Below are 57671 nucleotides of genomic sequence, written 5' to 3' on the forward strand. Positions count from 1 at the left end.
GGCTCCAAGCGCCTTGGCGACTTCAACCGCGAGCATGTCGCTGTTGATCCGGAAAGTCTGGCCGTCGCGGCTGAAGCCGATCGGCTGGATGATCGGGATGACGTCGGACTTGATCAGGTGGGCGATGAAGTCCTGGTCGATACGGTCGACTTTGCCGCTGTGCTGTTGATCGACGCCCTTGACCACGCCGACGGGGACGGACCGGACGGCGTTGGTGATGCTGCATTTGAGGCCGGCCTGGGTCAGGCCCTCGAGGATCTTGTGGGAAACCCGTGAGGAGGCGCGGATGGCGAGGTCGAGGGTGTCGGCATCGGTCAGTCCTGAGCCGTCGACGTTGCTGATGGCGATCTTCCGGATGACGGAGAGTTCACGCAATTGATGGCCAATGCCATGGACGAGGACTACGCTGATGTGCAGGCTGCGAAGAACCGCGATATCGAGGAGCAGGTTGGGCAGGTTCTCGTCGGCGACGATGCTGCCATCCATGGCCACGATGAAGGTCTGACCCTGAAACCGGGGCACGTAGTTGAGGATTCCCCGAAGGTCGGTCGGCTTGATGATGGAAACGGGCGTGGGAGAACCTGGGCTCATGAGGGGCGGCCGTTTTGCGGCGGAGATGGGAGATGGTGGACGGGGGGATTGGCGGCTTTGCCGCTGGTGGACGGTCGACTGTGGACTGAGAACGGGAGACGGATGCTCCGGGGAGGGGAATTGAAGAAGATGACTGAGATCTGATGGCGGAGGGCGGAGGGCGGAGTGGAAGAAGAGGTCGGAGGTCTGAGATCAGAGGTCGGTGGACGGATTCTTCGAGGAAGAGGACGTCCGGCTAATCGGGGATACGCCGGGACAATGAGGTCGGAGGTTGAAGAAGAGGTCTGAGATCAGAGGTCTGAGGTCAGGCGTCGGAGAAGTTTTGGTCCGCTAATCTTCGCTAATCCTCGCGAATTTGGAAGAGTGGAATTTGGGGCGGGTTCTCCGGGTCCTGCCTGCCTTATTCCCAGGTCCACTCGTGGACGGCTTCTTCGGTGTAGAGGGCGACGGAAAGAGGTGCGGTGATGGGTGCGTCGCCCTGGGTAAGCCGGAAGACAAGCCGGGTTTCGGGACTGCGGGGTGGAGCGGAAGGATCCTTCTTTGACACGACCGCCAGGATGATGAGTCGGCCCTCCTTGAGGTAGCCCTCCAACTGGATCGGATCGCCCTGATCCGGGTCTGGTGTGATCGCGACCCGGATGCCGGTGCCTTCATCCGGGTAGGACTCGACCCTGGCGACGGTCGGGATGAGGCGGGGGCGTTTCGGGATGGCGGAGACCAGTTCGACCGGCAGCTCGCGATCGAGCCGATCCTCGAGCGGGCGAGTGCTCACCTGCACCGGGTTTTTTCCCTGAGGGAGATCCCATGAATCGGTTGTCTCCACGGTGAGCCATTTCCAGCCATTCATATCGAAATCGAAGAACCGGCTCTGCCGTTCCTGGGCTTCCTCGTAGGGTTGGTGGGGTGCCTCCTCCTTGCGGAACTCCACGTTGACCAGGGTGTAGATGACCATGAAGGCGGCAATGGCGATCACCACCCAGGTCATGGGCCAGGGCTTGCGGGTTTTTGGAGGTGTCTCGCTCATCAAAACCAGAACCTTGTGTAGATCGCATCGATCGAAGCAAGTCTGGCTTTGTCCTTCCGTGTCTCTTTGGCAGGATGTTGTCTTCAGAATTGCTCGCGCAGAGACGCGGAGACGCTGAGGATTTTGGTGTGGCCATTCCTCAGTAGGTTCCTGTCCCTCCTCCGCGCCTCTGCGTCTCCGCGCGAGAAAATTCCCCTTCTATCTGCTCGCCCTGGGGTGCCAGATCATGAGAAAAGTGACCTTTTCGTAATGAAGCTCTGGACCCAAACTCTCATTCCCACTCTCAAGGAAAGCCCGGCCGAGGCCGAGATCACTTCCCACAAGCTGCTCATGCGGGCCGCCCTGGTGCGAAAGCTGGGAGGGGGCCTTTATACCTTCCTGCCGCTCGGTCTGCGGGTCCTGGAGAAGGTCAAGCAGATCTGCCGGGAGGAGATGGAGGCGGCCGGGGGGATCGAGATCCTCATGCCGGCGGTGCACCCCGCCGAGTTCTGGGAAAAGGGACCCCGCTGGAATGCCGTCCGGGAAGTCATGTTCAGCGTCTCCAGCGCCGGGAAGGGCGCCCGTGCCCCGGCCGAGCCCCAGTACGTTCTGGGCCCCACCCACGAGGAGGTCGTCACCCCGCTGATGGCCGGCGAGGTGTCCTCCTACCGTGACCTGCCGCGGAACCTGTTTCAGATCCAGACCAAGTTCCGCAACGAGATCCGTCCCCGCTTCGGCCTGATGCGGGCCAAGGAGTTCGTCATGAAGGACGGCTACAGCTTTGACGTGGATGACGATGCGGCGACCGTCAGTTATCACAAGATGGTCGAGGCCTATCGTCGCTTCTTCAGCCGGTGCGGACTGCATTTCATTGCCGTCGAAGCCGACACCGGGGTGATGGGGGGTAGTTTCTCCCATGAATTCATGGTTCCCGCCGACATTGGTGATGATGATGTCGTCTATTGTGATTCGAGCGGCTACGCCGCCAATCGGGAGAAGGCGACCAGTGGGATCGTGCCGGGGGATCTTCCGGAAGCGGCTCCGGCCGGCCCGATCGAAGAGTTTGCCACTCCTGGGGTGACCACCATCGCGGGCCTGGAAGCACAACCCTATGGGGTGAAGGCGGAGGACCAGTTCAAGACCCTGGTTTTCATCGGCGACGGCAAGCCGTTCGCGGTGGTTTTGCGCGGGAGTGACGAATTGGAGGAGGCCAAACTCGGTGCTCTCGGCTTCGAGGTCTGGCGGGCGGCCACGGCCGAGGAGATCGAGCCGGTCATGGGCGCGCGCCCGGGCAGCCTGGGTGTGGTCCGGGGAACGATCCGCAACCGTGGCGCTCTGGCGGGGGTCTTTGCCGATCACGCGGTCAAGCTGGTCGGCAACGGGGTGACCGGGGCCAACCGCGAGGGATTTCACGTGCGCAATGTCAATGTGAGCCGGGATCTGGATCTGGATCGTTTCGGCGATTTCCGCCGGGTTCGGGCGGGTGAACCGTGCCCGCTTTCCGGCGAGCCCCTGGAGATCCGGCGGGCCATCGAGGTCGGCCATGTCTTCAAGCTGGGCACCAAGTACAGCGAGCGTTTCGGGGCCGTTTACACGGATGCGGAGAAGCAGAGCAGGCTGATGGTGATGGGGTGTTACGGTATCGGGATCAGCCGGACCCTGCAGTCGATCATCGAGCAGGGCAATGACGGTGACGGGATCATCTGGCCCTGGTCGGTCGCACCCTACCAGGTGCTCATCACCCTCCTGGATCCGAAATCGGAGGAGGCCCATGGGATCGCCATGATCCTGGCCGCCGCGGCGGAGAAAGCCGGCGCCGATGTCCTGGTCGATGACCGGGACGAGCGCCCGGGCGTCAAGTTCAAGGACGCGGACCTGATCGGCATCCCGCTGCGGATCACGGTCGGCGCCCGGGGACTGAAGGAAGGAGTCGTCGAATTTAAGTGGCGCGCCGAGAAGGACGTGAAGAAAATCGGCGTCACCGAGGCGGCCGCGCATCTGGCGGCCGAGGTCGCGCGGGCATCAAGTGATGGGTGACGTGGGCGAACGAGAGTGGGATGGGTTGAGCCCGTCGCAGGAATGTGGCGACGCCGCCGGGCCGGCGTGTGGTCTGTTTCCGGGGCACTTCGACGCAGCGAAGTGGCTACACATGGATTCTTCGAACGGGTTGATGGATCGAGGCATAAAGCCTCTCCTACAGATTCGAGACAGGCGGACCATCGTCGTCCACCGTCCACTGTCCTCCGTCGACCGTCCTCCCTCCACTGCCCAAGCGGCCACTCCGGCGGCGACGCCGGAGATAAAGACGGTGGAGAAGACCGCCCTCGCCAGTGTCTGGAAGGTGGTGGTCCTGAACGATCCCGTCAACCTGATGTCCTATGTCGTGCTGGTCTTCAAGAAGGTCTTCGGATTCAATGACACCAAGGCGCGCAAGCACATGCTGGAAGTTCATGAGCAGGGGCGTTCGGTCGTCTGGTCGGGCCCGCGGGAACGCGCGGAAACCTATGTCTACACCCTTCAGGAATGGCATCTTTCCGCCATCCTCGAACAGGATGAACGCCATTGAACTGAAGCTGAACCAGGCGGTGGTTGCGCCGCTCCTCGACTTCATTGCGCCGGTCCTGAAGCGTCTCGAGCATGAAGCGGCCATCGCCCTTCCGCTGGCCGAGGAGGACGAGGAACTGGCGGAGATCTGGTGTCATGGATTGATTCATACACAGATCGACGACTGCCGGCACCTGATGGGGATTTTCGGTGATGATTTCCGGGATTCGGGATTGGTGGTCATCGATATCGCCGAGGTGGACCGCGTCCTTCGGGCGGCTTCGGCCATCCGGCTGAAGGTGCGCGAGGTGCTTCTCACCCATATTCCCGATTCCGCCCTGGAAGGCGCGGACTTCGACTTCGAGTCATTGCCGGAACCCGACAAGACCGGCTTTGAGGTCTACCTCTTCTTCGCCACCTTCCAGGAAGTCATCATCCGGCATCTGGATGAGGGCAGGTAGGGTGGGGGAGAGCGAGCAGAGCTCGCGAAGATGGCAGATGGGAGGGGGCTGGGCGGGGACAGGCCGAAGATGAAAGACCGCGGCGAAAGCACCAGGAATTCGGTAAGCACTTACGTTATTTTTTTGGACGAAGACGCAGAACTTTCTTCACAGGTGGATCTCAAAGGCCAATCATACCTTCGGGTGTGGAATGAATGATGGAAAAGGTCCCCTGCACATTCTGCGGCCTTCCGGTCCGGGTAAAGGGACACACGGCTGATCAGCCGGTTTTCTGCTGCTCGGGCTGTGCCCTGGCGGCCCAGATCCCGTTGGGCAATGGAGACCTGCCTGTGTCGCGTCAGCTGGTGATATCCCTCGGGGTCGCCTTTGCCTTCTTCAACCAATTCCTTTTCTGGGCCCTGGCCGTGGCCTTACGCGGGGAGCAGCGGGCGGAACTCGCCTTTCGTTTTGACGTGCTTGCCGTCGTGGCGGGTGGAGTGGTCCTGGCCGCCGGACTGGTGTTGCTGGCGAAAGCCCCGGTTCGCCGCTGGGGTGATTGGCTGGGCCTGGTGATCGCACTGGGTTTGCTGGGGGTTGGCATCCGGCTGTCGGCGTCGGTCAGCTTCGCGCGCGGTGTGATCTGGATCCTGGGAGCGAATGCCGTTCTTCTGGGATTCCTCGGCCGGGGATGGGTGAAGCGATTTCTGCGGCGAGGTGGACGAAGCCGGTGATCGCGGAAGGCCGGGAGTCAGATTGATTCACGAAGAGGCGCGGGAGAGACACAAAGAAGGGAAGAAGGGAAGACGGGTGCTTCGGGGGTTTTACAGGAGGGAACAGCGGGAACCGGAGGCGCTGCTTCGGGGTGGCTATTCTGATGTGATGGATGCTTCGGATTGGGATTCAACTCGAAGGTAACCCTTCGACAGGCTCAGGGCAGGCGAAGTGAAGGAGTGGCTATTTGAACTCGAAGGTAACGAAGGAACGAAGGCCTCCTGCTCTTAGAGCCATACAGCTCGGAGAGCCGCGGCTTGAGGCGCCCTTGCTTCGCCGGGCCTGGCCCAGTCAGGCACGATCGCCGGAGCCCAGGAAGGGCCGAAAGCGCGTTGCGGGTTTAGGGCTTTTTATGGCGGGTTTTGTGGGGATTTCCCCTCCCTTAGCGCGATCGTTCATTCAGATTTGACGGGGCTTTGCCGATAGGTAGGGTTAAGGCGCACCCTGCAGTGTTCGAGGTGTCTGATAACCGCTCTTTGCCTACTTTTCTTTACAGGGGGCTGTCCCTCTGGCGTCGATGTTATGCCGTTCATCGGAAAACTGAAGCGCCGGAGAATGTCCCCACCTTAGCTTAAAATGGATAAGAGCCATTTGACATACGGCACAACGTGGGGTGCGCTTTTTTTTCTAGGACAGTCTCCTGGGCCGCGATGCGGCGGAGTTCCGGCTTTCTGGGATCTGAACTCGAAGGTAACGAGGGAACGAAGGTGTCGGACGCGAGGGTAGGCATGTGGGTTTTTGCCCGAATCGGGGATGGGTTTCTCGTGTAGGAGAGGCTTTATGCCTCGATCCGATGGTTGATCGAGGCGTAAAGCCTCTCCTACAGATTTGGTTGTGGATGGGCATGGGTTCTGGCGGATCGAGGCGTAAAGCCCCGCCTACAGATTTGGCTGTGGATGGGCAGGGGTTCTGGCGGATCGAGGCGTAAAGCCCCTCCTACAGATTTGGCTGTGGATGGGCATGGGTTCTGGCGTCGTTCTGCCATCTTCGCGGGCTCGGCTCGCTTTAGGATTGAGCCGGACCGTGGGGCGACCATGGTTTCGGTGATATGAAGCTTCAGATCTACCAGCTGCTCCACGTTTTCAGCGTCCTCCTGTTGACCGGATTGACCTTCTTTGCCTTTGCGTCTCCCCGGCCGGAGCAGAAGCGGTTGATGATGATCATGACCGGAATCCTCAGCCTGATCATTCTGGTGTCGGGCTTCGGAATGATCTCCGTTGTCTACCAGAATCACTTTCTCGGCTGGATGATCGTCAAGATGGTCTGCTGGCTTGGACTGGCCGCACTCGGGGGCATGGTCTACCGCCGTCCGCAGAAGGCTCCGCTCTTTCTCGGGATCACCACCGTGCTGATCCTGATCGCGGTCGTGATGGTCTATTTCAAGCCGTTCTGAGCGACTGCATGGTTCCGGCATAGGTAGGATTGAACTACCAAGGTGACGAAGGTGACAAAGGTCGAGAATCCGAGATTTCGCATAAGTCTGTTCCGAATTCCTTATTCGCCTTCGGCACCTTGGTAGTTCTGCTCAACCCAGAGCTCGCATTTCATCCGACCAGGAGTCCGTCGGTGCTCATGGTCTTGAGCATGCTGGTGAGGAAGGGGATGAGCTGCTTCTTGCGGCTGACGATGCCCGGCAGGTCGAAGATGTCGTCGTGTTCGACGTTGGGGTAGGGAATGCGCTCGATCAGGACCGGCTCGCCCTTAACCAGGAGAAGGGAATTCTGGGTGTTGATATCCGTTACCAGGAGGGCGGCGAAGAGAAGGTCTTCTGATTCGCGCAAAGCCTCGAGGGCGTCGCCGAGGTCCCGGGCGTGGTTCCAGAAATTGGCGAAGCCCAATTCCTCGACCTGGGAGACGGCGAAGCGGGCGCTCTCTTCATCGTAAAGCTTGAAGTCGGAGCGGACGACTTTGTCGGCGCTGAGGCCGAGAATGACGGATCCGCTGGAGAAGATGAGATTGGCGAGGTCGTCGGCCGCAACCCCAGCGATCTCCTCGAGCCAGCGCAACAGGATGCCGTCCTTCGGAGTCGAGGTGGGGCTGTTCAGGTTGAGGGTGTCGGCGATGATTCCCCCCATCATGATCCCGGCGATGTCGGCACCCGGATTATGGCCGTCGCGGCGGAAGAGGTCGGCCACAATGGTGCAGGTGGAGCCGACCGGTTCGTTGATGAAGAGGATGGGCTGCTGGGTGGTGAGGGGGGCGAGTCGGTGATGGTCGATGATCTCGGCGATGCCGACCTGGTCGGCGCCGGGGACGGCCTGGTTCAGCTCGTTGTGATCGACAAGGATGAGCCGGGGGCGGGTTGGCTCGAGGAGATTGGTCTTGGTGAAGAGTCCGATCAGGCGGCGGTCGTCGTCGGTCACCATGTAGGCGGGCTGGCTGTTGGTGGCGACCCGTCGGCGGACCTCGGAGAGCTTCTCGTCCGCGCTGAAGGTCAGGCAGTCCTTCTCGACGATCTGGGAGACGGTGGAGGCGGTCCGGATGATCCATGCGGTGGTGGCGGAATCGTAGGGGCTGACCACGAGACTGACGCCCTTGTCGCGAGCCTGTTGGATGACCTCCTCATCGATTTCCAGATTGCCGGTGATGACGAGCAGACGGACGCCGATCTGGATCGAGCGCTGCTGGATGTCCCAGCGGTCGCCGACCACGATGATGGACTGATTGTGCGGGATATCCTCGGCCTGGGAGAAGCGCCCGAAGGAGCGGATGTCCATGGCCCCGATCTTGACGTAGAGGTCCTCGATGGCGTCGCCGTCCTCAAGATGGAGGACCCTGGCCTTGAGGGCCCGGACCACGGCGGGGAGGCTGGTCGAAACATGGCGCATCTCGCGTGGTTCCCGGATCTTCGGGGTGAAGTAGCCGCCGAGTTGGAAGACGGAAATGAAACCTTGCAGGACATTGTCGTCGTCGACCACGGGCAGGGCCCGCAGGTTGTGGGCTTCGATGAGTTCGAGGGCTTCGGCGCAGGTGGTTTCCCCGGAGATCTTCACCACATCGCGGACCATGATGTCGTCGACCCGGGGGATGACATCGCCCACGTATTGGGGCAGGGGCTGATTGAAGCGGGAGAGAATGGTATCGATCCGGGCGTTGCTGTTGCCGCAGCGGGCGGCGACGCAGGAGCTGTCACCGGTCAGCCGCTTCAGGTGGGCGTAGGCGATGGCGGAGCAGATCGAATCGGCATCGGGGTTGCGGTGCCCGATGACGTAGGTGGTGTCCGGGGAAGTTGAGGGAATGGCGTTCACGGTTGGGTCGTAGGGTTTCTGTAGGTAACGGAGACCCAGCCGGAGAATTCAGCAACTCCATTGCATGACAACCCGGAAAAGAAAAAAGCCCGGCTGGATGAGCCGGGCTTTGGGAGAAAGGGAATGGGACCGGGGATCAACCTCCGGCGGGGCCGTAGACTTGCCCGTCGCCTTGATCCAAGGCTTTGCCGTTATTGACGGCATCAATGACATCCTGGATGTTGCTGGTTGCCACGCCGGACGAAGGAATGACGAGGCGATCGACCACGTTGCGGTAGAAAGCGACATTGCCGCCCATAAAGACAATGTGGCCGCCTTCGGAATTGTAAATTGCATTGGCGTCCGACCAGAGTCCAGTGGCCAGTAATCCGCGGGTCCATGCGATAGGTGTAGTGGAAGGGTGACTGCTCACATTGAGACCCAGCATGACGGCAAACGAGAGATCCTTGCCGTCGAAGGCAGCATTGATCTGGGGTGGAACCGGATCACCTGTATCCGGATCTGTCGTTGCACCTTGGAAGATCGACGAGGGAAGCAATGGCAGATTGGTGGAATTATCGCTCCCGCTGACCCAGACCGCGGCATCGTTCAGCGAAGCGTTGGTGGCCAGAGCCGCCGCGTAGTAGTGCAGCGTCATTGCGGTACCTCCAGAAGGACCGTTGAGAACTCGACCCGCTTCAATAACGTAGGTCTGTCCCGGCAGTTTATCGTTATTCTCATTCGCAAAGATCAAAGCGCCCTGGCCGATCTGGCGGAGGTTGCTGGCGTCGACGGTGCGGCGGGCGGTTTCACGGACCTTGCCAACGGTGGGGATAAGGATGGCGGCGAGGATGCCGATGATGGCGACGACAGTGAGAAGCTCGATGAGCGTAAAGCCGGCGCGCTTCTTATGGAAGGTTTTTGCGATCATAGAGTTAGGGGACAGGAGGAACGGCGGATGTGACGGCGATTTTGGGTTCTTCAGAGTTGGCTGGTCTGAACCCATTCAAGTATACAATCGGTAGGGGTGACAAGGCCTATGAGTTTCGTGTTCCACCGAACGCCTTATGGGGGAATCCCCGATGGGTGTAGGGAATGGGCGAATGAAGTCGCTCCCGACCTCATTTGATGAGCCGGGACAGGTTTGCGACGAAGATGGAAGATGGAAGGTGCGAGATCGGGTGTTGGGACGGGGGTAAGGGGGAAGTCGAAGGTCGAAGGTCGAAAGTCAAAGGGGGATGTCGGAGGGCGGAGGTCAGAGGGCGGGGTTAGGGGAAGTGGTTTCAGGGAAAACACGAGGAAGCGAAGAAGGCAAGACGGATGCTTCGGGGTTTTCACAAGAGGGAACAGAGGGAACGGAGAGTGCTGTGCTGGGGGATTGGGTCCCTCATCCCTTGCCGGGCCAACGATTTCCCGGAACGCCCCAAGAGACTGGGGCGGCTACAACCGGACTCTGGCTTCCCTGTCTCGGCCTTCAGCGTGCAGCGCCTTCTCTGTTTCCTGGTGTTTTTCCCGTTTCCGTAACCCCCGAAAGCCTGCTTTACACCGACGAACGGGTTTCACAATCTGGCCGGCTTATGAAGGTTTATCTGGACGGCGTTTTTGTGGACAAGGCGGATGCGAAGATCTCGGTCTTTGATCATGGTCTGCTCTACGGGGACGGAATTTTTGAGGGGATCCGCCTCTACCGGAAGTGCGTCTTCCGGCTCGATGAGCATCTCGAGCGCCTCGAGTTTTCCGCCCGGGCCCTGCTGCTCAAACTCCCGCTGAGCCGGGCCGAAATGGCCGAGGCGGTTTGCGAGGCCTGCCGGGTCAACGGTCTGGAAGATGGCTATATCCGGCTCATCGTCACCCGCGGGGTCGGCAACCTCGGGCTCTCGACCGCCTCCTGCAAGCAGCCGACAGTCATCATCATCGCCGACAAGATCCAGCTCTACCCGACGGAGATTTACCGCGACGGGCTCGCCATCATCACGGTGCCGACCCGCCGGATGTCACCCGCCGCGCTCGATCCCGGAATCAAGTCCCTCAATTACCTGAACAACGTTCTGGCCAAGATCGAGGCGGCCCAGCATGGAGCGCTTGAGGCCATCATGTTGAACGACCAGGGTCATGTCGCCGAATGCACCGGGGACAACCTCTTCATCGTGAGCAAGGGCCGGGTGATGACCCCGGACCCGGCGGCCGGCGCGCTGCGCGGGATCACCCGCCAGGTCATGTTCGAACTGGCGGCCGATCTTGGCCTGACCTTGGAGGAGCGCAACCTGACCCGCTACGATGTCTGGAACGCCGAGGAGTGCTTCCTGACCGGAACTGCGGCCGAGGTGGTCCCCGTGGTCAAGGTGGACGGACGAGAGATCGGGGCGGGCAGGCCCGGTCCGGTCACGGCGCGTTTCCTGGAAGCCTTCCACGAGAGGGTATCGACGGATGGGACGATGATCTGAGAAGTCGGGTCGCGAGAAGGTCGGAAGGTCTTAAGGTCTAAAAGTCGAAGGTCATCCGGCTTCTCTTTGATACGCCGGGACATGGCGGGTGGAAGACTTGAGGCGCGCCCAGCGGTCACGCCCTACCGGAACAGGTTGTGCCTGAGGGGTGGGGGCACCGCGGCAGAGCGCGGTGGTTACATCCGGGGGGAGTTGAAAGGGGCATTCGCCCGGGTGGTGGGAATGGGTTGCCTTCGAGGGGACTTGTGCCAATATCGGGGGGATTGGGCACTCAGAATCGGGTTGCGTGTCCGATTAATGACTTGGGCCCCTTCTCCCGAACGTTCTTTCTGACCCGGATCTCCTTCCGCTGGCGTGATTTGCCTGTGAAATCGAACGGAGGTGCGATCTGGATTCGATTAACTCTTTCATCCGTAGTATAGTGCACTCATGGGAAAATCCCTCAAATGCGACCTTTGCGACAAACCGGCGACGGTTCACCTGACCCAGATTGTCAATAATCAGATTCACAAACTGGACCTGTGCGAATCCTGTGCGGCCGCCAAAGGGGTGACGGACCCGAACGGATTCTCCCTGGCGGACCTTCTGGTCAAAGGTGGCGAAGCCGGTGGGGGTCCGGTCGAGGAGTTGGGTATTGTCTGTGAGCATTGCGGATTCACCCAGAAGGACTTCAAGCGTCTCGGCCGACTGGGTTGTCCCTCCTGCTACGAGGTCTTCATGCCTCTGCTGGAGCCGGTTCTCGCCAATATGCACAAGGGTGTCTCCCACCTTGGCAAGGTACCGGCCAAAGCGATCGCCCGCCGTTCCGTGGCGGAACGGGTCGCCGAGCTTGAGGCCAAGCTTCAGGCTGCGGTGAACGAAGAGAAATACGAGGACGCGGCCCGTTACCGCGACGAGATCAAGCTTGTCCGGGAGAGCGCAGAGTCCAGCGCAGTCAATTGACCCATGGAAATCGGCCCCTTATTGGAATCGCGTTCCGATGTGATTGAGACGACCGGCCAGCGTGGCGCGGTCGTCCTGATGACGCGTATTCGTTTTGCCCGCAATCTGGTCAAGCATCCCTTTCCGGGATGGGCCAAAGAGTCCCAGCGCCGGGAAATTCTGGCCAAGTGCCTGCCGGCCGTGGCCCGCCTTTCCCAGATGAAGCGGGGCTTCAGCCTGGAAATCGACAACCTTTCCGAACTGGAGAAGCAGATCCTGCACGAACGGCACCTGATCAGCCGGGAGTTGATGGCGGTCAAGGGCGGCTCCGGACTCGTGGTCAGCCGCGACCAGTCGCATGTCGTCATGATCAACGAGGAGGATCACCTGCGAATCCAGGTCCTGCGCGGCGGCTTCCATTTTCGAAAAGTCTGGAACACGATCAACGGGGTCGACTCGGCCCTCGAAGAAGAGCTCGACTACGCTTACGATTCCAAGCTGGGTTTCCTAACTGCCTGTCCAACAAACATCGGCACGGCGATGCGGGCCTCCGCGATGATGCATCTGCCGGCTCTTGTCCTGGCCGGACAGATGGAGAAGGTGGTCCGGGCAGTCAACCAGTTGGGGATCGCGGTGCGCGGTCTCTTCGGCGAGGGATCCGACGCGAGCGGGAGTATTTTCCAGATTTCGAATCAGACCACTCTGGGCGAAAGCGAGGAGGAGATCATCAAGCGCCTGACCTCGGTCCTGAACACGATCATCGAGCAGGAAATCAATGCGCGGGAGAAGTTGCTTGAGAATGAATCAAGCCGGGTTTTCGACAAGATTGGCCGCGCTTACGGGATTTTGCAGAATGGGCATCTTTTAAGCTCTGCAGAGTCGATGAATCTTCTTTCCCTTGTGCGCCTCGGCGTTGACTTCCAGATGTTTCCGGAGACGGTGCGCACGGCGGTGGATCGTCTTTTCATCGATTGCCAGCCCGGACACATTCAGTATCTGGCCGGCAAGTCGATCGATTCGAAAGACCGCGATGGATTCCGGGCGAGCCACCTTCGCTCCGAGTTCGAGAAGGTCGAAAAACCCACATTCAAGATTGGCGGTGAGCCCGAGTGAACGCCTGAACCCCGAATTTACATGGAACCGATGAACAATTTTACGCCGCGAGCCCAGCAGGTCCTGGCCCTGGCTCGGAAAGAGGCCGACCGTTTTCACCACAACTACGTCGGGACGGAGCACCTTTTGCTCGGACTGATCAAGTTGGGTCAGGGGGTGGCCGTGAGCGTCCTCGTCAAAATGGGACTCGACCTTGAAACCGTCCGCTCGGCGGTGGAGAAGCAGGTCGGGACCGGTCCCGAGGGCAAGAGCGCAGGCAGCATCCCTTACACGCCCCGGGTCAAGAAAGTCCTCGCCCTCGCCGGCAAGGAAGCGAAAGCCCTCAACCACAGTTACGTGGGCACGGAGCACATCCTCCTCGGCCTTCTTCGCGAAGGCGAAGGCGTGGCCGCCCGGGTGCTCAAGACGCTCGACGTCGACATCGAGCGGACCCGCAATGAGATCCTGCGTGAGCTTGATCCCCAGTTTTCCGGTGAAGCCGAGGAGGCGATGACGTCACCCCGGGGCCAGACGCCGGAGGACAAGAAGGAGCTGAAGACGCCCGCCCTCAAGGCATTCGGACGCGACCTGACCGAGCTGGCGAAGAAGGGCGAGCTGGATCCGGTCATCGGCCGCAAGCAGGAGATCCGCCGGGTTGTCCAGATCCTCTGCCGCCGCACGAAGAACAACCCGGTGCTGATCGGTGAAGCCGGTGTCGGCAAGACGGCCATCGTGGAGGGCCTGGCCCAGGAAATCTCCAGCGGCATCGTCCCGGAGATTCTCGCGGACAAGAAAGTGATCACCCTCGATCTGGCCCTGATGGTGGCCGGAACCAAGTACCGTGGTCAGTTCGAAGAGCGGATCAAGGCGGTCATGGACGAGATCAAGCGCGCCAAGAACGTCATCATCTTCATCGACGAGCTCCACACGATTGTCGGGGCCGGTGCGGCTGAAGGGGCGATGGACGCCTCGAATATCTTCAAGCCGTCGCTCTCGCGCGGCGAGCTGCAGTGCATCGGCGCGACCACCCTGAACGAGTACCGCAAGTACATCGAGAAGGACAGCGCGCTTGATCGCCGTTTCCAGAGCGTGACGGTGGACGCACCTTCGGTCGAGGAGACGATCCTCATCCTGAAAGGACTCCGGCCCAAGTATGAGGATCACCACAAGGCGATCTTCACCGACGGTGCCCTTGAAGCGGCCGCCAAACTCTCCGATCGCTACATCACGGCACGGTATCTGCCGGACAAGGCGATCGACATCATGGACGAGGCGGGTTCGCGGGCCCGGATCGCGTCGCTCAATCGTCCGCCGGAGATCGAGGCCCTCGCGACCGAGATCGAGGCGGTTTGCGCGACCAAGGAAGAGGCGATCAGCAAACAGCATTTTGAGGAAGCGGCCAAGCACCGTGATCGCGAGAAGCAGCTCCGCACGAAGCAGGAGCAGGTTCTCGAGGACTGGAAGCGGACCCGCGAGGAAAAGCGGATCACGGTTGACGAGGATGAGATGCTTCAGGTGGTGGCGGATTGGACCAAGATTCCGCTCAGCCGGCTGGAAAAGCGGGAGACCGAAAGGCTTCTCAGCATCGACAAGGAATTGCAGCAGATCGTAATCGGGCAGGATGCCGCCTGCACGGCGGTGGCCCGTGCCCTGCGTCGGTCACGTGCGGACCTCAAGGACCCGCGCCGGCCGATCGGTTCGTTCATGTTCCTCGGCCCGACAGGCGTGGGCAAGACCATGCTGGCCAAATCGCTTGCCGAAAAGATGTTCGGCGACCCCAACTCGATCATCCAGGTCGACATGTCGGAGTACATGGAGAAGTTCTCCGTTTCCCGCCTGATCGGCTCGCCTCCGGGCTATGTCGGCTATGAGGAAGGTGGTCAACTCTCCGAGGCCGTCCGTCGCAAGCCCTATTCGGTTGTCCTTTTCGACGAGATCGAAAAGGCCCATCCGGATGTGGTCCAGCTCCTCCTTCAGATCCTGGAGGACGGACGTCTGACCGACAGTCTGGGCCGGTCGGTTGATTTCCGGAACACCATCATCATCATGACCACGAACGTCGGCGCCAAGGTCATCCAGCGCCGGACCTCGATGGGCTTCAGCGCGGCCCGCACGGCGGCTGACGACTATGACAAGATGAAGGAGAAGGTGCTCGACGAGGCGAAGAAGATCTTCAAGCCGGAGTTCATCAACCGGATCAACGACCTTATTGTCTTCCGTCCGCTGACCCGCGAGGATCTCGTCCGGATCGTCGAATTGGAAATCGCCTCGGTTTCGAAGCGACTGGTCGATCGTCACATGACCCTCCAGTTCACGGAAGAGGCCAAGGTCCTGATCATCGACGAGGGGTACGACGAGAAGTACGGCGCCCGGCCCTTGCGGCGGGCGATCGAACGGCTGGTCGAGGATCCACTGGCGGAAGCCCTCCTGCGCGGCGACGTGAAGGAAGGCGAACCGATCCACGTCGACCGCGACGGCGATCACCTGACTTTTGTTCAGCACGAACCCGCCACGGAAGCGCCGTCAGAGACGTAAGGGCTCCGGGTAAGGGGAGAGAATCTCTCACAGAGGCCCGGAGGCACAGGGTCTGACTTAAAGAGTAGTATTCAGGAGGTATCATGAGATGTCCCGCGGCAGTCTCTCTCCTGCCGCGTAACCCCCGTGTATTGTCTGGACGGAGACAGGACCGTGGCAGCGATCCCTTTTCGCTCTGTGCCTTTGTGTCTCCGTGAGAGAAAAACCAGACAGGGAGTGATTCTCACAGAGGCACGGGGGCACAGTGGGGACGAAAGACAATAATACAATAGAAAGGGGTCAGCTTGAGTGGCACCAAGATAAGCAGATTCTTTGGCTCAGAACTGGCAATTTTTGTTGGTGTATTTGCCTGGTGTAGTCGCCCCAGTCTCTTGGGGCGTTTCACCGTGGTTACGCGGCAAGAGACTGCCGCGGCTACATTTCGTGATCCCTCCTGAATTCCCCTTAACTCAGTGCCATTCGGGTCAGGATTGAATGGCACCAAGCCACAATTCTGATCTTCCGCATTTGTGCAGCCACCTCGCTGTGTCGAGGTGCCCTTTACCTCTCGGAAACGCCGACGCAGCGGCGTGGCTACAATCCAGATCGGTCCTGACTCCCTCTAGAGTGAGTGTATCGCCGATTTGCTGACGGCCATGCCCGCTTCCTTGAGGGCTTCCGACATCGTCGGATGGGCATGGACGGTGCGGGCGAGGTCTTCGGCGCTGCCGCCGTATTCCATGTGGGCGACGGCTTCGGCGATCAGCTCCGATGCGTGGCGCGCGATGATCTGGACGCCGAGTATCCGGTCGGTCCTTGCGTCGGCGATCACCTTGACGAATCCGTCGGTTGAGCCGGTGGCGAGGGCGCGTCCGTTGGCCCCGATGGGGAATTTCCCGACGGCGACCTCGATGGACCTGTCTTTGGCCTGGGCTTCGGTGATTCCCACACCGGCCACTTCGGGATCGGTGTAGATGACGTTCGGGATGACGTCGTAGTTGACGTGACCGGCCCGCCCGGCGAGCCGCTCCGCGACCGCGACGCCTTCCTCCTCACCTTTGTGCGCGAGCATCGGTCCGGCGACGAGGTCGCCAATGGCGTAGATGGAATCGACCGAGGTCTTCAGGTGGGCGTCGGTCCTGACCCGGCCGGCCCGGTCCAGCTCGATGCCGACGGATTCAAGACCCAGGTCGTGGGTGAAGGGTCGACGCCCGACCGCAACGAGGATCTTGTCGGCTTCGAAGGTCAATTCCTTGCCATCGCGCTCCGCTTTCAGGACGGCCCTGTTCTTTCCGGAGCCCTTCTCCCAACCGGTCACCTTGGCGGAAAGCTCAAGGCGCAGGCCCTGTTTCTTGAGGGAGCGTTCGAGATGGCGTCCGATATCTTCGTCGTATCCGGCGGCGGCGCGTGGGAGGAATTCAACTACGGTCACCTCGCTGCCGAGGCGCGACCAGACCGAGCCGAGCTCGAGACCGATGGCGCCGGCCCCGACCACGACCAGCTTCCCGGGAACGGAGTCAAAGGCGAGGGCTTCCTCGCTTGAGATGATGGTGGAACCATCGAAGGGCACGCTGGGCAGCTCGATCGGGATCGAGCCGGTGGCGAGAATGATGTGCCCGGCCTCGAGGTCTTCGATGCCTCCGGCGGTCGTGACCTGGACGGAGTGCGGACCGGTCAGTCGGCCGGTTCCCTCGATGCGATGGATATTCCGCTTGGTCACGAGGGTGTCGACGCCCTTGACCAGGCCGGAAACGACGGACTCCTTGCGCTTCATCATGGCGGCGAGATCCAGCTGCACCTTTCCGGTCCTGATGCCCACTGCGGCGGCATCGTGGGCGGCGAAGTGAAACTGTTCGCTGAGGTGGAGGAGGGCCTTGCTCGGGATGCAGCCGATGTTCAGGCAGGTTCCGCCCAGGGTCTTGCGTTTCTCGATCAGGGCAGTCTTCAGCCCGAGTTGGGCGGCGCGGATGGCGGCGACATAGCCGCCGGGTCCGGCACCGATTACGACGAGGTCAAAGGATTGGTTTGGCACAGTTGAGGGTGTTGGAAGTGGGAAGGATCAGGGAGTGGGCCTGTCCGTGAAGGACACGAAGGTGGGGAGGGAGTTGAACTCGAAGGTAACGAAGGAACGAAGGCCTCCTGCTCGTAGAGCCATACAGCTCGGAGAAACGCGGCTTACGGGTTTGTTTTTGAGTGAGGGATTCCTCGGTTCTATCCACGAAGGACACGAAGGAAAGGGGGGAGTTGAGGCCACGAAGAGGCACAGAGAGACACGAAAAGGAGAGGGAAACTACCAAGAATCAAAGAACGGAAGGGAGGAATTTGGAGGATTGATGAGGTTGGGTGCTACGGATTCTTCCTTATGATTCTTTCGTTCTTTGTGTTTTTCGAATTCCGGGTTGGGCTTCGAATCGAGGCGTAAAGCCTCTCCTACAGTCCTCCGACCATCGTCCAGGTCCACCAGCGTAGTTCTTCAGGCCGGACACTACACGCCGATGACGAGACGGGCGGGATCTTCGATCGCCTCCTTGACCTTGACCAGGAAGGTGACGGCTTCGCGGCCGTCGATCAGGCGGTGGTCGTAGGAAAGGGCCAGGTACATCATCGGCCGAATGACGACCTGTCCATCCCGTGCGACCGGTCGATCCTGGATGCTGTGCATGCCGAGAATACCCGCCTGGGGCGGGTTGATGATCGGGGTGGAGAGCAGGGAACCGAAGACGCCCCCGTTGGAAACGGTGAAGACGCCTCCATCCAGGTCCTGGATGGTGATCTTTCCGTCACGGGCCTTCTGGGCAAAGGCCGCCAGTTCCTTCTCGATCTCGGCGAGGGAGAGTTGGTCGCAATTGCGCAGCACCGGGACGAGCAGTCCTTTATCCGTGGATACGGCGACACCGAGATCGAAGTAGTGCTGGGTGACGATGGAGTCGCCGTCGAGCCGGCTGTTGACGGCCGGGACTTCCTTGAGGGCGTGGACGATGGCCTTGATGAAAAAGGACATGAACCCGAGCTTGATCCCGTGACGCTTGGAGAAGGTCTCCTGATAGCGGGAACGGAGATCCTTGACCGCGCTCATGTCGACCTCGTTGAAGGTGCTGAGGATGGCGGCCTCCTGCTGGGAGGTGACCAGGCGTTCGGCGATCCGTTTGCGCAGGGGCGACATCTTCCTCCGGGTTTCCCGATCGGTCGGGGAGGCGCTGCCTGCTGATGGGGTGGTGACGGGGACTTCCCGGGCCTGAGCCGGGGGAGGGGCGTCGGCTTTTGCAGGGGTGGGTCCGGGCTTCCCGGATGCCTTGACCGCCTCGAGCATGTCGCCCTTGGTCACGCGTCCGCCCTTGCCGCTGCCGGGGACGGCGGCCGGATCGACTCCGGACTCCCCGGCAATCCTGCGAACGGCTGGAGAAATGGCGCCGGATGGGGCCGTTCCTGCCGCGGTTTCGGGAGCCTTGGGCTCGGCTTGGGGTGCTGCCGTGCCTGCATCGCCGGCCTTCTGATCCGGATCGATGGTGGCGATCTTCTGTCCGATTTCCACTTCGGCGCCTTCCTCCACCTCGATGGAGAGGCGTCCGTCGGATTCGGCCACCCCCTCGGAGGTGATCTTGTCCGTCTCGAGCTCATAGAGGATCTGGTCGCGTTTGACGAAGTCGCCGTCCTTGGCGTGCCAGGCGGCGAGGATGCCTCCGGTGATGGATTCCCCCATGGAGGGGATTTTGACGTCGATGGCCATTGGAAGGATTCAGTTGAAGGCGGCCTTGAGGAGTTCCGCCAGTTCGTATTTGTGATGGGCGAGGGAACCGACCGCGGTGCTGGCGCTCCGGTCCCGACCGGCGTAGGTGAAGTCGCGTTGAAAGAGGTCCATGAGTTCGGGTTGGATATAGGTCCAGGCGCCCATGTTCTTCGACTCCTCCTGGCACCAGATCCAGGAGGTGGCCTGCCGATGGGCATGAACGGCCTGTTTGAGCGCCTCCTTGTTCAGCGGGTAAAGCTGTTCGACCCGGATGATGGCGGTGTCGTTGATCTTGTTCTCGGTCCGGTAGGCGTTGAGATCGTAGTAGACCTTGCCGCTGCAGAGAATGACCCGCCTGGCCTTTTTCGGTGCGTTCGGGTCGACCAGAATATCGCAGAAGGAGCCATCGGTCAGCTCATCCCAGGAAGAGACGGCGTCCTTGTGGCGCAGGAGACTCTTGGGTGCCATCACGATGAGGGGTTTGCGGAAGGAACGCTTCATCTGTCGGCGGAGCAGGTGATACATCTGGGCGGGGGTGGTCGGGTTGCAGACCTGGATATTGTTTTCCGCACAGGCTTGAAGAAAGCGCTCCAGGCGGGCGGAGGAGTGCTCGGGTCCCTGCCCCTCGTAGCCGTGGGGCAGGAGGAGGACGATCCCGCTGACGCGCTGCCACTTGGATTCGCTGCAGGTGATGAACTGATCGATGACGACCTGGGCGCCGTTGGCGAAGTCGCCAAACTGGGCTTCCCAGAGGCAGAGCATCTGGGGATAATCGAGGGAGTAGCCGAAATCGAATCCGAGCACGGCAGCTTCCGAAAGAAGCGAATTGTAGACGCAGAAGCGGGCCTGTTGGGAATCGAGATGGAGGAGGGGAACATAACGTTCGCGCGTCTCGATATCGTGAAGGGCGGCATGGCGCTGGCTGAAGGTGCCACGCTCGCTGTCCTGACCGGAAAGGCGGATGGGGGTGCCCTCGACCAGGAGGGTCCCGAAGGCAAGGGCTTCGCCGAAGGCCCAATCGATCGGGGTCCGGTTCTCGAAGCCGTCGAGTCGGTTCTTCAGGAACCGCTTCAGCTTGGGGTTGATCTTGAAACCTTCGGGAATCCGGGTGAGACCGCGGGTCACCTTCTCGAGGAGATCGAGCGCAACCCGGGTTTTGACCGGTTCAAATGAATAGGGAGGCTGGAAGGTGGCGGTCGATCCTTCGAAGGGATTGACCTTCTGGTTGGCTTCCTCCTGGGCTTTCTTCGCCCGGGCGAGGGCGGCTTCAAGGGATTCGCGGTACTCTTCCTCGATTGCCTTGACCTCCTCCTGCGTCATGGTGCCGGACTCAACGAGCTGGGCGGTCATGATCTGGCTGATCGGCGGGTGCTTGGCGATCTTCTGGTAGAGAATGGGCTGGGTGAACATCGGCTCGTCGGTCTCATTGTGTCCGTGTTTGCGGTAACAGACCATGTCGATGACCACATCCCGCTGGAACTTCTGGCGGAATTCGAGGGCGGCCTCGACTGCGAGAACGACGTGAAGCGGGCTGTCGCCGTTCACGTGAAAGATGGGCGCCTCGATCATCTTGGCGATGTCGGTGCAGTAGTGGGTGGAGCGGGCTTCGGTCGGTGTCGTGGTGAAGCCGATCTGGTTGTTGACCACGATGTGGATGGTGCCACCTGTCCGGTAGCCGGGAAGCTGCGAGAAATTGAAGACCTCGGCGACGATGCCCTGGCCGGCGAATGCGGCGTCGCCGTGAATCAGAACGGGAATGACGAGTTTGCGGTCGAGGTCGCCGCGCAGACGCTGGCGGGCGCGGGTCTTGCCTTGGACGACCGGGTCGACTGCCTCCAGATGACTCGGGTTGGCCGCGAGGCAGATGTCGACTTCCGGGCCGAGTTTGCTCTGGATGGTCGACTCGTATCCGAGGTGGTATTTCACGTCGCCGTCTCCGGCCACGGTATCCGCGATATAATTCTCCTCAAACTCGCGGAAGATGAACTCGTAGGACTTCTTGATGGTATTCGCGAGGACGTTGAGTCGGCCGCGGTGGGCCATGCCGAGGACGATTTCCTTGGGTCCGAGCAGGGCACAGTGTTCAATCAGGGCATCGAGGGCCGGGATGAGGGTCTCGCCGCCTTCGAGCGAAAAGCGTTTTTGGCCGGTATGCCGGGTCTGGAGAAAGGATTCAAAGGTTTCGGCGGCGTAGATTTTTCGAAGGATCCGAATCTGCTTCTCGGCCGGGTAGTCGGGGGTCGAGCGGATCGGCTCCAGCCGGTTCTGGATCCAGCGGCGAGCCTTCGTGTCCTGCATGTGGATGTATTCGATCCCGAGCTTGCCGCAGTAGGTCGCCTTGAGTCCCTCAATGATGGTGGAAAGTCGCATCGGACCACCGCCGAGGTAATGCCCGCTGTCGAAGACCGACTCGAGGTCCGCTTCAGTGAGATCGAACTCACCGAGCGCGAGCCGGGGATCGGGCGGCGGCTTATCGGAAAGGGGGTCGATGTCCGCCTGGGCGTGCCCGAGGGTCCGGTAGCCGTAGATCAGGCTGTCAACCTGGGATTGTTTGTGTCCGTCCACCACGGCGGATGCCGTCACCCCGGTCCGTCCGCCGTTGGCCGCGAGCTCAAATCCCTCAAAAAAGGAGCGCCAGGAAGCGTCGACCGAGGACGGGTCGTTTCGCCAGCTCTCGTAGTAGGTGTCGATCAGTTCGAGGTTCGAACGGTTTGCGTAGGTTGTCATCGGATGAGGGAAAAAGGAATAGCCTCTGGTTTGACGGCGGCAAGCCAGAGGGAATCAACAGTGTTCAGGACACTTAATGATGCGCAAGGATTGACCGGGAGGCAAACCCCGTGATCTTTCGGGTCTGCCGCGGAGGACTCCCGATCGACCGCGCTTGGTGCTTGATTGATCCAAAGTGTTGATTATCAAAATAGTAATACGGAAATAACTCCAGATGGAAAACGAGATTAAAGCCGCCCTAATCCGCTTGCTCAAAGGCATTAAGGATTCTGATACACAGGAAACACTGGACGGGATGGATGCCTTGGAGGCGTTGTCTGCGGAGTATCGCGGAAAGATGCACCCGCAGCTGGCCCATTTTCTTGAACGGCGCAGCTATGCCAAGGCGCTCGATTTTCTTGGTGGCGAGGGGGTTGTCACGCGGGGTAGGTGTGCGCCGCGCTGAGCGGGCGGGAGGGCAGAGTTGATGAGTGCGAGCGAAAAACCGAACAGGATTCCGACGAGCGGGAACCAGGTTTCCCTGTCGCAGAATCCGTTTGCGGGTCTGGAGGCGGAGGGATTGCCGGTGGCGCCGGTTCGGTCGGCAGCCTCCGGGGAGGCGGGTGCGGGCAGGTCCCGGCGCGAGAAGAAGCCGGGGTGGCGTGGGCGGGTTGATGTGCGTCGGGAGTCGGCCGGACGCGGTGGAAAGATCGTCACGGCGGTCGACGGGTTTCAGAAGATCTCCAAGCCGGAGATCGAGGACATGCTGCGGGAGATGCAGCGGAAGACCGGATCGGGTGGAACACTCAAGGCGGGTCGGATTGAGCTTCAGGGAGACCGGGTCGAGGCGGTCCTGGAGATACTCGTGACTCACGGATTCCGTCCGGTGCGGGCGGGTGGGTGAGGGGTGGAGGTGCCGCCGGGCGGTGGACTTCGACGATCGGAGACCTGAGATCGGGGCAGGGCTGTGTCAGGACGGGTCCCGCAGCTTTTCCGCCAGGGCCAGGGCGGAACGGGAGCGGTTCAGAATGTAGAGGTGATAGCCGGGTGCACCTTTGGCGAGAAGCTCCTCGATCTGGGTGGCCGCCCAATTGACGCCGACATCCTCCACTTGCCGGGCGTCACTCCCGGCCTTTTCCAGAAGGTAGACCAGCTCCCGCGGCAGGGTCGCGCGGCACATTTCGGTGAAACGGACGATCTGCTTGAGGGAGAGGACGGGCATCAATCCGGGAACGATCGGGATCGTGATCCCGATGGAACGGCACCGCTCCACAAACCGGAAGTAGACCGAGTTGTCGAAAAAGAGTTGGGTGGTGATGAAGGAGGCGCCGGCATCAACCTTGGTCTTGAGATGGGCCAGGTCTTCGGACTCCGAACGCGCTTCCGGATGCTTTTCCGGATAACCGCCGACCCCGATGCAGATATCCGGGTGGCGGTTGTGAATCAGGGCGACCAGATCGCTCCCGTAACGGAGTCCGGAGGGATCCGGCCGAAAAGTGACCTCGCCCTTGGGAGGATCACCCCGCAGGGCCATGATATTGCGGAAGCCGTTCCGATGGATTCCATCGACGGTTTCCTCGAGTTCCAGCCGGGTGGCGCCCACGCAAGTCAGGTGAGGCATGACGACGAAGCCCATATCCCGTCGAAGGAGCTCGGAGGCGGTGGCCGACCGGTCCCGGGTGGTGCCCCCGGCCCCGTAGGTGACGGAAGCGAAATACGGTTTGATCGCGGTGAGCGCATCCGCCGTGGCCCGCAGGGCGCCGAAACCGGAATCGTCCTTCGGTGGAAAGAACTCAACCGAGTGGATGGGCTCTTCGGTGTCGAAGAGATCGGAAATCCTGGGATCAGAAGTCACAAAACATATCAAAACATCTAAATATGTTGATATGTAAAGTCAATTTGGTGGATTCAGAGGGGGCATGTGGGGAGGGGATTCACACCCGCTTCGCGTAGAGGCTGTTATGCACTTTCAGCGTGGATGACCCTGTACGAACAGCCCGCCAAGGCGTCAGATGCGAAGAAATGTAGCAACGCCGCTGTGTCGGCGTTCTCGAGGCAAGGGAACACTCCGACGCAGCGAAGTGGCTACACCAGACCAGCAATGACTTGCGAAAGTGACCATGAATTCAAAGTGCATAACAGCCTCTAAGGAACGAAGGTAACGAAAGGGGGAGAGAGGGTGTGTCTCTTAAGAATACCGGATGCGGGGGCGCGCCAGGTTCGTCGGGCCCTGACTTCCGACCTCTGACCGGTTTCGTCTACCTCCTGGCTTCTGCGTCGACCATTTGGCCGTCTTTTTCGACTTTGAGGCGGAGTTGGCCGCAGGCGGCGGCGATGTCGTGTCCTTTTTCCCGGCGGATGGTCACGGAGACGCCCTGGGATTTGAGGAGGCCGAGGAAGCGGTCCTGGCGTCGGAGGCTCGGGCGTTTCCAGTCGAGGCCATCGACGGTATTGTAGGGGATGAGGTTGACATGGGCGTGGAGGTCCAGGGCGATTTCGGCCAGTCGTTCCGCCTGTTCGATGGAGTCATTGACGTCTTCGATCAGGATGAATTCCAGGGTCAGCATCCGCCCATGCCGGCGGGAAAAGGTCCGGACGGCCGGCAGCAGTTCTTCGAGGGGGTATTTGCGGTTGATCGGCATGATCTGGTCCCGGACCTCGTTGGTTGCGCCGTGAAGACTGATGGCGAGGCGGAAGCCGAGGGGTTCCTCGGCGAGCCTGAGGATCTGGGGGACCAGGCCCGAGGTCGAAATAGTGACCCTGCGGGCGCCGAAGCCCAGCCCGAGGGGGTCGTTGGCGATGGTCAGGGCCTGGATGAGATTGTCATAATTGGCGAGAGGTTCACCCATGCCCATGACCACGATATTGTCGAAGGAAGCAAGTGACGGGTCGGCCCGCATCGTCCGATCGTCTTCCCCGGCGCAGACTTCGAGAAGCTGGGCGACGATCTCGCCGGTGGAGAGATCGCGCTTCCATCCGGCGAGACCCGACGCACAGAATCGACACCCGTAGGCGCAGCCGACCTGGGTTGAGATGCAGATCGTCTTGCGGGACTCGTCCCGGCCAACCCCGGATTGGGGTGCACGGATGATGACCGTCTCGATGAGGGATCCGTCCCTGAGCTGGAGCAGGAGTTTGTCCGTGATGTCGTCCGACGTTCGGCTCAGGATGCGCCGGGCCGGCTGGAAGTCGAAGGTCTCCCCCAGCCAGGTCCGCAGCGGTCGGGAAAGATTGGTCATCGAATCCCAGTCACGCACCCTTTTCTGGTAAAGCCACTCGAAGACCTGGCGGGCGCGGAAGGCCGGCTGGCCGACGGCCGCGAGGGCTTCGGTCAGGGAGGCGATGGATTCGCCCTGGATGGGTCTTTTTTCCGGTATGAATTTCACGATTGGAAAATCCCGGCGCAGGTTGCACAAAGGTGCCGTTCCGCCGAGCCACCAAGAACGATGATTGAGAGACCGACCGCAAACAAGAACGCAATCCGTCGACCGGTAGTCCGCCTTGCCCCGGCCGCTCGGGTGCCGGTGGCCACACCCTGCTGATCGTGTCGATTCTCCACCGCTATATTTTCAGGAGTGTGGTCTCCACCTGTCTGGGGGCGATAGGCGTGCTCGTCTTCATCCTGGTTCTCGGGAATGCGATGCGGGATCTTTTCAAGCTCTTTTCCCAGGGTCAGCTCTCCCTCGCCACCTCGGGTGAGATGATCCTGCTGCTCATTCCGTTCGTGCTTTCCTACGCACTCCCGCTCGGGGTGCTGACCGGAGTGCTTCTGACCCTGGGGCGACTCTCGGCCGACCGGGAGGTCATCGCGATGCGTTCGGCCGGGATCGGCCTTGTCCGGATGAGTGCGCCGATCATCTTTGTCGCGGTGCTCGGGGTGGCGGTCAGTCTCGTCATGAATTTCCACTACGCACCCAATGCCAAGGCGCGTTATGGGGAGATCATCCGGGACGCGGTCAAGAAGAACCCGCTCAGTTTCATTGTCGAGCGTTCATTTATTCGGGAGTTTCCCGGCTATATCATCTATGTCGGGAGCAAGCAGGACAACCAGCTGGGCGACTTCTGGATCTGGGAGCTGGACAACCGGAAGCGGGCGGTGAAATTCATCCGGGCTCAGTCGGGGCGTTTCGAATACGACGAAAAGGACAATTACCTCATCCTGGTCCTGAACCAGGGCCAGTCGGAATTCCGAAGCACCGATTCACCGGAGGATTTCTCGGAAATGCGCCCGATCCTCGCATTTGACCGGGCCAGCATTCAGCTGCCGCTGCGGCAGATCTTCGGTCGTCAGGAGGTGAAGAAACGCATCGGGGACATGAACCTGCCCGAGCTGCTCGCCGAATTCAGGCGATTGGGCGATCCGGCGGAAAACCTGACCGAAGCGGAACGCAAGGACAGGCGCATGGACATCCGGCTGAACATTCACGAGGACCTCTCCCTTGCCTATTCGGTCTTCTCATTGACCCTGATCGGCATTCCGCTGGGCATTCAGGTCAGCCGGAAGGAGACCTCGGCCAATCTCGGTGTCGCGGTGGTCCTGGCGATGGGTTTCTATTTCATGATGAACATGGCCGGCCTGCTGGACAAATTCCCGCAGTACCGGCCCGATCTCATGCTCTGGGTCCCGAACATCCTTTTTCAGATACTCGGCTTTACCCTCTGTTATCGATTCGGACGGGCCTGACCCGAGCCAGGAGCGGAAACGCCGATAATCCGTTCAGTGCCCCTGTGTCTCCGTGAGAGATATCCGACAGGGAGTGGTTCTCACAGAGGCACGGAGGCACGGAGAAAGGAGGGGACGGGATGGGTTCCTCACCTTCGGCCAGGTGTTGATGGAGACTGGCAGCACGCGAATGAGGAGCAGAAACGTAATTGATTGGCTCTGTGCCTTTGTGTCTCCGTGAGAGATATCCGACAGAGAGTGGTTCTCACAGAGGCACGGAGGCACAGAGAAAGGAGAGGACGGGATGGGTTCCTCAGCTTTGGTCGGGTGTTGATGGAAACTGGCAGCACCCGAATGAGGAGCAGAAACGTAATTGATTGGCTCAGTGCCCCTGTGTCTCCGTGAGAGATATCCGACAGAGAGTGGTTCTCACAGAGGCACGGAGGCACAGAGAAAGGAGGGGACGGGATGGGTTCCTCAGCTTTGGTCGGGTCTGCTTCTCAGGACGGGTCAAAGACGGGGATTCCACTGGCTTCGGCCCGATTGAGAGCGCTGAGCACGGCGTTGATCGAGGCGATCTCGATGTTGGTATCCATGCCGGCGCCGTAGCAGGTCTGGCCGTTGCCGGCCCGGATCTGGATATAGGCGATCGCCTGGGAATCCGCGCCGGATCCGAGCGAGTGTTCGTTGTAGGAAGTGAGTTCGAACCGCCGGACGCCCTTGGCGGCGAGTCCGTGGACAAAGGCGTCGATCGGTCCGTTGCCGCGTCCCTCAATCCCGACGACTGCGCCCCGTATCCTCAACCGGGCTGAACAATCCACCTTCCGGTCCTCCGAGGTCTGAGTGCGGAAGCTCTCGAGTTGGAATGGACTGGTCCGGTTGATGTATTCGGCCATGAAGGCCTCGTAGACCTCCTCAGGATTGATCTCGAGCCCCTTGCGGTCGGCGAGCACATTGATGTGCTGGCCGAATTCGCGATGCATGCCCTTGGGCAGCTGGAATCCGAAAGTCTTGTCCATGACGTAGGCGACGCCGCCCTTGCCGGATTGACTGTTGATCCGGATGATGGCTCGGTAATTGCGCCCGATGTCCTTGGGATCGATTGGCAGATAGGGCACCTCCCAGAGTTCCGCGGGGTCCCCCGATTGGTGCGCAAGTCCCTTGTTGATCGCATCCTGGTGCGATCCGGAGAAGGCGGTGAAGACCAGTTCGCCTCCGTACGGATGCCGCGGCGCAACCTCCATCCGGGTGCAGCTCTCGTAGATCTCCCGGACCTGGTTGATATTGGAGAAGTCGAGCCGGGGATCGACTCCCTGGGTGTAGAGATTGAGCGCCACGGTGATGATATCCACGTTGCCGGTGCGTTCGCCGTTGCCGAAGAGGGTGCCTTCGACCCGGTCGGCTCCCGCCAGCAGACCCAATTCGGTCGCGGCCACGCCGGTTCCCCGGTCGTTGTGGGTGTGGAGGCTGATCAGGGTGGAATCCCGACGTTTCAGGTGACGGCAAAACCATTCGATCTGGTCGGCGTGAACATTGGGCGTGGCCACCTCTACCGTGGCCGGCAGGTTTAGGATGATGGGTTTCCCAGGTGAAGGATTCCAGATGTCGGTGACGGCCTCGCAGACTTCGAGGGCGAAATCGAGTTCGGTGCTGCTGAAACTCTCGGGAGAATACTCGAAGACAACCTCGGTTTCGGGAACGGTCGGTACGAGGCTCTTGACGAGGCGGGTACCGTCAACGGCGATCCGCTTGATCCCTTCGCGGTCCAGGTTGAAGACCAGGCGACGCTGGGCGGGGGAGGTGGAGTTGTAGAGGTGAACGATGGCGCGCCGGGCGCCGCTGATGGCCTCGAAGGTGCGGCGGATCAATTCCTCGCGGCTCTGGGTCAGGACCTGAATCGAGACGTCGTCCGGAATGAGGTCCTCATCGATCAGCCGGCGGATGAATTCGAATTCGATTGATGAGGCGGACGGGAAACCGACCTCAATCTCCTTGAAACCCAACTGGACGAGGGTTTCGAACAGTGCCAGTTTCTCCTCCACCCCCATGGGGATGGCGAGCGCCTGGTTGCCGTCCCGAAGGTCGACGCTGCACCAGTGGGGCGCGCGATCGATCGACCGCGACGGCCATTGCCGGTCGGGCAGATCGATTTTCGGGAAGGGTCGATACTTTTTGATGGGCTCTTTTTGCATGATCGTGGACGTGATATCGTCGACCAGAAGGAGGACCGGGGACCGTCGGAGCGGCGCCGGTGAGCCAGGAATGAATGCTCTCTGAAAACAGCAGGCCGCGCCGATCCCTTGCTAGGCAGGGGTAAGTCGATTCGCAGAAAGGCGAAGCAGGCGGGTCTGGGTCATGGTGGTCATTCGTCTGATTGGATTAGGTGCGTCGCGGGACCCTGTCAAGCGACCTTAAGCCGCTGATTCCCGACGTTGCCCGGAACACGTAACCTTTCGCGGCTTGCGGCGTCATCTCTTCATGGAAAGAGTCTCATGATCTCGAACCACCATGACGGATGATTCATTTGACCTGCCGGGTTGCCTCGCGCAGGTGCGGGCGGGGGACCAGGCAGCCAGTCGCGACCTGGTCAATCACCTCTATCCTCTGGTCATCAAGATCGTGCGCTCCCATCTCCCCCGCCGGGCGGCGGAGGAGGATCTGGCTCAGGATATTTTCATCAAGATGTTCAACCGAATGCATCAGTATCACGGTGCGGTTCCCTTTCCGCATTGGGTCTCACGGATTGCGGTGACGACCTGCATCGACCAGTTGCGGTCGCAGAAGCGTCGCCCGGAATTCCGGATGGCGGATTTCTCCGAGGATGAGGCCCGCTTGATTGAAAATCTGGCAGACCCTTCGAACCGACCGGACCCGGTTGATGCCCTTGCTGCCCGGGAGTTGGTCGGCAGGCTCCTGGCCACACTCAGCCCGAAGGACCGGACGATCCTGACGCTGCTGGATCTGGAACGGCGGAGTCTGGCGGAGATTGCCTCAATGACCGGGTGGAACACGACCCTGATCAAAGTGAGGGCCTTTCGGGCGCGGAAGAAATTGCAGAAGGCATTTGAACAACTCAAAGAAAAGGAAAGCCATGAGTGAGAACAATCAGTCTTGGGAACGTCTGGTCGCCTGGGCCCGTCGGGTTCCGGACGGCCCGGATGCGCAGGCTCCCCTGGGTTTTGCCTCGCGGGTGGTGGCGCTCGCCTTCGAGCGCGAGAAGACCGAGCCCCTCTGGGAAATGCTTTCTCTTCGAGCGCTCGGGCTGGCCTCATTGGTCGCGATTGCGGCCGTGGCGGTCCATTTTTCAAGCAACCAGGCCTCCGCCTACACTGATATTGACCTGGTCGATCAAGCGGCCGCCGACCTTTTCCTGCCATGAGTTCCACTGAGAAATTCAAGATCACGCTCTATCTGGTGGCCATTTTCCTGGTCGGTTGTGTGGCTGGTGGGTTCGCGGCTCTCGCCTTGAAGCGCCCGCCGGGCCCGCCGAACATCACCAATCTGACCGATCGGCAGATGCAGCGGATGACCAGTGAACTGGCCTTGTCCGAGGAGCAGGCGGAGGCGATCCGGCCGATCGTCGCACAGATCTCGGAGGAGATCCGTGTTGTCCGCCGCGAGAGCATGGCGCAATTCGCGCGGATCTACGACGAGATGGTCCAGCGGATTGAGGCCGAGTTGACCCCGGAGCAGGCGGCTCTTTTCAGGGTCCGCGAGAAAGAACGCCGTGAGCGGGCGAACAGCATGATGATTCGCCGGCACAAGGACGGAATGGACCGGAAAGGATCGGGACCCGGTCCGCGTGATGGGGGTTGGCGCAGAGGCGAGGGGACTCCGCCGCCGGAGCCGCCGCCACTTCCGGAGCCGCCGCCTGAGGGCCCGTAAGAATCTGGAAGAGGCACTTGCTCCGGAGGGGAATCCCGGCCACCCTTCCCGGCCATGGAAACGACGCTGACCGGGAAGACGATCGTGGTCGGGATCACGGGTTCGATTGCCGCCTACAAGGGAGCTGATCTGGTCAGCCGCCTGCGCAAGGCGGGAGCGTCCGTTCATGTGGTCCTGACCGAAGGTGGTGCCCGGTTCATCACTCCCTTGACCCTGCAGGCCTTGAGCCGGAACCCGGTCGCCACGGATCTCTGGGATGAAGGCAACGGCTGGCAGCCCGGACATATTGACCTTGCCGACCGGGCCGACCTGCTGGTGGTGGCTCCGGCGACGGCGGATGTGATCGCCCGGTTTGCCCACGGTCTGGCTCCGGATTTTCTCTGCTCCCTTTACCTGGCCTGCCGGGCACCGGTCCTGATCGCTCCGGCCATGAACGGGAAAATGTACCTCCATCCGGCGACCCAGGCCAATCTGGAGACGCTCAGGTCCCGCGGGAACACCTTTGTCGGGCCGGAGGAGGGGATGCTCGCCTGCGGCTATGAAGGCATCGGCCGGCTCTGGCCGGTTGAGCAGATCGTTGAGCGGATCGAGGAAATGCTGGCGGGAGAGTAATCACTGAAACCTCCCTTTTGGGGTTGAAAGGCATCCGGACGGGCCTAGGTTCCCCATTGGCCAGGCCCTATGCAATGTCGGGCGAGTGAACTCCGCCAGGACCGGAAGGTAGCAACGGCAACTACGTTTCACATGTGCCGTAGTGTGCCTGGCCACTCTTTTTCCCATGTCCACCGGATACCAGGTTCTCGCCCGCAAGTGGCGTCCCCAGTCTTTTGACGAGGTCGTCGGGCAGGATCATGTCATCCGGACGTTGCGTAACGCGATAACCCGCAATCGGATCGCTCACGCCTACCTCTTCGTCGGCCCTCGCGGGACAGGAAAGACGACCACGGCCCGCCTGTTTGCCAAGGCGCTCAATTGTGAGCGGGGGCCCACGGCCGAACCCTGCGGAGTCTGTCCGGCCTGTGTCTCGATCACCGAGGGCAGTTCGATGGATGTCATCGAAATCGATGGAGCCTCCAACAACTCGGTCGACCAGGTTCGGGAGTTGCGTGACGATGTGCGCTACGCGCCGTCCCAGGGACGATTCAAGGTCTACATCATCGATGAAGTCCACATGCTCTCGAATCAGGCCTTCAACGCCCTGCTCAAGACCCTCGAGGAGCCTCCGGAGCATGTGAAGTTCGTTTTCGCCACGACGGAGGCGCAGAAAGTCCTGCCGACGATCATCTCCCGGTGTCAGCGCTTTGACCTGAAGCCCATCCAGGACGACGTCATCATCGAACGCCTCAAGTTGATCTGCGCCGAGGAAAAGATTGCCGCCGACGACGCGGCCCTGGCCGCCGTGGCCCGCCTGGCTGACGGCGGGATGCGCGATTCTCAATCCATCCTCGATCAGATGATCGCCTTTTGCGGAGAGACCATCACAGAGAGTGACGTGCTGGAGGTCTATGGCCTGGTCTCAGAAGCCGACGTGACCGCGCTTGCCCGGGCGGTGGCTGCGGCTGATTTTGCCGGAGTGGTCGCCCTGATCGACCGCTTCGATTCCGAGGGGCGGGATCTCTTCCGGGTGTTGATCGATCTTCAGGAAGTCGCCCAGGATGCGATGCTCGACTCGGTCAAAGGTAACGGCCGATCGAACCTGTTGGGAACGTCGATGACGACTGAGGCGTTGGCACGCCTGATTGACGGGCTCCGGCAAGGCGAAAACAGCCTGAAGTTCGGGCTGTCCGAGAAGGTCAATTTCGAGGTCACCCTGATTCGGGCGATCGAGAACAGCCGGGCGCGCGCCATCGATACCTTGATCCGCGAGCTGACCGGACTGGCCGCGCAGACCGGGGAACCTGCCGCGGAAGACGGCCAAAAAAAAAAGTCCCGGCTGAGCGCCTGATCCGGGAGAATCCGACGCCTCCAGTCTCAAGAACCGGGTTGGAGCCGGTGGCATCGAGCCGGCCGGAGGAATCACCCTTCCCCGACGAGGGGGACAGCGGAGAGGATCTTCCGACCGATTGGGAGCCGGAGGTGTCCGGAGCCGGGGGCGAAGCGGTTCCGTCCGGAAACCCGGATGAGTTGCTGGGTCCCGCACCCAGGCTCCAAGCGGTTGTCGATCGACTTCCGGAGTCCAATCGTGATCTTCTCGAGGAGCTCTTTCGGGCCAAGTTCATCGGCGTCCGCAAGCTCGACAAGGACGCACTGCGCTGAGCAGGGGTTGGGAGGAGGGACGGTGGGGCGAAGGTTTCGGACCTGGATCCGAGAGCCAACCAACCGGGGGGCGTTTTGATAAGGCAGACGTGACGGCATTCCCTGCCCAAGGCACTTTCAACAACACGCAGCCAAGAGGAATGGCGCGTGGTCAAGGGGTATGATCGCCGTCTTGTCTCGGAGCCGCATGAGGCTGGCCGGGCACCATTCAGATCGGCTAGGGAATGTCTCCGGCAACTTCCGTCGGTCCTCCGCCCTCCGGCCGACCGCGTCACGTTCCCCCGGTCCATCCGCCCTCGATCACGGGCCGGCCTAGGGTGCCGGGGAGGTAGAGGTAGGTAAAGGTCGGCAGGTGCTCGAATGGCGGCTGGAGTCGGACCGGCTCATAGGCGTAGAGCCCCACGTTGACACCCTCCAGGCGGTGGAGCTCGCGCAGGCAGGCTTCGGTTACGGCCCAGAGCTCCCCTGGGATGCCGATTGCGTCCCCGGGGTGGACCACCATCCCCGGGTAGCCGGTCAATTGATGAAGCCTGTAGCCGGGCCGGGTGCGGGCCTCGCCGAGGAAGCGCTGCCCCTCAATAAACGGATGGTTTTCGTATCCCCGCATCAGGGTGCCGTAAACGAAGACCAGATGGTCTTCGGCTGGATAATCGACGGGGGAAGTCACCGATCAAATCGATTCGAGAGGGTCCGTGGCCACCTCGATGACCATCGCGGTACAGTTGTCCTTTCCCGAGTTCTCGACGGCGATCTGGACCAGATGATCGGCGATCTTCGGGTCAATCGGCTCCTCGGTGGACAGGGCTTCTTCCAGATGTCGGTCCCACAGTCCGTCGATCAGGCCGTCGGAGCAGATAAGAAACCGGTCGCCGGCTTCCAGTCCGACCGCCCCGATCTGTGGTTCGATGAACTGGGTATTGGCTCCGAGGGCTTGCTGGAGGGCGCTTTTTCGAGGGTGGTCGCGGGCTTCACGTTCGGAAATCGAGCCATTTCGAAAGAGCCATCCGACGTGGGTATGGTCGTGGGAGAGTTGCTTCAGGGATCCCCCTTTGGGCAGGTAGTAGATCCGACTGTCGCCGATATGGCCGTAGAACATCCACTCGGGCGTAAACCAGCACAGGCTGAGGGTGGCCCCCATCCCCTGGCATTCCTCGTAGCTGAATCCCAATCGGGTCAGGCTCTGGTGAATCCCGATGAAAAGTTCCTGAAGCAGGTCTGAGAATCCGCTGGAAAGCCCGGCTGCGCTCAGGCGGTATCCCTTGGGCAGCAGACGGGTGATGCCGTCGATTGCGAGGCGGCTGGCGAATTCGCCGGACTTCGCTCCGCCCATCCCGTCGCTGACGGCGAAGACGCAGTCATTGGTTTCGACTGTCTTCTGCCCGATGCGTCCGAGAACCTGCATCTCCCGGCCGTCAAAGGTCAGGGCGAGAAATGAATCCTCGTTGTTCTGGCGGACACTCCCGGGATGGGTCTTGGCCGACCAGCGTAGGGAAAGATGCCCGGCCGGGGTCTCCTCGGTGTCATCCGGCATCGACGGCGGGCTTGGGGGGGTCGTTGAGGATGGTGGCGAACTCGAAATCGATCAGGCAAAAACGCCCGTCGGTCTGCCGGTAGGTGACGTTTCGAAGGAAGGCGTCCTCATGGCGAACTCCGAAGGTCTCGAGTTCGTCGTAGAGTTCCTTCATCCGTTCCTCGCTGAGGTGATCGACCCGGGAACCGCAATTGGTGGTGATCATATTGAGCGTTTCCGGATGGGCCTCGAGCAGGCGCGGTACGAAATCGCACCCGACCTGCTCAAGATAGCGCAGCACCTTGACCTCGTTTTCGAACCGTTCCCGGGCCTTGGGGCCGCGGAATGTCTTGTGGACGCGGCCGTCGTAGCCGATCCGGACAATGGCGCGACCGGTATCCTTGATCTCATGCATCAGCCGTGGAGGGGAGGTTAAAAGAGGGTAATGAAGAAGGTTTCCGGAGGATTGGCAATTTTCTCTTTATCTGTGGCATGTATTGTGCTGACTGGTGGGGTTGCCTGTGAATCACATGCGCAGGGTCAGATGCCGTCGTTTCGGGTGTCGATCCATCTTGAAGACAACTCCCATAGAATACACCAAACAAATATGGCCAAACTGAAACTGGAATACCTCTGGCTTGATGGTTACACCCCTGTAGCCAACATCCGAGGCAAGACTAAAGTCGTCGACGGCGACCCGGATACCTTTTCGCTGGAGGATTGCCCGATGTGGGGATTCGACGGCAGCTCAACCAAGCAGGCCGAGGGCAAGAACTCGGACTGTCTGCTGAAACCGGTCGCGCTCTTCAAGGACAGCACCAAACGAAACGGCTTCCTGGTGATGTCCGAGGTAATGAATCCGGACGGCACCCCGCATCCCACGAATTCCCGTGCGACGATCGAGGATGATCCGGGCACCTGGTTCGGATTTGAGCAGGAGTATTTCCTCTACCAGGACGGCCGTCCTCTCGGTTTTCCGGAAACCGGATATCCGGCCCCTCAGGGCGGTTACTATACGGGAGTCGGCTACGCCAATGTCGGCGATATCGCCCGTGCCATCGTGGATGAGCACCTTGACCTCTGTATCGACGCCGGGATCAACCATGAGGGGATCAACGCCGAGGTGGCCAAGGGTCAGTGGGAGTTCCAGATCTTCGGCAAGGGATCCGCGACTGCCGCGGACCAGATCTGGGTTGCCCGTTACCTTCTTCTTCGTCTTTGCGAAAAGTATGGCGTGGATGTCGAGTGGCACTGCAAGCCGATCAAGGGTGACTGGAACGGCTCGGGCATGCACTGCAATTTCTCGACCCAGTACATGCGTGAAGTCGGCGGCAAGGAATACTTCGAGAAGCTGATGGAAGCCTTCAACAAGTACAGGGACGAACACATCGCCGTCTACGGTCCGGACAATCACCTGCGTCTGACCGGCCTGCACGAGACCCAGTCGATCGACAAGTTCAACTATGGCCTGGCCGATCGTGGCGCCTCGGTGCGTATCCCGCACAGCTTCATCAATAACGGCTACAAGGGATACCTCGAAGACCGTCGTCCGAACTCCCAGGGAGATCCCTACAAGATCGCGTCGCGGATTCTCAAGACGATCAGCACGGTCCCGACCAGCTGATCCTGGGTCCTGACTCTCTTCGGCGCCGCCTCGCAAGGGGCGGCGTTTTTCTTTGGCGGGCGCGGCGTCTCGGGGACAGCTCCTTATTCGATGATCATCTCGTCGACCGACTGACTGGCCGGAATCATTGGGATGACGTGCTCGTTGTAGGGCACGATGACATCGAGCAGGTAGGGGCCGTCGCAGTCGAGCATCTCCTGGATCGCTTCCCGCAGTTCAGACTTCAGATGCACCCGGCGCGAGGGCACACCGAAGCCCCGGGCGATGGTGACAAAATCCGGGTAGATGCCCCCGAGGTTCTCCGGGGTCCCGATATTGGAGGCATCGCCGAGGATGGTGTGGCCGCGCACGCTGTTGTAGAAGCGATCCTCCCACTGAACGACCATGCCCAGATGCTGATTGTTGAGGACCATCGCCTTGGCCCCGATCTTCTCGATCTTGGCCGTGGCGAGTTCCTGGATGTTCATGAGGAAGGAACCGTCTCCGTCAATATCGATGACCTGCCGGTCGGGGAAGGCGGCCTTGGCCCCGATCGCGGCCGGGTATCCGTAGCCCATCGAGCCCAGCCCGAGGGAACTGACCAGGCAGCGCGGCTTGTTGAAGTCGTAGAACTGGGCGGACCACATCTGGTGCTGGCCGACCCCGGTTGTGATGATGGCTTCGCCTTTGGTCAGTTCGCAAAGAGTTTGAATGGCTTCCTGGGGCAGGATATGCTTGCTCTTGCGGTAACTGAACGGGTGATCGCGTTTCCATCCTTCGATTTTCTCAAGCCAGGCCCCGGTGTCGGGGGCCTTGAACTTGAGAGCCTCCATCAATTCGTTCATCCGCCGGAGCGCGTATCCGATCTCCGAGACGATCGGATGATCGACCCGTTTGTTCTTGTTGTGTTCCGAGGCGTCGATATCGACGTGGACGATGGACGCTTCCGGGGCGAAGCGGGCCGGGTCACCGGTGATGCGGTCATCGAAGCGTGCCCCGAAGGCGAGGAGCAGATCCGACTGATGGACCGCCCAGTTGCCGTAGGCGGAACCGTGCATGCCGAACCACTTCATGGAGAGTGGATGGGTTTCGGGAAAGGCGCCCACACCCATGAGGGTGGTGGCGACCGGTATCCGTGTCCGTTCGGCAAAGGCTTTGAGATCATTGCTGGCTTCGGCCGAAATGACGCCGCCGCCGACGTAGAGGACGGGCCTGGTGGACGCGCTGATCAGTGCGAGAATATGCTTCAGTTCCTCGTCGGTGGCGTGAGCGGGCATCTTGCTCGAGCGCAACTCGATCGCGTGGGGAAAATTCGGTCGGGACAGGGCCTGCTGTACATCCTTGGGAATGTCCACCACGACTGGTCCGGGACGGCCGGTGCGTGCGATGAGGAACGCCTCCTTGATGACGTGAGGGATATCGTTCACGTCGAGGATCAGGTAGCTGTGTTTGACGACCGGGAGGGTCATCCCGAAGAAATCGGTCTCCTGGAAGGCGGATTTCCCGATGAACTTCTGGTAGACCTGGCCGGTGATCGCGACCAGCGGCGTGCTGTCCATGAAGGCATCCGCGATCGCGGTGACCAGATTGGTCGCGCCGGGTCCACTGGTCGCCATGCACACCCCGACTTTGCCGCTGGCCCGGGCATAGCCCTCGGCCGCGAACGCGCCTCCCTGTTCGTGGCGGGGCAGGATGGTCCGGATGCTTTGCGATTTGGCGAGGGCCTGGTGAAGCTCCATCGAGGCACCACCCGGGTAGGCAAAGACCGTATCGACGCCTTCGCGTGCGAGGCATTCAATGACGATTTCAGCGCCTTTCATTTCAGGCCCGATGTCCGGCTTGGGGAAGGTGGCGACTTGATTGGCAGGTTTCATGACGTGAACGGGTAAAAACGTCGAAAGGATGAGAGGGCCCGGGGGTGAAGCAAGCCCGGATTCCCGGAAGAAAAGCAATCCAGACCCCTTATACGGCCTTGCCGCGGTCAGGGTGGGTTCCGACAATCTCCCACGTGTTCAGGGTTCTTTTGATTGGGGATGTGGTGGGCCGTCCGGGCCGATCGTACCTGGCGGCCCATCTGCCCGGTCTGCGAAAGGAACTGGAGGTCGACCTGGACGTGGCCAATGGGACAAGAAAAGATGATATGGGGGGATTTTTCATACACTTGTCAGTCCGGCCACTTTCGGTGGTCCTGACAACTCCCCCATGTCATCTATTGATCCCTCAGGTTCTTGACCACGCGTTCGCTTGAGCGGCCGATCTCCGTACCGCCCCCCCCGAGCGATCCTCATCTCCGGTCAAGCCGGGCCCGTCAGGTGACAATTCGGTGACGCGACCGCTTCCCGTTGACGGCCGACGGATCCGAGACTTGCTCTTGATGATGATCCGATTGATCCTGTCCGCCTCCGTCTTCGTCACGACCCTCCTTTCAGGGAAGGAACCCGCAGAATTGAAGGAATTCTTCTTCACCCCATCGTTTCCAGCGGAGAACATCGATTCGGTCGCGACCTGGACTGGCCCCTCCGGTGAGTACTGGCTCTTGGCCACGGCCAAGTCCAGTCATTGCATCCACGTATACGACGGCATCAACGGGGCGTTCATCCGCCGGGTGGGCGGTCTTGGCGATCTTCCGGGTCAGTTTGCCCGGCCGAACGGGATCCTCGTTCACGGAGACCTCGTCTTCGTGGTCGAACGCGACAATCATCGGGTGCAGGTGCTGACGCTTCCGGATTTCCGATCCATCGGTATTTTCGGGACAGAAGAGCTGATCAAACCCTATGGTCTGGCTATGATCGAGGCGGGTGGAGAGAATCAGATCACCGTCTATGTGACGGACAATTACGAGACGGAGGCAGGTGAAGTGCCTCCGGCCGCTGAGTTGGGCCGTCGGGTGAAGGTTTATGGGGTCGAGTTGCACGCCGACAGCGTTGAAGGAGAGCTGACTTCGGTCTTTGGGGATACTCTCCGGTCCGGGCAACCTTCACGTGGTGGAATCGATTGCGGCCGACAGCGTCCATAATCGGCTTCTCGTCGCCGACGAGGACATGGCTGACGGGATGGATATCAAGATCTACGACCTCGGCGGGAGGTTTACCGGTCAGTCCATCGGGAAAGGGATCTTCAAATACCAACCGGAGGGAATCGCTCTGGACTTGCAAAACGGAATCTGGATTGCGACGGACCAGGGAAAGACGACGAATCTATTCCATCTCTTTGACCGGGAGAGTCTGGATTGGCTGGGAACCTTCTCCGGTGAGCGGACCTTGAATACGGATGGCATCTGTTTCAGTCCGGAACCCCACGAGCGGTTCCCGGACGGGCTGTTGTTTGCGGTCGACGACGATGCCTCGGTTGCCGCCTTTTCGTGGAGCGAGGTCATGAACGCGGTCCTTTCAAACGTGCGGGAGTAGGGTGGCGGGCGGATTTCCACGTCCGACGTCCCGCAGAAACGGGCCTGGCCGATAGGTTGACTTTCGCCGTCCGGCTGGCTTTTCCCTCCGCTGCCACCCGCTGTGTCGGGATGGTTGATTCCATCTCGAGCAGGGAATCGCTGGTCCTCAGGCCGAACTCAACGGCACTCTGTTACCGATTCGTGTCAATTGCGTCAAAGCCGCAACAGGCGTGTGACTATTCTGCGAACATTCGAATTCGTTTTGACAGAGCCAACCCTCGGCTGAGCTAGGTGGGGGAGCGCCCTGAATGGGCGCCACGAATTATCCAGCGAAAACCACCACGATGAGCACTTCCTGCCAATCCATGAAGCACCGGCGCACCCGCCGGTTTCTCCTCTTTCTGGGTCTCACCTGCGGCCTATGGGCCCAGTTACAAGCCCAAGACACCGCGGTCCTCGGCGGTCGTGTCTCCGCCGCATCCGACGGGCTTCCCCTTGAAGGGGTTCAGGTGACCATCGACCGCCTGTCACAGAGCGCCTCGACCGGGCGTGGCGGGCGCTACCAGTTGAGCGGTCTGCCCACCGGAACGGTGCGGGTGCTCTTCAATTACGTGGGACTGGCGGAGGTTTCCCGGGAAGTTGCCCTTCGTGCCGGCGACAATCGCCTGGATGTGGCCATGGAGTGGGAGGTCTTCGAACTCGACGCCTTTGTCGTCGAAGGCAGCGCCATCGGCCAGGCACGGGCTCTCAATCTGCAACGCAGCGCCGACACCTTGAGTACGATCGTCTCCGCGGATGCAATCGGGCGTTTCCCCGACCAGAATGCCGCCGAAGCATTGAGTCGCCTGCCCGGAATCTCGGTGGAACGCGACCAGGGTGAGGGCCGTTTCGTGGTCGTCCGGGGTATTGACCCCAATCTCAATTCAGTCGCATTGGACGGGGTCAAGCTCGCCTCGCCGAGCGCCGGTGAGCGGGCCACGTTGCTCGACACGATCCCCACCGATACATTGCAGAGCATTGAGGTCTTCAAGTCGACCCTGCCGAGCCAATCCGGTGATTCGGTGGGCGGCTACATCAATATCCGCACGCCCAGCGCATTCGATGATGATGCACGCATCCTGCGCTTTGGTATTCAGGGAAACTACTCCGATCTGGCCGGCGATTGGCGAGGCAAAGTCAACGGTGCCTTCGGTCAGCAATTCAACGAGGGAAAAGTCGGATTCATGATCAACGCCTCCTATGAGGAGCGCGAGTTTGGCTCCGACAACAAAGAGGCGGATCCGTGGACCGTGGAAGAGGGTGGCGACGGTTCTTCCGGCTACATTTCCGAAGCAATCCAATTCCGCGAATACGATCTGGTGCGGACCCGCACCGGAATCTCCGCCAACCTCGAATTCAAGCCATCTCCCGAAGCCTACTACTTTTTGCGCGGCAGCTGGAACGAATACGAGGACACCGAAATCCGCCACCGCATGATTTTAGAAGATCTCGAGGACTTCCGCGAAATCGAGAATGACACATTCATCGCCGATACCGCGGTTGCGGTCCGGGAAATGAAGGACCGGACCGAAAACATGCGGATCATGGCCGCCTCCATCGGCGGAGAAAACCAGATTGGCCAACTCAAGGTCGATTACCGCTTGTCCTATTCCAAAGCCGAGGAGGACACGCCCTTCGATCTTGAAACCGTCTACGAATTCACAGAGGATGTCGGATTGCGCTTCACCGGCACCAGCGGCGACCTGCCGGCGCATGAACAGCTCACCGGACCGTCCCTGACGGACCCGGACAATTACGATTTCGACGGGGTGGAACTGGCCAGCCAGCTGGTGGGCGAAACGGATATCTCAGGGGACGTCAAGTTGACCTACGATTTCAATCAGCCGACCCTCCGATCGGTTTCGTTCGGCGGGCTGTTCCGCACCAAGGAAAAGACGAGCGATCTGGAAGTCTTCAAGAACGACGACAATCCCAGCCAGGTCGATACCCTCAGCGGCTTTGTTTATGCCAATCCGCGTGACACCTATCGGTCCGGATTGCCCTATATTTCACCTGATTTCTCAACGTTTTTCAGGGACAACCGCGCTGCCTTCGCCATGGAGCGCGATGAAGTCGATTCCATTCTGGAAGACTTCCGCTCCGACGAAGATGTCGCGGCGGGCTTCGCCATGGCAACCCTAGACCTCGCCGGATGGCAGCTCATTGCCGGCGTTCGCGTCGAAAACACGCGTTTCAAAACCTCGGGATATTCCTTCAATGATGACAGGGGCGACATCTTCACGGTGAGCGCTTCCCGGGATTATACCGATGTCTTGCCCGGCCTCCATTTGCGCAAGGACTTCGGGGCCGACAGCGTCCTCCGCTTCTCCGTGAACAAGACCCTGTCGCGGCCGAACTTTGAGCAAACCATACCGAACGCGGAAATCGAGGGTGACGAGGTCACCGTCGGCAATCCCCTCCTTGATCCGCTGGAGTCCTTCAATGTCGATTTGTCGTTCGAGCGCTACCTGCGCCCGCTGGGGCTATTCTCCGCAGCGGTGTTCTACAAGGAAATCGACAACTTCATCTACGAACAGGTGATCAACGGAACCTTCCCCGGCGTTGGCGATGCGGAGATCACCACCTTCCGCAATGGACCCTCCGGATCGATCCTCGGCCTCGAACTCGCCTATCAGCGTCAGCTCAACTTTCTGCCTGCAGCCTTCGATGGTATGAGTTTCTACAGCAATCTGACGTTGGTTGATTCGGAGGCAGACGTGCTCGGACCCGAAGAAGGCGATCCGACCCGCGAGGTGCCGTTTATCAAGCAATCCGATTGGATCGCCAACATCGCCCTTACCTACGAGAAGCACGGGATCTTTGCCCGTCTCGCCTACAGCTACCGCGATGATTACCTCGATGAGGTCGGAGAGGAATCGATCGAGGATCGCTATATCTCCAATTTCGGCCAGCTTGACTTGTCGCTCGCCTATACCGTCAACCAAAACGTGACCGTATTCGCAAACTGGGTCAATATCACCAATGAACCCCTCCGGGCCAATTGGGATGTTTCCGGTCGCCTGTCCCAATTTGAAGAGTACGGCTGGAGCGTCAACGCGGGCCTCAAGCTGGTGTTCTAGTCTCGGGGATCGGAAGCGGATTGGCTGATTTGACAAGAACAGGGGTCATCGTTCAGTTCTCAGTTCATGGGCTGGACGGGACCGATGCGGTAAGTCACTTCCGTTGTCGATGCCGCGCACGCCTCGAGCGGTCGGGCGACATCCCTGCTATTACGTGATCAATCGCGGGAGTTTCCGTCGTTTCATCTTCGAGACAGACGGCGCTCGAGAGGGGGAAAAAGGGATGACATGGGGCATACCATCATTGTCGAAGGGACGATGGGTTTCGACGTGCGCTTTGTCTTCCTTCATCTCTGGCGGCCTTGGAGACGGCGATTTCGGAACGGGCGGACGCCGGCCGAATCCGAACAAGCCGTAGGAAACAACGTTTTGTTTTCGAGCGTGAAGGACCAGGTTGTTCCCTACAGTTTGTTTGTGACCGCTTGTCACCACGTAACCGTGGTTGTTCGCTCCGTGCTTTCGTGATTGCGGGCGGTTGGCGACCCGACCAGAATCGCGGGGTGTTCAGGGTTCTTTTCATTGGGGATGTGGTGGGCCGTCCGGGCCGATCGTACCTGGCGGCCCATCTGCCCGGTCTGCGAAAGGAACTGGAGGTCGACCTGGTGGTGGCCAATGGTGAAAATGCCGCGGCTGGAGCCGGCATCACCAAACCGTTGGCCGAGGAATTGTTGGCGGCTGGAACCGATGGCCTTACCCTCGGGGACCACGTCTGGGATCAACGCGGGTTTGAAACAGTGATCGGAGAAATGGACCGGATCTGCCGGCCGGCCAACCTCGACTCCTCCTGTCCGGGGCGGGACCATCTGATCCTCGAGGCTGCCGGTCGGCGGATCGCGGTATTCACGCTGCTGGGCCGGCAGTTCATGAAGCCGAGGGATTGCCCCTTCCGGGCGGCCGATCGCCTGATTGAACGTCTCAACGGTCAGGTCGACGGCATGATCGCGGAAATCCACGCCGAGGCCACTTCGGAGAAAATCGCGTTCGGCCGTTACCTGGACGGTCGGGTCAGCGCGGTCATCGGCACCCACACCCACGTGACGACGGCCGACGCTTCGATTCTCCCGAAGGGGACCGGGTATATCACCGATGTCGGGATGACGGGCCCGCATGACTCGATCATCGGGAGGGAAGTCGACCCGGTCGTCGCCGGGTTTCTGGACGGAATGCCACGTCGGTTTCAGGTGGCGGCCGGAGATGCCCGGCTTTCGGCGATCCTGCTGGAGATCGAGCCGGACGGTCGCTGTTCTTCGATTCAACCGATCCGGAAGTAAGTCTCTCAGGCCGGCTTCTGCGCGAGCTGTTTGGCCTCCTCGTAGATCCCGAGATTGCGGAAGCGATCGTAGCGGCGCTTGATCCGGGTCTCCGGCTTGAGGGACTCGATCGCCTTCAGGTGGCGCTGGAGAGCCTTGCCGAGGTTGGCAGCGGCCTGGACCGGATCGGTGTGGTTGCCGCCGAACGGCTCGGCGACCACTTCGTCGATGACGCCGGTCCGGGTCAGCATTTCATTGTCGCCGAGTCGCAATGCGGTGGCGGCCTTGGCGGCGGAGCCCTTGTCCTTCCAGAGGATGGCCGAGCAGCTCTCGGGAGAAATGACGGAATAATAGGCGTTTTCGAAAATGAGAACCCGGTCGGCCACGGCGATGCCGAGGGCTCCGCCGGATCCACCCTCGCCGATGACGACGGTGACGATGGGCACCCTCAATCGGCTCATTTCGAGCAGGTTGACGGCGATCGCTTCGGCGACGTGGCGCTCTTCCGATCCGATGCCCGGGAAAGCGCCGGGGGTGTCCACAAAACTGATGATCGGCAGATTGAACTTTTCTGCCATCTTCATCAACCGGAGTGCTTTGCGGTAGCCTTCCGGGTGGGGCATGCCGAAATTGCGGAGGAGGTTGTCCTTCGTATTACGCCCCTTCTGCTGGCCGATGATCATGACCGGCCGACCTTCGAAATGGGCCGGGCCACCGACCATGGAACGGTCGTCGCGGAAAAGACGGTCTCCATGCAACTCCTGGAATCCGCTGAAGAGTTGGGACACGAAATCCAAGGTGAACGGACGCTTCGGGTGGCGGGCGATCTGGACCCGCTGCCAGGGGGAGAGGTTGTCGTAGATCGCGCGTTTGGTCGCCTCGATCTTGCGCTCGATCGCCGCAACCTCGGTGGATACGCCTACGTTGTTCTCGATCGACAACTGGTGAAGCTGTTCGAGTTGGCGGTCGAGATCCCGGAGGGGTTTTTCAAACTCCAGGGCGTAGAGCCGTTTTTCCATAAGGACGACGGTAATGATGCGGTCCTGAATCTGTCAATCGAAGGCGAAGGGGCCGGAGACCGGGGAAAAGGGCAGGATTTCAGGTCCCGGGCTTCTTCACGGAGGCGTCTTGCTGCAGGGAATCCTTCCATCCCAGCATGCGGGCCGCAGCGCCGAACTTCTCCGCCATTTCCTTGTTGCCGCACTCCATCCAGATCCGCGAGAGGCTCGTATTGACAAAGATGTCGTCGGGCTGGAGGGCATGGGCTTTCTGCGCGGCAGCGAGGGCCTGGTCGAAACGGCGGGCGGAAAAATGGACCTCGGCGAGGGCGTGCCAGGCGGTGAAACTCTCCGGCTCCGAGTCGAGAGCCCGCGTCAGCTTGGTCACGGCGGCAGCGTCATCGCCCATCGTGAAATCGAACGTTGCGTCTTCGATCAGGGCCTGGAGCTCCGTGGGATTCATGAATGGCCGGAAGTTGGTCTCAAAAGAACGGGAGGTCAACCCGGAGAGGGAAATCCGACAGAGAGCGGCTCTTACGGAGGCATGGGAGCACGGGAGTCTGATGGGGCCGTCCTCTTCAGAGCAGGGCGCGGACGGCCTCCGCAGAGGCTTTCGTCACAAGGACGTAGACCCGTTCGGCATCCTCCCAGGAGACGACGGTGCGCCCTTTCATCTGCCAGAACTGCGGCTCGGTCAGGGCCGGATCATCGCTGAGATCCTCCCGGTCGATCATGAAGACATGAAAGGTGGATTCGCCCTGCAGACAGACGAGGGAAACCGTCTTTCCGCCCCAACTCAAAGTGCGACATCCGATGCCGGGCAGGGATTCGAGCCGGCCGATCAGGTCGGTCGTGGCCGGCGCATCCCGGTCAGTCAGCCAGGTGGTCAGGTCGGATACCTGATCGGCAAAGAAATCGAGGCTGATGAAGCCGGCGGAATAGCTCAGGGCATTGGCCCGGAGTTCGGCGAACTCGGATTCGTAGGCCGGACGATTCCAGGAAAGAATGAGTCCGGAGACCACGATCAGGCTGGCGGCAATGGCCATGGCGGGCGCGCCCCGCCACCATGGAGGTGCGGCTTCTGCCAGGCTCATGCCGGTGAGGATCTGGTCACGCAGGCCGGCCGGCGGACGCACTTGGCGCAGCTTTTCCGCGATAACCTGATCCTGTCGGATTTCGGATTCGAACCAGGCCTTCAGTTCCGGATCGCCCTCGACCAATGACAGGGCGGCGGCAATCCGATCGTCTTTGGCGTCACGCCCGTTGGGGCGGTAGGCGCTGAGGATGAATTGTGCTTCGCGTTTATCCATGGGACTGCCTTTCTGGAAAGGGGATGGGACGGGTATTGTTCGGGCGCGACTCGATCGCGTCGCGCAGTTGCTCGCGCAGTTGGGTCTTGCCGCGGGAGAGGCGGGACATGACGGTTCCGATCGGAATATCGAGGATCGCGGCGATTTCCTTATAGGAGGTGTCCTCCAGGTAGAAGAGGGTGAGAGGGGCTTTGAAAGTTTCGTCGAGTTGTGAAAGGGCCTCGACGACGAGACCGGCATCGAGGGTTTCGAGCCAGTCCGGTTCGGTGGGGGAGGCGGTCCGCTCAATTTCGTCGTTTTCCCGGTAGTCGATCTTCCGGGACCTGCGGTTGTGTTTGAGGAACTCGCGGTAGAGGGTGGTGAAAAGCCAGGACTTCACCTTCTCCGCATCCCGCAGGGCATGTCCCTTCTTGGCCCAGATGAAAAAGGTCTGCTGGGTCAGGTCGGCCGCATCCGCGGTATTTCCAGCCAGGCTCTGCCCGAACCGGAACAGGGATTCGTAGTGGCTATCGACCAAGGCCTGGAAGCTGGGAGGTGGCATGTAATGGGTGAAGAGCCGTTCGGGGCGGGGTTTATTCCCGGGCTCTCAAGGCGGTGACCTAGAGAATGAGCATGGCGTCCCCGTAGCTGAGGAATCGGTATTTCTTCTCGGCCGCGATGCGGTAGATCTCTTTGAACCACCCGATTCCCTCGGTGGATTCCGGGGTTAGGAAGGCGGCGATCAGGCAGAGCAGAGTGGAACGGGGGAGATGGAAATTGGTCAGGAGACCCTGCACAATCTGAAACCCGGCTGGTGGATGAATGAAAATGTCGGTCCGCCGGAGGATTGCGGGGCCGCTCCGGCAATCCGTCGTCCGGGCAAAGTCCTCGAGAGCCCGGAGGGAGGTGGTCCCGACCGCCAGGGTCCGACCGGAGCGCTCCACGGCCAACTGGAATCGGGTTTCCGCCGGGATTTCATAGGTCTCGGCATGCATCGGATGGGACTCAACGTCGTCGGTTTCGATCGGTCGAAAGGTGCCGAGGCCGACATGGAGGATGATTTCCCCGGTTTCCACCCCGTTTTCCCGGAGTGTCCGGTCGACTTCCGGAGTAAAGTGGAGTCCGGCGGTGGGTGCCGCGGCTGCGACCGGCCGGTCCCGGCGGGCGTAGACGGTCTGGTAACGCTCCCGGTCTTCGGCGGAGTCGGCCGGAGTGGGCGTTGACCGGTTCACATAAGGAGGGAGGGGCATCACACCGACCGCTTCAGCCAGTGCCGGAACAGTCGAGTGACGGTTCTCAAGAAAGCGGATCAGACATTCGCCAGTGGGTGATTTCGAGAGGACTTCGGCCAGGAAAACACCACTTCGGCCGAATCGTGCGCCGGGCTTGAGCCTTCGCCCGGGTCGCAGCAGGGCCCACCAGTCCCGTCCATCCTCCGTCGGGTTGAGCAGGAGACACTCAACCGCTCCGCCGCTGGTCTTTTCGGCGTGGATGCGGGCCGGAAGGACCCGGGCCGTGTTGCGGATGATCAGGTCTCCCGGGTGCAGGAAACCGGGCAGGTCACGAAAAACGTGATGATGGATCTCCCGGGTCTTCCGGTCGACCACGAGGAGGCGCGACTCATCCCGCCGGGCGGCCGGATGTTGGGCGATGAGGGCATCGGGCAGTGGATAATCGAAGAGATCGGTCTTCACGTCGGTAGACTGACGGTGCGGATGACAATGCTTTTGCCAAGTGCGGAGTATGGCCGGTAGAAAGGCGCCATGTCGGATCCCATCGCTCGCGCCAGTCGTCCCTTTCATATCATGACCAAGCCGATCGGGCCGCTTTGCAATCTCGACTGCGAGTATTGTTTTTACCTGGAGAAGGAGGTGCTTTATCCGGAGAAATCTGACTTCCGGATGTCGGACGAGATGCTGGAGCATTATGTCCGCTCCTATATCGAGGCCCAACCGGTTGATGAGGTCAGTTTCGCCTGGCAGGGCGGGGAGCCGACCCTGCTCGGAGTCAGGTTCTTCCGCAAGGTCGTCGAGTTTCAGAAGCAATACGCGGGCGGACGCCGCATCTCCAATGCCTTTCAGACCAACGGCACCCTCCTCAACGACGAGTGGGGCGAGTTCCTCAAGGAGAACGGTTTTCTCGTGGGGATCAGCATCGATGGCCCCCGGAAACTCCACGACCGTTACCGGGTGGACAAAGGGGGGCGTCCGACCTTTGACCGGGTGATGAAGGGCCTGGAGTTCCTGAAGAAGCACGAGGTGGAATTCAACACCCTGACCGTGGTCAACCGGGAGAATTCCCGGCATCCCCTCGAAGTCTACCGCTTCCTGAAGAAGATCGGGAGCGGCTTCATCCAGTTTATCCCGCTGGTCGAGCGGAGTGCCGCCCCGGGAACCAAAGACGGCCTCGACCTGGCAGCGCCTCCCGATCCGGGGGGCGGGGACCGGCATACCCTAGTCACCTCCTGGAGCGTGCGCGCGGAACAATACGGGGAATTCCTGGTGCAGATCTTCGACGAATGGGTCCGGCGGGATGTCGGCAAGACCTTTGTGCAGATCTTCGACGTGACCCTGGGCAACTGGACGGGAATGGGAGGCGGACTCTGTGTTTTCTCCGAGAAGTGCGGTCTCGGCCTCGCGCTCGAGCACAACGGCGATCTGTATTCATGTGATCACTACGTCTATCCGAAGTACAAGCTTGGAAACATCATGAACCAGGGCCTGGGGGCGCTTGTCGACTCGGACTTCCAGAAGAAATTCGGCAATGACAAGAGCGATAGCCTGCCGCAGTACTGCCGCAACTGCGAGGTGCGCTTTGCCTGTCACGGCGAATGTCCGAAGCACCGCTTCATCCGCACCCCGGACGGCGAGCCGGGGCTCAACTACCTCTGTGCCGCCTACAAGCGGTTCTTCAACCACGTGCGCCCGGCCATGAACACGATGGGCGAGCTCCTGCGCCGGAGGCAACCCCCGGCGATGATCATGGAGTTGATGGCCGAGCAGGAAAAGAAGGCTGGCGGTTAGCGGGTCATTTCGGCCTCCGGCGGTGGCGATGGTCTCGAGCGGCTGATCGAGAGCAAACCTGGTCTGATGTTCACGGACCCGGATTGGAGTGGCGTCAGTGGATGTGATCTACTCGTTAATCAGACGATGCCGCGAGCACACCCGAGAAATCCCCGTCATCGCGGCTCTTCCTGTGCTTACCGCCGGTCTATCGGAGCCAGTCAGGGGATGCGTTTGCATCCCGGATGGTCCAGGTCCGGCTGATCCGGCCGGCGTGGAATTGATCGTTGCGGTGTCTGATTCGCCTTAATTCGATCCGGTCGGGATGGATGTCGACGCAGCGTCGTCCGAGCAAGGGAAGGTAGGAACCGGTGTTGATGATCGTCCGGCCTCCCCGCTTCCAGACCCCGGGATAGTGGGTATGGCCGAGGATGATGAACCGCGACCCGGGGCGGTGGGTCTCGGCAAGCGCGGTGGCGCTCCGTGGCAGGCGCCACCAACTGCCAAGAATGCGAAGGATGCGGAAGGGGGGCCAGAGGTAACGCAGGAGGTGACGCGGGAAGGGCTCGTTGGTCGGAAAATAAAAGTGCGGCTGGTTGAGTATCTCCCGGGCGACCTTTTTGTTGGTCTCGAGGAGATGTTCGAGGGTGTGGCTCCCGGGGTTCTGGAGTTCCTCCAGTTCGTTCTCGATCATCCGCCTGAATTGGGCGGCAAACCGGCTCCATGGGGCGATCTCCGGATAGAGGACGTCGCCGTGGGTGATGAGAATCTGTCCCGCTGCCAGTTCGAGGTGGTAGATGGGGGAGCAGTCGGGATCGTGATTGCCGGCAATCTTGATGACGGTGGACCCCGACTTCCCGGCCAGGTCTTCAAAAGGGCAGCTTGCCGGGGGACCGGGAGCCCGCCTCTGAGCATGGCGCAGGTCGAAGGTGTCTCCGTTCAGAATGACGGTCCCCATTCCCTGAAACAAAGGCGCGACCGATCCGGCCGATCCGACCAGGCTTGCCCGGTTGCCGAGGTGCAGATCGGAGAGAACCCGGATCGGATAACGGGGTGGCTCAATCATCAATGCCGGGCTTCGGATCAGAATTCATCGTAGGCGATCAAATCGGCAGGAACACCGAAAGTCGCCAACATTCGGAGACAGGCCTTGATCATCATGGGTGGCCCACAGAGGTAGTATTCGACGGCCTTGGGGTTGGGGTGATCCTTGAGCCAGGCCTTGTGCACGACATCATGGATGAAGCCGGTCGGGCCCTGCCAGTTATCCTCGGGCAGCGGGTTGGAGAGAGCCAGATGGAAGCTGAAATTCGAGTGCTGGTCCGCCATCCGGGTGAAGGTGTCTTCGTAGTAGATCTCCTGTCGGGAACGTGCTCCGTACCAGAAGCTGACTTTTCGGGCAGTGTTTTCCGTATCAAAAAGATGGGTCAGATGGGCCCGTAGCGGCGCCATGCCGGCGCCACCTCCGATATAGACGGCCTCCCGTTGGGTGGGCTTGATATGAAAGTCGCCGAATGGGCCGATCGCGGTCACTTCGTCGCCGGGTCTCAGGCTGAAGACATAAGCGGATCCAATGCCCGGCGGGCAATCCTGGCCGGAGGGAGGGGTGGCGATACGGACATTGAAGCGCAGGGTGGATTCGGCGTCCCGATTGCTGGCGATGGAGTAGTTGTTGCGGCGGCCGGCCCCGGGATTCGCCGCGACCAGGTCAAAAACGTGCTGGTTTTTCCAGACCGTCGCGTAGGGCTCGGGGATGTCGAAATCGCGGAAGCGAATCTCTTCGTAAGCCGGTATATCGAGTTGGAGATAGTCGCCCGGAGTAAAGATGACCTGCGTTGGGTCGACTGGCTCGAGGACCAGCTCCTTGATGAAGGTGGCCACGCTGCGATTGGAGACGACACGAAGTCGATAGACCCTTTCGCGCCGGGCGCCGGAACCGCCGGGGCGGGCGACATTCAGGTGCAGGCGACCCGCCCGGTCTTCGATCGGGTAGGTGGCCAGACCCCGGCAGACGGGAGTTCGGGCCGGGGAGCCATCCTCGAGGTTGAAGCGCCCATTGTGCTTCGGGCATTCAATGATTTTACCTTTGACCAGACCGTCAGCCAGGTGGGTGTTGCCATGGGTGCAGATGCCGTCGGTGGCGAAGAGACGGCCGTCAGCATCGCGGTAGAGGGCATAGGTCTTGCGGGCGTGGTCGAAACGGATGACGTCTTCCGATCCCAGATCGGCGGCGGCGCAAACCTCCACCCAGCCCTCGGCGTCGGGGGTGGCGTCATGGGCGGTGGCTTGCTCCACCTGATGGTGCTTCGGCTCGGGCAGGCGGCGTTTGACGTGGTAAGCCGGATCCCGGACCTGCCGGACGAGGGTGGGGACGATCTCCCGGTAGGCGGCCAGGATACCGGGGTAAGGTTCCGGCATATCGTCCTTCACTTCGGCGTGAAGGCGGGGAAGGGCGTGATAGGGAACCAATGGAAACATGTGGTGCTCCACGTGGTAGTTCATGTTCCAGTAGAGGTAACGATGTATCCAGTTCATCCTGACAGTTCGGCAGTTGAGGCGGTGGTCGAGGACGTTCTCGGCCAGGCCGGCGTGCTGGGTCAGTCCGTAGACGACCATCAGCCAGGATCCGTAAAGGCCGGTCAGACCGACGAAGAGAAGCGGGAGCAGGCTCCGGGTCGAAATGGCCAGACCGATGACCGCCACGTAGATGAGGACATAGACGCGGGCGCGGAAAAAGACCTTGGTAAATTCGCTCTCGGGAATGAAGGTTTTCTCGTCGTCCGACATCCGGCCGAAAGCGTGGGAGACGATCTGCCGGAAGTACTTCCGGTAGCTGCCGATGGCGAAGAACCCGAGGATGACGGCTTTCAGGTCCGGAGGGCGGGGCACGGCGATTTCCGGGTCGCGACCGACGATGATGGTATCGCTGTGGTGACGGGTATGGCTCCAGCGCCAGAGCGTGGATTCCCGCATGACCATGAAGGACGCGATTTCGTAGAGGACATTGTTCATCCAATCCGTCTTGAAGGCGGTCCCGTGACTCGATTCGTGCCAGCGGGAGTCCGAGGTCGAAGCATAGAGAACCCCGTAGAGGGCAAAAGGAATGATCGCCCACCAACTGCCCCAGAGTGCATAGGCCGCATACCCCGAACCCAGGATGAGGCCGAACCAGATGAGGGTATCCCGGATGGCGGGTCCGTCGCGACGCTCGAGCAGGCGGCGCATGGTGGCACGGGGAACATACGTCTGATACCAGTCGGCCTCGGCCAGACCTTTCTCCACGGCCGCGGCGGCATTGACTCCGGTCAGACTGTAATCGAGGCCTTCCGGCGGGGGTGCAAGGACGGTGTTCGGTTGGCGGTCGGTCATGATTCCGGGGATCAGCAGGTTGAAAAGGCGTAGATCGTGCGTCGGCGCTGCGGCTCACCCGGACGGACCAGAATGTCGCCGAACACCGGATTGTCCGCTCCATTGGCGTAGCCCTGACATTCCAGGCAGAGGCCGGCATGGGGAAGGTAAGGTCGGCCGGATTTCCCGATATTCGAGCCGTCCAGTGAAAGAGCGGTATAGAACTGCAGGCAGGATTCATCGGTCAGGACCTCGAGGACTCGACCGGAGCCGCGATCGACAACCCGCGCCGCGAGGGTTGGTTCCTTCGGACGGACGTCGAAAGGGGTCCGCAGAAGATAGACATCGCCGTGGGACTTGAAGAGGCGGGGCAAAGCCGCACCGAGATTGCGGGGTTTCCTGAAATCGTTGACGCCGTCGACAACCGGAGCGGCCTGCCCGGAGAGTGTCATGTCATCACTGGTCGGGATGAAGGCACCGGCCAGGATCTGCAACTCGTGATCGGCGATGCTGCCGGCAGACTCGCCGGCAAGATTGAAGTAGGAATGATTGGTCAGGCAGAGGGGAGTGACCTGATCGGACAATGCCTCGGAGTCGATGATCAGCGCATTGCCCGACGTCAGGGTATAGGTGACGGAAATGTCGACAGTGCCCGGGTAGCCCTCCTCGCCATCCGGGCTGTGGTAGGTCAGACGCACGGAGTCGGCTCCATCGGGCCCCGAAACCGCAGCGGCTTTCCAGAGGCGCTTGTCGAGTCCGGTGCGGCCGCCGTGGAGGTGGTTTCTGCCGTCGTTGCGGAGCAGATCGTATTCCCTGTCTCCCACCCGCAGCTTCCCATCGGAGACCCGGCCGGCGATGCGCCCCGTGATGGCCCCGAAGAACGGGTGTCCGGCGAGATAGGGGCCGAAGTCGTTGAACCCCAGGACCACATCCTTGATCTGCCCGTTTCGATCCGGGACCTTCAGGGACCTGATGATTCCTCCGTAGGTGAGGATCTCGACAGACGCGCCGGAGGGATTGGCCAGGAGGTGGGCTTCGACCGGCTCGCCGGTGGAGAGTGAACCAAAAACGCGGGAAGACATGGATGGTAGAGAGATCAGATGGCGTAAGGATCGTCCGAAGGCAATTCCGGGCTGCGGCGTAGGGGTGTCTGTGGGCGTCAAACCATCATCTGGGAATCCCTTCCTCGAGCTCAAGTCTTGATGCAATTGGGAAGTCGGCGCCTGCAGTAAGACCGTTTACCGACATCCCGCACGCTTGATGAGGACGAAGCCACCCGGGCCCGCCCGCAGGGTGAAAGGCCGCGGCTCAAGGCCCGTCGGGACGGAACCCCGTCAAAAGAAAGGACCGCGACTCCCGAAGGAATCGCGGTCAAGCCGAACCCGTGCAGTCGATCAGGTCGATCTGAAGCAATCTGTTGAGTTCATCGGACTTGCGTCACTCGCTCGAAATACCTTCGGGTATTCCTCGGAATTCCTCAGCCCGCTGCATCTCAACATTTTGCCTCATCTCTCAACTTCCGACTGCATGGTTGCGGCGAAAAAGTGGCGGGATGGACGGGACTTGTGCAACCGCGCAGCGGTGGTCAGCCACCCGGGCCCGCCCGCAGGGCGAAAGGCCGCGGCTCAAGGACCGTCGGGACAAAACCCCGTCAAAAGAAAAGACCGCGACTCCCGAAAGAATCGCGGTCCTTAAAGTGGCGGGATGGACGGGACTTGAACCCGCGGCCTCCTGCGTGACAGGCAGGCGCTCTAACCAACTGAGCTACCACCCCTTGGCTGGGAAGGGGTTATTCATTAGTGGATCGGACCAATGTCAAGTGGTGAATTTTTGAAAATCCGATCACCGACGGCCCGTTGCAGGCCCATCCACGGGAGCTTACCGGCTGCCGGGGCCGGACGGATCCATCTTGACGAGGGGATTACGGAGTGGAAACGGCGATTGCGCTCGAGCTTTGAAGGTCCCGCTACGGTGGGCAACGGGAAATCCCCGCCCGCCCGGTTTGACCAGGATCTCAAATGCACTCGGGGAGGCAGTCTCTGGGCGTGATCGGATGCTTTTGTCGTTCGGACCGGACGGGAGGTTACGGCGACGAATATCGATCGGGAAAAGCCCCCTTTGGGGCCCTTTTGTGACGGATGGGTGACGGCCGTGTGAAATGAATGTGACGGCAGGGTTTTGGCGTTGTCAGGTCGGGATCCGGCTTGGTTTGTCGGTTCTTGTCTATGTCCTTTACACGATTATTTCGATATTTGCCGATTGTCGCCGCCGTGTCCGGTCTCATGAGTCTGAACCCGGCGTCGCTCAGTGCTCAGGAGGCCCCCGGTCTCATCACCGGACGGGTTCTGTCCATGGATTCCGGATACCCCCTTGCCGGAGCCGATGTGACGGTGGACGGAACCGTCTTCGGTGTGAAATCGGACGTCAACGGGTCCTACATCATCGTGGGAGTGCCTCCCGGGGTCTATACCCTCAGAGTGACCAAGGAGTTCTATCGCTCGTCGAGTATCCTCGGCGTGCTCGTGCGGTCAGGTCAGCCGACCCGATCGGATCTTCCGATGACTCTTGAGGCTGACGTCGGGGTTGAGGGGTCGACGGTCTCGCTTGAGGAGTTCGTGGTTTCTTCGGAGATCGTGGCCGAATCCGATCTCGGACTGCTGCGGAGCCGGCAGATGGCCACGGCGGTCAGCGATGCGATCGGCTCGGAGAGTTTCTCCCGTTTGGGCATCGGCGATGCGGCCGAGGCCATGAGCAAGGTGACGGGTGCTTCGGTCGTGGACGGCAAGTATGTGATGATCCGGGGACTGGGGGATCGTTACAGCAACACCCTGTTGAACGGGGTGAGCGTGCCAAGTGCCGATCCGGACAAGCGGGCCGTTCAGATGGACCAGTTTCCCTCGGATCTGCTCGAGAGCATCGTGACCTCCAAGTCCTTCACCCCGGATCAGCCGGGTGCCTTTTCCGGGGGAAGTGTCAACCTCCGGACCCGCAGTTTTCCGGAACGTTTCTTTGTGAAGACCGGGGTCTCGATGACCTACAATGACCAGGTAACGGGGCAGCCGGGATTGGTCATCCCCGGAGGAGGCAGTGATTGGAAGGGCATGGATGATGGAACCCGGGCTCTTCCGGCTGATCTTCCAGCGGAGATTCCGTCGCAAAGTCGTGCCCGGATTGCGGCTCGGAATGGGGATTTCGGTCCGGCCGAGATCCTCGATCAGGCTTCAAAAGTCTTTCACAACGACAGCTACTTTCCAACCCTGGACAAGGCGGGGATGGATTACGGGGTCAATTTCGCGATGGGTGACTATATCCCGATCAGGCAGGAACAGGCCTTTGGCTATATCGTCAGCCTGACCTATGACTCCGGGACCCGCTCCTACACCGATGGGATCTCGGGTCGTTACGGGCAGGGATCCAGCGATATGGACAGTCCCGATTTCGTGAACCTGAACCAGTTGTTCACCTACGATCTGGACGAGCTTTCCTATCGTGAGGCCTATGAAGCGAATCCCGATGTACCGGGCGGCACGCCCCAGTTCGGGGTCACTTCGACCACCCAGTTTGTCAATTGGGGAGCCTATGCCCAGGCGGCCTACCGGTTCTCGGCCAATCATGAGGTGACTCTTCGCTATTTTCTCAATCAGTCCGCCGACGACCGGGTCAAGCACGGTGTCGGTGAGGCCACCCGCAGCGATGCCGGCCGGCTCTATGAAATCTACGATTTGCTCTACACCGAGCGATCGATTTCATCCCTTCAGTTGTCGGGCAAGAGCCTGATTCCGGAATGGCACGAGCTGCAGGTTGAATGGCGTCTCGCCCATGGGACAAGCGTGCAGGAGCAGCCGGATTACCGGACGATTTCCTATTTCTGGGATTTCGGCAGCCAGGAGTACGCCTCGGCCGCGGGAACCGGGAACAACCGCTTTTTCCGCGACCTCACCGAGAACAGCGACGAGGCGGCGGTTGACCTGACCCTGCCGGTCACCATCGCGAAGATGCCCGGACAGATCAAGTTCGGTGGTGTCTACAACGAAGGCGACCGGACCTACGAGGAGAAGCGGTTTCGGTGGAGTCAGGAGGCAAGGCCTTATGAGATCATCGAAAACTACCCGAACCCCGTCGGCATCGTGGCGACCACTCCGACCTCGGTCACTTTCGGCAACACGATCTCGGACATCACGGGCACGTTGAGCGACTACCTGGCGGACCAGAAAATCTGGGGACTTTACGCGATGGCGGATCTTGAATTGGGTGAGCGCTGGAGGACGATCCTTGGGGTGCGGGCCGAGCATACCGGCATGTCGACCCGCGCTCCCGAAGGCGCTGCGGACTTCGAGGCGGCCGATATCGATCAGACCGATCTGCTGCCGGCCCTGAGCCTGGTTTATCAACTGAATCCCAAGATGAATATCCGGGCGGCCTACGGGCGGACCGTGGCCCGCCCGCTTTACCGGGAACTGGCTGCCGTCCGGGTGGAGGATGCCTTCAATGATGAGTTCTTCGCGGGAAATCCCGACCTGGAGCTGTCATCCATCGACAATTTCGATCTGCGCTGGGAGTGGTTTCCCGGCAGTGGCGAGATCGTGGCTGCCAGTCTGTTCTACAAGGATTTCGACAAGCCGATCGAAGTGACCCTGGTACCGTCGATCGGTTCGATTCAGCCCCGGAATGTGGACAAGGGCAGGGTGATGGGGGTCGAGTTCGAGTTCCGCAAGGGTCTGGATTTCATCACGGATGGTCTGGCGAACTTCTCAGTGGGCGCGAATCTCTCGGTCATTGATTCCGAGGTCTCCATCCCCGAGGAGGAACTCGCGGCGATCCGACAGTATGACCCGGACGCTTCGGACACCCGCGAGTTGCTGGGTCAGTCTCCCTATATCGTCAATCTCGAGTTGGCCTATGACAACCTGAACTGGGGGACGGGGGTCACTCTTGCCTACAACGCCTTTGGCGACCGCCTGAGTCTGGTCACGAGCGGGGCGTTGCCCGACGTCTACGAGCGGTCGCTTCATTCGCTCGACTTCATCTACACCCAGAGACTGACCTCCGATCTGCGTTTGAAGTTCGCGGCGAAGAACCTTCTCGATGCGAGCCGGGAGAAGTCACTTCAGAACGCGGGCAAGGACTATTATTACGAGCAATACACGACGGGCCGGTCCTTCTCCCTGGGATTGTCCTGGTCCTTCAACTGAACCTTTCCTCTGCGAGGCGTCCCTGACGCTCTCCCGGAAACACCAAACAAAACACGAAACATCAGAATTGATTCATGATCAAGCGATCCAGCAAGTTCCTCTCGGCCATCGCGCTTTCCAGCGTGCTGGCCGGCTCATCCTTTGCCGCCGACGTGGATGTTCCCCGCTATATTGAGGGAAACGTCACC

The 57671-nt window shown here is 60.6% G+C and carries 48 protein-coding genes, 1 tRNA gene and 2 other RNA genes (2 of these 51 running past the window's edge); 28 read left to right on the forward strand and 23 right to left on the reverse strand.

Annotated features, from left to right (window positions below):
• Together argA and R3F07_05910 are read right to left on the reverse strand one after the other, a co-directional pair.
• Nucleotides 1-591 carry the beginning of an amino-acid N-acetyltransferase gene (gene argA, locus R3F07_05905; protein ID MEZ5275895.1) on the reverse strand. It extends 723 nt beyond the left edge of the window, so only the first 591 of its 1314 coding nucleotides appear in the window; it begins with the start codon at nucleotides 589-591; its stop codon lies off the left edge, out of view.
• A gap of 400 nt (nucleotides 592-991) precedes the next feature.
• The gene (locus R3F07_05910) at nucleotides 992-1615 is read right to left on the reverse strand and encodes a hypothetical protein (protein ID MEZ5275896.1); all 624 of its coding nucleotides are present in this window, start codon (nucleotides 1613-1615) and stop codon (nucleotides 992-994) included.
• 249 nt (nucleotides 1616-1864) lie between these two features.
• Here R3F07_05910 and R3F07_05915 point away from each other — a divergent pair, with 249 nt between their 5' ends.
• The 6 genes from R3F07_05915 (at nucleotide 1865) to R3F07_05940 (ending at nucleotide 6742) form a co-directional block, all read left to right on the forward strand.
• Nucleotides 1865-3631 carry a proline--tRNA ligase gene (locus R3F07_05915; protein ID MEZ5275897.1) on the forward strand — a complete coding sequence of 589 codons (1767 nt, stop codon included), beginning with the start codon at nucleotides 1865-1867 and terminating at the stop codon, nucleotides 3629-3631.
• Nucleotides 3632-3764: 133 nt separating this feature from the next.
• On the forward strand, nucleotides 3765-4160 hold the full coding sequence (locus tag R3F07_05920; protein ID MEZ5275898.1) for an ATP-dependent Clp protease adaptor ClpS: 396 nt from the start codon (nucleotides 3765-3767) through the stop codon (nucleotides 4158-4160).
• A complete protein-coding gene (locus R3F07_05925) occupies nucleotides 4147-4599 on the forward strand; it encodes a hypothetical protein (GenBank protein ID MEZ5275899.1) in 453 nt (150 codons plus the stop codon). Before R3F07_05920 ends, R3F07_05925 begins: the two co-directional genes overlap by 14 nt.
• A gap of 194 nt (nucleotides 4600-4793) precedes the next feature.
• A complete protein-coding gene (locus R3F07_05930; GenBank protein ID MEZ5275900.1) occupies nucleotides 4794-5309 on the forward strand; it encodes a hypothetical protein in 516 nt (171 codons plus the stop codon).
• Between the two features lie 478 nt (nucleotides 5310-5787).
• Nucleotides 5788-5968: non-coding RNA, 6S RNA (gene ssrS, locus R3F07_05935), on the forward strand.
• Nucleotides 5969-6397: 429 nt separating this feature from the next.
• On the forward strand, nucleotides 6398-6742 hold the full coding sequence (locus R3F07_05940) for a SirB2 family protein (protein MEZ5275901.1): 345 nt from the start codon (nucleotides 6398-6400) through the stop codon (nucleotides 6740-6742).
• A 151-nt stretch (nucleotides 6743-6893) separates the two neighbouring features.
• Here R3F07_05940 and R3F07_05945 read toward each other — a convergent pair whose 3' ends face one another.
• Both R3F07_05945 and R3F07_05950 read right to left on the reverse strand, forming a co-directional pair.
• Nucleotides 6894-8597: a putative manganese-dependent inorganic diphosphatase gene (locus tag R3F07_05945; protein MEZ5275902.1), complete on the reverse strand. Its 1704-nt coding sequence runs from the start codon at nucleotides 8595-8597 to the stop codon at nucleotides 6894-6896.
• Between the two features lie 136 nt (nucleotides 8598-8733).
• Nucleotides 8734-9507, reverse strand: a complete 774-nt coding sequence (locus R3F07_05950) for a prepilin-type N-terminal cleavage/methylation domain-containing protein (GenBank protein MEZ5275903.1) — start codon at nucleotides 9505-9507, stop codon at nucleotides 8734-8736.
• Between the two features lie 646 nt (nucleotides 9508-10153).
• On the opposite strand from R3F07_05950, the gene ilvE reads away from it, so the two are divergent.
• The 4 genes from ilvE to R3F07_05970 all read left to right on the forward strand — a co-directional run bounded on the left by ilvE (nucleotide 10154) and on the right by R3F07_05970 (nucleotide 15568).
• Complete coding sequence (gene ilvE, locus R3F07_05955; protein ID MEZ5275904.1) at nucleotides 10154-11020, forward strand: branched-chain-amino-acid transaminase; 867 nt, start codon at nucleotides 10154-10156, stop codon at nucleotides 11018-11020.
• A 429-nt stretch (nucleotides 11021-11449) separates the two neighbouring features.
• Nucleotides 11450-11962, forward strand: coding sequence for a UvrB/UvrC motif-containing protein (locus tag R3F07_05960; protein ID MEZ5275905.1), 513 nt, complete (start codon nucleotides 11450-11452; stop codon nucleotides 11960-11962).
• A gap of 3 nt (nucleotides 11963-11965) precedes the next feature.
• Complete coding sequence (locus tag R3F07_05965; protein ID MEZ5275906.1) at nucleotides 11966-13054, forward strand: protein arginine kinase; 1089 nt, start codon at nucleotides 11966-11968, stop codon at nucleotides 13052-13054.
• Nucleotides 13055-13084: 30 nt separating this feature from the next.
• On the forward strand, nucleotides 13085-15568 hold the full coding sequence (locus R3F07_05970) for an ATP-dependent Clp protease ATP-binding subunit (GenBank protein ID MEZ5275907.1): 2484 nt from the start codon (nucleotides 13085-13087) through the stop codon (nucleotides 15566-15568).
• A gap of 601 nt (nucleotides 15569-16169) precedes the next feature.
• On the opposite strand, the gene lpdA is transcribed toward R3F07_05970, so the two are convergent.
• The 3 genes from lpdA to R3F07_05985 form a co-directional block, all read right to left on the reverse strand.
• Nucleotides 16170-17579: a dihydrolipoyl dehydrogenase gene (gene lpdA / locus R3F07_05975; protein MEZ5275908.1), complete on the reverse strand. Its 1410-nt coding sequence runs from the start codon at nucleotides 17577-17579 to the stop codon at nucleotides 16170-16172.
• A gap of 453 nt (nucleotides 17580-18032) precedes the next feature.
• A complete protein-coding gene (gene odhB / locus R3F07_05980; protein MEZ5275909.1) occupies nucleotides 18033-19274 on the reverse strand; it encodes a 2-oxoglutarate dehydrogenase complex dihydrolipoyllysine-residue succinyltransferase in 1242 nt (413 codons plus the stop codon).
• Nucleotides 19275-19283: 9 nt separating this feature from the next.
• Nucleotides 19284-22001 (reverse strand): 2-oxoglutarate dehydrogenase E1 component, encoded by a 2718-nt coding sequence (locus tag R3F07_05985; GenBank protein MEZ5275910.1) that lies wholly within the window; start codon nucleotides 21999-22001, stop codon nucleotides 19284-19286.
• Between the two features lie 214 nt (nucleotides 22002-22215).
• On the opposite strand from R3F07_05985, the gene R3F07_05990 reads away from it, so the two are divergent.
• Both R3F07_05990 and R3F07_05995 read left to right on the forward strand, forming a co-directional pair.
• Complete coding sequence (locus R3F07_05990) at nucleotides 22216-22446, forward strand: hypothetical protein (GenBank protein MEZ5275911.1); 231 nt, start codon at nucleotides 22216-22218, stop codon at nucleotides 22444-22446.
• 21 nt (nucleotides 22447-22467) lie between these two features.
• On the forward strand, nucleotides 22468-22884 hold the full coding sequence (locus tag R3F07_05995; GenBank protein ID MEZ5275912.1) for a translation initiation factor: 417 nt from the start codon (nucleotides 22468-22470) through the stop codon (nucleotides 22882-22884).
• A gap of 66 nt (nucleotides 22885-22950) precedes the next feature.
• Here R3F07_05995 and metF read toward each other — a convergent pair whose 3' ends face one another.
• Both metF and rlmN read right to left on the reverse strand, forming a co-directional pair.
• On the reverse strand, nucleotides 22951-23835 hold the full coding sequence (metF, locus tag R3F07_06000; protein MEZ5275913.1) for a methylenetetrahydrofolate reductase [NAD(P)H]: 885 nt from the start codon (nucleotides 23833-23835) through the stop codon (nucleotides 22951-22953).
• 403 nt (nucleotides 23836-24238) lie between these two features.
• On the reverse strand, nucleotides 24239-25366 hold the full coding sequence (gene rlmN, locus R3F07_06005) for a 23S rRNA (adenine(2503)-C(2))-methyltransferase RlmN (protein ID MEZ5275914.1): 1128 nt from the start codon (nucleotides 25364-25366) through the stop codon (nucleotides 24239-24241).
• Between the two features lie 158 nt (nucleotides 25367-25524).
• Between rlmN and R3F07_06010 the strand changes: the two genes are divergently transcribed.
• Nucleotides 25525-26664, forward strand: coding sequence for an LptF/LptG family permease (locus tag R3F07_06010; protein ID MEZ5275915.1), 1140 nt, complete (start codon nucleotides 25525-25527; stop codon nucleotides 26662-26664).
• Between the two features lie 479 nt (nucleotides 26665-27143).
• On the opposite strand, the gene leuA is transcribed toward R3F07_06010, so the two are convergent.
• Nucleotides 27144-28835, reverse strand: coding sequence for a 2-isopropylmalate synthase (gene leuA / locus R3F07_06015; GenBank protein MEZ5275916.1), 1692 nt, complete (start codon nucleotides 28833-28835; stop codon nucleotides 27144-27146).
• Nucleotides 28836-29151: 316 nt separating this feature from the next.
• Between leuA and R3F07_06020 the strand changes: the two genes are divergently transcribed.
• The 7 genes from R3F07_06020 (at nucleotide 29152) to R3F07_06050 (ending at nucleotide 32784) form a co-directional block, all read left to right on the forward strand.
• Nucleotides 29152-29742: an RNA polymerase sigma factor gene (locus tag R3F07_06020; GenBank protein ID MEZ5275917.1), complete on the forward strand. Its 591-nt coding sequence runs from the start codon at nucleotides 29152-29154 to the stop codon at nucleotides 29740-29742.
• On the forward strand, nucleotides 29735-30022 hold the full coding sequence (locus R3F07_06025) for a hypothetical protein (GenBank protein MEZ5275918.1): 288 nt from the start codon (nucleotides 29735-29737) through the stop codon (nucleotides 30020-30022). The genes R3F07_06020 and R3F07_06025 overlap by 8 nt, the downstream gene beginning before the upstream one ends.
• Nucleotides 30019-30528, forward strand: coding sequence for a hypothetical protein (locus R3F07_06030; GenBank protein ID MEZ5275919.1), 510 nt, complete (start codon nucleotides 30019-30021; stop codon nucleotides 30526-30528). Before R3F07_06025 ends, R3F07_06030 begins: the two co-directional genes overlap by 4 nt.
• A 54-nt stretch (nucleotides 30529-30582) precedes the next feature.
• Complete coding sequence (locus R3F07_06035; protein MEZ5275920.1) at nucleotides 30583-31140, forward strand: flavoprotein; 558 nt, start codon at nucleotides 30583-30585, stop codon at nucleotides 31138-31140.
• A 58-nt stretch (nucleotides 31141-31198) separates the two neighbouring features.
• An RNA gene (gene ffs / locus R3F07_06040) (signal recognition particle sRNA small type) lies at nucleotides 31199-31297 on the forward strand.
• Nucleotides 31298-31306: 9 nt separating this feature from the next.
• Nucleotides 31307-32473: a DNA polymerase III subunit gamma/tau gene (gene dnaX / locus R3F07_06045; GenBank protein ID MEZ5275921.1), complete on the forward strand. Its 1167-nt coding sequence runs from the start codon at nucleotides 31307-31309 to the stop codon at nucleotides 32471-32473.
• A gap of 47 nt (nucleotides 32474-32520) precedes the next feature.
• Complete coding sequence (locus R3F07_06050; GenBank protein MEZ5275922.1) at nucleotides 32521-32784, forward strand: hypothetical protein; 264 nt, start codon at nucleotides 32521-32523, stop codon at nucleotides 32782-32784.
• 271 nt (nucleotides 32785-33055) lie between these two features.
• Here the strand turns inward: R3F07_06050 and R3F07_06055 are convergent, their stop codons facing one another.
• The 3 genes from R3F07_06055 to R3F07_06065 are packed head-to-tail and all read right to left on the reverse strand — an operon-like array spanning nucleotide 33056 to nucleotide 34709.
• Entirely contained in the window at nucleotides 33056-33451 is a 396-nt protein-coding gene (locus R3F07_06055) for a gamma-glutamylcyclotransferase family protein (protein MEZ5275923.1), read from the reverse strand.
• Between the two features lie 3 nt (nucleotides 33452-33454).
• Complete coding sequence (locus R3F07_06060; GenBank protein ID MEZ5275924.1) at nucleotides 33455-34315, reverse strand: protein phosphatase 2C domain-containing protein; 861 nt, start codon at nucleotides 34313-34315, stop codon at nucleotides 33455-33457.
• Nucleotides 34305-34709, reverse strand: coding sequence for a serine/threonine protein phosphatase (locus R3F07_06065; protein MEZ5275925.1), 405 nt, complete (start codon nucleotides 34707-34709; stop codon nucleotides 34305-34307). The genes R3F07_06060 and R3F07_06065 overlap by 11 nt, the downstream gene beginning before the upstream one ends.
• A 192-nt stretch (nucleotides 34710-34901) precedes the next feature.
• Between R3F07_06065 and R3F07_06070 the strand changes: the two genes are divergently transcribed.
• Nucleotides 34902-35918, forward strand: coding sequence for a glutamine synthetase beta-grasp domain-containing protein (locus tag R3F07_06070; GenBank protein MEZ5275926.1), 1017 nt, complete (start codon nucleotides 34902-34904; stop codon nucleotides 35916-35918).
• Nucleotides 35919-36001: 83 nt separating this feature from the next.
• On the opposite strand, the gene ilvB is transcribed toward R3F07_06070, so the two are convergent.
• Complete coding sequence (gene ilvB / locus R3F07_06075) at nucleotides 36002-37771, reverse strand: biosynthetic-type acetolactate synthase large subunit (GenBank protein MEZ5275927.1); 1770 nt, start codon at nucleotides 37769-37771, stop codon at nucleotides 36002-36004.
• A 500-nt stretch (nucleotides 37772-38271) separates the two neighbouring features.
• Between ilvB and R3F07_06080 the strand changes: the two genes are divergently transcribed.
• From R3F07_06080 to R3F07_06095, 4 genes are all read left to right on the forward strand, one after another.
• A complete protein-coding gene (locus R3F07_06080; GenBank protein ID MEZ5275928.1) occupies nucleotides 38272-38913 on the forward strand; it encodes a hypothetical protein in 642 nt (213 codons plus the stop codon).
• Nucleotides 38879-39304 carry a hypothetical protein gene (locus R3F07_06085; protein MEZ5275929.1) on the forward strand — a complete coding sequence of 142 codons (426 nt, stop codon included), beginning with the start codon at nucleotides 38879-38881 and terminating at the stop codon, nucleotides 39302-39304. The genes R3F07_06080 and R3F07_06085 overlap by 35 nt, the downstream gene beginning before the upstream one ends.
• 325 nt (nucleotides 39305-39629) lie before the next feature.
• The gene (locus R3F07_06090; protein MEZ5275930.1) at nucleotides 39630-42404 is read left to right on the forward strand and encodes a TonB-dependent receptor; all 2775 of its coding nucleotides are present in this window, start codon (nucleotides 39630-39632) and stop codon (nucleotides 42402-42404) included.
• Nucleotides 42405-42904: 500 nt separating this feature from the next.
• Nucleotides 42905-43675: a TIGR00282 family metallophosphoesterase gene (locus tag R3F07_06095; protein ID MEZ5275931.1), complete on the forward strand. Its 771-nt coding sequence runs from the start codon at nucleotides 42905-42907 to the stop codon at nucleotides 43673-43675.
• Nucleotides 43676-43680: 5 nt separating this feature from the next.
• Here R3F07_06095 and R3F07_06100 read toward each other — a convergent pair whose 3' ends face one another.
• The 5 genes from R3F07_06100 to queA form a co-directional block, all read right to left on the reverse strand.
• Entirely contained in the window at nucleotides 43681-44673 is a 993-nt protein-coding gene (locus tag R3F07_06100) for an acetyl-CoA carboxylase carboxyltransferase subunit alpha (protein MEZ5275932.1), read from the reverse strand.
• A gap of 79 nt (nucleotides 44674-44752) precedes the next feature.
• Nucleotides 44753-45115 (reverse strand): tetratricopeptide repeat protein, encoded by a 363-nt coding sequence (locus tag R3F07_06105; GenBank protein ID MEZ5275933.1) that lies wholly within the window; start codon nucleotides 45113-45115, stop codon nucleotides 44753-44755.
• A 115-nt stretch (nucleotides 45116-45230) separates the two neighbouring features.
• Nucleotides 45231-45962, reverse strand: a complete 732-nt coding sequence (locus tag R3F07_06110) for a hypothetical protein (GenBank protein ID MEZ5275934.1) — start codon at nucleotides 45960-45962, stop codon at nucleotides 45231-45233.
• On the reverse strand, nucleotides 45955-46503 hold the full coding sequence (locus R3F07_06115) for an RNA polymerase sigma factor (GenBank protein ID MEZ5275935.1): 549 nt from the start codon (nucleotides 46501-46503) through the stop codon (nucleotides 45955-45957). The genes R3F07_06110 and R3F07_06115 overlap by 8 nt, the downstream gene beginning before the upstream one ends.
• A 58-nt stretch (nucleotides 46504-46561) precedes the next feature.
• Nucleotides 46562-47635 carry a tRNA preQ1(34) S-adenosylmethionine ribosyltransferase-isomerase QueA gene (queA, locus tag R3F07_06120; protein ID MEZ5275936.1) on the reverse strand — a complete coding sequence of 358 codons (1074 nt, stop codon included), beginning with the start codon at nucleotides 47633-47635 and terminating at the stop codon, nucleotides 46562-46564.
• A gap of 69 nt (nucleotides 47636-47704) precedes the next feature.
• Between queA and R3F07_06125 the strand changes: the two genes are divergently transcribed.
• Nucleotides 47705-48964, forward strand: coding sequence for an anaerobic sulfatase-maturation protein (locus tag R3F07_06125; protein MEZ5275937.1), 1260 nt, complete (start codon nucleotides 47705-47707; stop codon nucleotides 48962-48964).
• Between the two features lie 187 nt (nucleotides 48965-49151).
• On the opposite strand, the gene R3F07_06130 is transcribed toward R3F07_06125, so the two are convergent.
• The 4 genes from R3F07_06130 to R3F07_06145 form a co-directional block, all read right to left on the reverse strand.
• Nucleotides 49152-50009 carry a metallophosphoesterase family protein gene (locus R3F07_06130; protein MEZ5275938.1) on the reverse strand — a complete coding sequence of 286 codons (858 nt, stop codon included), beginning with the start codon at nucleotides 50007-50009 and terminating at the stop codon, nucleotides 49152-49154.
• 17 nt (nucleotides 50010-50026) lie between these two features.
• Nucleotides 50027-52312 carry an NADH:ubiquinone reductase (Na(+)-transporting) subunit F gene (gene nqrF, locus R3F07_06135; protein MEZ5275939.1) on the reverse strand — a complete coding sequence of 762 codons (2286 nt, stop codon included), beginning with the start codon at nucleotides 52310-52312 and terminating at the stop codon, nucleotides 50027-50029.
• 11 nt (nucleotides 52313-52323) lie between these two features.
• Entirely contained in the window at nucleotides 52324-53373 is a 1050-nt protein-coding gene (locus R3F07_06140) for an aldose epimerase family protein (protein MEZ5275940.1), read from the reverse strand.
• Between the two features lie 615 nt (nucleotides 53374-53988).
• Nucleotides 53989-54065 (reverse strand) — tRNA-Asp (locus R3F07_06145).
• A 508-nt stretch (nucleotides 54066-54573) separates the two neighbouring features.
• Between R3F07_06145 and R3F07_06150 the strand changes: the two genes are divergently transcribed.
• Nucleotides 54574-57483 (forward strand): TonB-dependent receptor, encoded by a 2910-nt coding sequence (locus tag R3F07_06150; GenBank protein MEZ5275941.1) that lies wholly within the window; start codon nucleotides 54574-54576, stop codon nucleotides 57481-57483.
• Between the two features lie 74 nt (nucleotides 57484-57557).
• Nucleotides 57558-57671: the beginning of a hypothetical protein gene (locus R3F07_06155; GenBank protein MEZ5275942.1), read on the forward strand. 1710 nt of this gene lie beyond the right edge of the window; only the first 114 of its 1824 coding nucleotides appear in the window; its start codon is at nucleotides 57558-57560; its stop codon lies beyond the right edge, outside the window.

It is taken from the genome of Opitutaceae bacterium, from assembly GCA_041395105.1.
Lineage (GTDB): Bacteria > Verrucomicrobiota > Verrucomicrobiia > Opitutales > Opitutaceae > B12-G4.

Coding starts and splice junctions, on each gene's coding strand:
- R3F07_05910 (MEZ5275896.1), bottom strand. CDS start 1,615: ATGAGCGAGACACCTCCAAAAACCCGCAAGCCCTGGCCCATGACCTGG.
- R3F07_05915 (MEZ5275897.1), top strand. CDS start 1,865: ATGAAGCTCTGGACCCAAACTCTCATTCCCACTCTCAAGGAAAGCCCG.
- R3F07_05920 (MEZ5275898.1), top strand. CDS start 3,765: ATGGATCGAGGCATAAAGCCTCTCCTACAGATTCGAGACAGGCGGACC.
- R3F07_05925 (MEZ5275899.1), top strand. CDS start 4,147: ATGAACGCCATTGAACTGAAGCTGAACCAGGCGGTGGTTGCGCCGCTC.
- R3F07_05930 (MEZ5275900.1), top strand. CDS start 4,794: ATGATGGAAAAGGTCCCCTGCACATTCTGCGGCCTTCCGGTCCGGGTA.
- R3F07_05940 (MEZ5275901.1), top strand. CDS start 6,398: ATGAAGCTTCAGATCTACCAGCTGCTCCACGTTTTCAGCGTCCTCCTG.
- R3F07_05950 (MEZ5275903.1), bottom strand. CDS start 9,507: ATGATCGCAAAAACCTTCCATAAGAAGCGCGCCGGCTTTACGCTCATC.
- ilvE (MEZ5275904.1), top strand. CDS start 10,154: ATGAAGGTTTATCTGGACGGCGTTTTTGTGGACAAGGCGGATGCGAAG.
- R3F07_05960 (MEZ5275905.1), top strand. CDS start 11,450: ATGGGAAAATCCCTCAAATGCGACCTTTGCGACAAACCGGCGACGGTT.
- R3F07_05965 (MEZ5275906.1), top strand. CDS start 11,966: ATGGAAATCGGCCCCTTATTGGAATCGCGTTCCGATGTGATTGAGACG.
- R3F07_05970 (MEZ5275907.1), top strand. CDS start 13,085: ATGAACAATTTTACGCCGCGAGCCCAGCAGGTCCTGGCCCTGGCTCGG.
- odhB (MEZ5275909.1), bottom strand. CDS start 19,274: ATGGCCATCGACGTCAAAATCCCCTCCATGGGGGAATCCATCACCGGA.
- R3F07_05985 (MEZ5275910.1), bottom strand. CDS start 22,001: ATGACAACCTACGCAAACCGTTCGAACCTCGAACTGATCGACACCTAC.
- R3F07_05990 (MEZ5275911.1), top strand. CDS start 22,216: ATGGAAAACGAGATTAAAGCCGCCCTAATCCGCTTGCTCAAAGGCATT.
- R3F07_05995 (MEZ5275912.1), top strand. CDS start 22,468: ATGAGTGCGAGCGAAAAACCGAACAGGATTCCGACGAGCGGGAACCAG.
- leuA (MEZ5275916.1), bottom strand. CDS start 28,835: ATGCAAAAAGAGCCCATCAAAAAGTATCGACCCTTCCCGAAAATCGAT.
- R3F07_06020 (MEZ5275917.1), top strand. CDS start 29,152: ATGACGGATGATTCATTTGACCTGCCGGGTTGCCTCGCGCAGGTGCGG.
- R3F07_06025 (MEZ5275918.1), top strand. CDS start 29,735: ATGAGTGAGAACAATCAGTCTTGGGAACGTCTGGTCGCCTGGGCCCGT.
- R3F07_06030 (MEZ5275919.1), top strand. CDS start 30,019: ATGAGTTCCACTGAGAAATTCAAGATCACGCTCTATCTGGTGGCCATT.
- R3F07_06035 (MEZ5275920.1), top strand. CDS start 30,583: ATGGAAACGACGCTGACCGGGAAGACGATCGTGGTCGGGATCACGGGT.
- dnaX (MEZ5275921.1), top strand. CDS start 31,307: ATGTCCACCGGATACCAGGTTCTCGCCCGCAAGTGGCGTCCCCAGTCT.
- R3F07_06060 (MEZ5275924.1), bottom strand. CDS start 34,315: ATGCCGGATGACACCGAGGAGACCCCGGCCGGGCATCTTTCCCTACGC.
- R3F07_06065 (MEZ5275925.1), bottom strand. CDS start 34,709: ATGCATGAGATCAAGGATACCGGTCGCGCCATTGTCCGGATCGGCTAC.
- R3F07_06070 (MEZ5275926.1), top strand. CDS start 34,902: ATGGCCAAACTGAAACTGGAATACCTCTGGCTTGATGGTTACACCCCT.
- ilvB (MEZ5275927.1), bottom strand. CDS start 37,771: ATGAAACCTGCCAATCAAGTCGCCACCTTCCCCAAGCCGGACATCGGG.
- R3F07_06080 (MEZ5275928.1), top strand. CDS start 38,272: ATGATGATCCGATTGATCCTGTCCGCCTCCGTCTTCGTCACGACCCTC.
- R3F07_06090 (MEZ5275930.1), top strand. CDS start 39,630: ATGAGCACTTCCTGCCAATCCATGAAGCACCGGCGCACCCGCCGGTTT.
- R3F07_06100 (MEZ5275932.1), bottom strand. CDS start 44,673: ATGGAAAAACGGCTCTACGCCCTGGAGTTTGAAAAACCCCTCCGGGAT.
- R3F07_06105 (MEZ5275933.1), bottom strand. CDS start 45,115: ATGAATCCCACGGAGCTCCAGGCCCTGATCGAAGACGCAACGTTCGAT.
- R3F07_06110 (MEZ5275934.1), bottom strand. CDS start 45,962: ATGGATAAACGCGAAGCACAATTCATCCTCAGCGCCTACCGCCCCAAC.
- R3F07_06115 (MEZ5275935.1), bottom strand. CDS start 46,503: ATGCCACCTCCCAGCTTCCAGGCCTTGGTCGATAGCCACTACGAATCC.
- R3F07_06125 (MEZ5275937.1), top strand. CDS start 47,705: ATGTCGGATCCCATCGCTCGCGCCAGTCGTCCCTTTCATATCATGACC.
- R3F07_06130 (MEZ5275938.1), bottom strand. CDS start 50,009: ATGATTGAGCCACCCCGTTATCCGATCCGGGTTCTCTCCGATCTGCAC.
- nqrF (MEZ5275939.1), bottom strand. CDS start 52,312: ATGACCGACCGCCAACCGAACACCGTCCTTGCACCCCCGCCGGAAGGC.
- R3F07_06140 (MEZ5275940.1), bottom strand. CDS start 53,373: ATGTCTTCCCGCGTTTTTGGTTCACTCTCCACCGGCGAGCCGGTCGAA.
- R3F07_06150 (MEZ5275941.1), top strand. CDS start 54,574: ATGAGTCTGAACCCGGCGTCGCTCAGTGCTCAGGAGGCCCCCGGTCTC.